Source organism: Streptomyces sp. NPDC087901, from assembly GCF_044742205.1.
In the GTDB taxonomy this organism is placed as follows: Bacteria; Actinomycetota; Actinomycetes; order Streptomycetales; family Streptomycetaceae; genus Streptomyces.
Map to the genome: position 1 here is coordinate 338,919 of NZ_JBIUUC010000005.1, position 57,671 is coordinate 396,589.

46 protein-coding genes and 1 riboswitch (2 of these 47 cut by a window edge) are annotated in these 57,671 nt (G+C 71.2%); of the genes, 14 read left to right on the forward strand and 32 right to left on the reverse strand.

What is annotated here, in order from left to right; all coding sequences use genetic code 11:
• The 5 genes from ACIOEW_RS18715 to ACIOEW_RS18735 form a co-directional block, all read left to right on the forward strand.
• A protein-coding gene (locus ACIOEW_RS18715; protein ID WP_401964712.1) for an RNA polymerase sigma factor SigF crosses the window boundary here: on the forward strand, window positions 1–433 show its 3' portion. It extends 551 nt beyond the left edge of the window; only the last 433 of its 984 coding nucleotides appear in the window; its start codon lies off the left edge, out of view; it ends in the stop codon at window positions 431–433.
• A gap of 301 nt (window positions 434–734) precedes the next feature.
• Window positions 735–845, forward strand: a complete 111-nt coding sequence (locus tag ACIOEW_RS18720; protein WP_362555611.1) for a putative leader peptide — start codon at window positions 735–737, stop codon at window positions 843–845.
• A 134-nt stretch (window positions 846–979) separates the two neighbouring features.
• The gene (locus tag ACIOEW_RS18725; RefSeq protein WP_401964713.1) at window positions 980–2,341 is read left to right on the forward strand and encodes a bifunctional o-acetylhomoserine/o-acetylserine sulfhydrylase; all 1,362 of its coding nucleotides are present in this window, start codon (window positions 980–982) and stop codon (window positions 2,339–2,341) included.
• On the forward strand, window positions 2,338–3,519 hold the full coding sequence (locus ACIOEW_RS18730) for a homoserine O-acetyltransferase (RefSeq protein ID WP_401964970.1): 1,182 nt from the start codon (window positions 2,338–2,340) through the stop codon (window positions 3,517–3,519). The genes ACIOEW_RS18725 and ACIOEW_RS18730 overlap by 4 nt, the downstream gene beginning before the upstream one ends.
• 45 nt (window positions 3,520–3,564) lie before the next feature.
• Window positions 3,565–4,836 carry a sulfite oxidase gene (locus ACIOEW_RS18735; protein WP_401964715.1) on the forward strand — a complete coding sequence of 424 codons (1,272 nt, stop codon included), beginning with the start codon at window positions 3,565–3,567 and terminating at the stop codon, window positions 4,834–4,836.
• A gap of 63 nt (window positions 4,837–4,899) precedes the next feature.
• Here ACIOEW_RS18735 and ACIOEW_RS18740 read toward each other — a convergent pair whose 3' ends face one another.
• From ACIOEW_RS18740 to ACIOEW_RS18765, 6 genes are all read right to left on the reverse strand, one after another.
• Window positions 4,900–5,805 (reverse strand): NAD(P)-dependent oxidoreductase, encoded by a 906-nt coding sequence (locus ACIOEW_RS18740; RefSeq protein WP_401964716.1) that lies wholly within the window; start codon window positions 5,803–5,805, stop codon window positions 4,900–4,902.
• Between the two features lie 55 nt (window positions 5,806–5,860).
• Window positions 5,861–6,514, reverse strand: coding sequence for an adenosylcobinamide amidohydrolase (locus tag ACIOEW_RS18745; protein ID WP_401964971.1), 654 nt, complete (start codon window positions 6,512–6,514; stop codon window positions 5,861–5,863).
• A gap of 135 nt (window positions 6,515–6,649) precedes the next feature.
• Window positions 6,650–7,951 (reverse strand): alpha/beta fold hydrolase, encoded by a 1,302-nt coding sequence (locus ACIOEW_RS18750; RefSeq protein WP_401964717.1) that lies wholly within the window; start codon window positions 7,949–7,951, stop codon window positions 6,650–6,652.
• Window positions 7,952–8,099: 148 nt separating this feature from the next.
• Window positions 8,100–9,158, reverse strand: coding sequence for a hypothetical protein (locus tag ACIOEW_RS18755; protein ID WP_350989825.1), 1,059 nt, complete (start codon window positions 9,156–9,158; stop codon window positions 8,100–8,102).
• A gap of 82 nt (window positions 9,159–9,240) precedes the next feature.
• Complete coding sequence (locus tag ACIOEW_RS18760) at window positions 9,241–10,908, reverse strand: OPT/YSL family transporter (RefSeq protein WP_401964718.1); 1,668 nt, start codon at window positions 10,906–10,908, stop codon at window positions 9,241–9,243.
• A gap of 129 nt (window positions 10,909–11,037) precedes the next feature.
• A complete protein-coding gene (locus ACIOEW_RS18765; RefSeq protein WP_362555623.1) occupies window positions 11,038–11,838 on the reverse strand; it encodes an IclR family transcriptional regulator in 801 nt (266 codons plus the stop codon).
• A 525-nt stretch (window positions 11,839–12,363) separates the two neighbouring features.
• On the opposite strand from ACIOEW_RS18765, the gene ACIOEW_RS18770 reads away from it, so the two are divergent.
• Window positions 12,364–13,410 (forward strand): PRC and DUF2382 domain-containing protein, encoded by a 1,047-nt coding sequence (locus tag ACIOEW_RS18770; protein ID WP_401964720.1) that lies wholly within the window; start codon window positions 12,364–12,366, stop codon window positions 13,408–13,410.
• 208 nt (window positions 13,411–13,618) lie between these two features.
• Here ACIOEW_RS18770 and ACIOEW_RS18775 read toward each other — a convergent pair whose 3' ends face one another.
• The 5 genes from ACIOEW_RS18775 to ACIOEW_RS18795 form a co-directional block, all read right to left on the reverse strand.
• Entirely contained in the window at window positions 13,619–14,407 is a 789-nt protein-coding gene (locus ACIOEW_RS18775; RefSeq protein WP_401964722.1) for an ABC transporter ATP-binding protein, read from the reverse strand.
• The gene (locus ACIOEW_RS18780) at window positions 14,404–15,465 is read right to left on the reverse strand and encodes a FecCD family ABC transporter permease (RefSeq protein ID WP_401964972.1); all 1,062 of its coding nucleotides are present in this window, start codon (window positions 15,463–15,465) and stop codon (window positions 14,404–14,406) included. The genes ACIOEW_RS18775 and ACIOEW_RS18780 overlap by 4 nt, the downstream gene beginning before the upstream one ends.
• 41 nt (window positions 15,466–15,506) lie before the next feature.
• On the reverse strand, window positions 15,507–16,547 hold the full coding sequence (locus tag ACIOEW_RS18785; protein WP_401964723.1) for an ABC transporter substrate-binding protein: 1,041 nt from the start codon (window positions 16,545–16,547) through the stop codon (window positions 15,507–15,509).
• Between the two features lie 62 nt (window positions 16,548–16,609).
• A riboswitch (cobalamin riboswitch) is annotated at window positions 16,610–16,797 on the reverse strand.
• A 183-nt stretch (window positions 16,798–16,980) separates the two neighbouring features.
• A complete protein-coding gene (locus ACIOEW_RS18790; RefSeq protein WP_401964725.1) occupies window positions 16,981–17,157 on the reverse strand; it encodes a hypothetical protein in 177 nt (58 codons plus the stop codon).
• Window positions 17,154–19,055 carry an acyl-CoA dehydrogenase gene (locus ACIOEW_RS18795; protein WP_401964726.1) on the reverse strand — a complete coding sequence of 634 codons (1,902 nt, stop codon included), beginning with the start codon at window positions 19,053–19,055 and terminating at the stop codon, window positions 17,154–17,156. The genes ACIOEW_RS18790 and ACIOEW_RS18795 overlap by 4 nt, the downstream gene beginning before the upstream one ends.
• Before the next feature lie 166 nt (window positions 19,056–19,221).
• Here ACIOEW_RS18795 and ACIOEW_RS18800 point away from each other — a divergent pair, with 166 nt between their 5' ends.
• A complete protein-coding gene (locus tag ACIOEW_RS18800; RefSeq protein ID WP_401964727.1) occupies window positions 19,222–20,538 on the forward strand; it encodes a hypothetical protein in 1,317 nt (438 codons plus the stop codon).
• A 235-nt stretch (window positions 20,539–20,773) separates the two neighbouring features.
• Here the strand turns inward: ACIOEW_RS18800 and ACIOEW_RS18805 are convergent, their stop codons facing one another.
• From ACIOEW_RS18805 to ACIOEW_RS18890, 18 genes are all read right to left on the reverse strand, one after another.
• Window positions 20,774–21,706, reverse strand: a complete 933-nt coding sequence (locus ACIOEW_RS18805; protein WP_401964728.1) for a carbohydrate kinase — start codon at window positions 21,704–21,706, stop codon at window positions 20,774–20,776.
• A gap of 14 nt (window positions 21,707–21,720) precedes the next feature.
• Window positions 21,721–25,296 carry a GH32 C-terminal domain-containing protein gene (locus ACIOEW_RS18810; protein ID WP_401964730.1) on the reverse strand — a complete coding sequence of 1,192 codons (3,576 nt, stop codon included), beginning with the start codon at window positions 25,294–25,296 and terminating at the stop codon, window positions 21,721–21,723.
• Window positions 25,297–25,332: 36 nt separating this feature from the next.
• A complete protein-coding gene (locus ACIOEW_RS18815) occupies window positions 25,333–26,850 on the reverse strand; it encodes a glycoside hydrolase family 32 protein (protein ID WP_401964731.1) in 1,518 nt (505 codons plus the stop codon).
• Window positions 26,851–26,852: 2 nt separating this feature from the next.
• Window positions 26,853–27,881 carry an ABC transporter ATP-binding protein gene (locus ACIOEW_RS18820; RefSeq protein ID WP_362555643.1) on the reverse strand — a complete coding sequence of 343 codons (1,029 nt, stop codon included), beginning with the start codon at window positions 27,879–27,881 and terminating at the stop codon, window positions 26,853–26,855.
• Entirely contained in the window at window positions 27,878–28,870 is a 993-nt protein-coding gene (locus ACIOEW_RS18825) for an ABC transporter ATP-binding protein (RefSeq protein ID WP_401964733.1), read from the reverse strand. Before ACIOEW_RS18825 ends, ACIOEW_RS18820 begins: the two co-directional genes overlap by 4 nt.
• A 3-nt stretch (window positions 28,871–28,873) precedes the next feature.
• Window positions 28,874–29,818, reverse strand: a complete 945-nt coding sequence (locus tag ACIOEW_RS18830) for an ABC transporter permease (RefSeq protein WP_401964735.1) — start codon at window positions 29,816–29,818, stop codon at window positions 28,874–28,876.
• Between the two features lie 23 nt (window positions 29,819–29,841).
• Window positions 29,842–30,819 carry an ABC transporter permease gene (locus ACIOEW_RS18835; protein WP_401964736.1) on the reverse strand — a complete coding sequence of 326 codons (978 nt, stop codon included), beginning with the start codon at window positions 30,817–30,819 and terminating at the stop codon, window positions 29,842–29,844.
• Window positions 30,820–30,906: 87 nt separating this feature from the next.
• The gene (locus ACIOEW_RS18840) at window positions 30,907–32,589 is read right to left on the reverse strand and encodes an ABC transporter substrate-binding protein (protein WP_401964737.1); all 1,683 of its coding nucleotides are present in this window, start codon (window positions 32,587–32,589) and stop codon (window positions 30,907–30,909) included.
• Window positions 32,590–32,657: 68 nt separating this feature from the next.
• Entirely contained in the window at window positions 32,658–33,677 is a 1,020-nt protein-coding gene (locus ACIOEW_RS18845) for a LacI family DNA-binding transcriptional regulator (protein ID WP_401964739.1), read from the reverse strand.
• 203 nt (window positions 33,678–33,880) lie between these two features.
• A complete protein-coding gene (locus ACIOEW_RS18850) occupies window positions 33,881–34,144 on the reverse strand; it encodes a type B 50S ribosomal protein L31 (RefSeq protein ID WP_401964741.1) in 264 nt (87 codons plus the stop codon).
• A gap of 149 nt (window positions 34,145–34,293) precedes the next feature.
• Window positions 34,294–35,166, reverse strand: coding sequence for an ABC transporter substrate-binding protein (locus tag ACIOEW_RS18855; protein ID WP_401964743.1), 873 nt, complete (start codon window positions 35,164–35,166; stop codon window positions 34,294–34,296).
• A gap of 100 nt (window positions 35,167–35,266) precedes the next feature.
• Complete coding sequence (locus ACIOEW_RS18860) at window positions 35,267–35,893, reverse strand: GNAT family N-acetyltransferase (RefSeq protein WP_401964745.1); 627 nt, start codon at window positions 35,891–35,893, stop codon at window positions 35,267–35,269.
• A gap of 89 nt (window positions 35,894–35,982) precedes the next feature.
• Window positions 35,983–36,309: a cupin gene (locus ACIOEW_RS18865; protein WP_350989761.1), complete on the reverse strand. Its 327-nt coding sequence runs from the start codon at window positions 36,307–36,309 to the stop codon at window positions 35,983–35,985.
• A gap of 101 nt (window positions 36,310–36,410) precedes the next feature.
• Window positions 36,411–38,036, reverse strand: a complete 1,626-nt coding sequence (locus ACIOEW_RS18870; protein WP_401964746.1) for a glycoside hydrolase family 13 protein — start codon at window positions 38,034–38,036, stop codon at window positions 36,411–36,413.
• Between the two features lie 142 nt (window positions 38,037–38,178).
• Window positions 38,179–39,138 carry a carbohydrate ABC transporter permease gene (locus ACIOEW_RS18875; protein ID WP_362555663.1) on the reverse strand — a complete coding sequence of 320 codons (960 nt, stop codon included), beginning with the start codon at window positions 39,136–39,138 and terminating at the stop codon, window positions 38,179–38,181.
• A 15-nt stretch (window positions 39,139–39,153) separates the two neighbouring features.
• Window positions 39,154–40,113, reverse strand: coding sequence for a sugar ABC transporter permease (locus ACIOEW_RS18880; RefSeq protein ID WP_362555665.1), 960 nt, complete (start codon window positions 40,111–40,113; stop codon window positions 39,154–39,156).
• 91 nt (window positions 40,114–40,204) lie between these two features.
• Window positions 40,205–41,629: an extracellular solute-binding protein gene (locus tag ACIOEW_RS18885; protein WP_401964748.1), complete on the reverse strand. Its 1,425-nt coding sequence runs from the start codon at window positions 41,627–41,629 to the stop codon at window positions 40,205–40,207.
• Between the two features lie 213 nt (window positions 41,630–41,842).
• Complete coding sequence (locus ACIOEW_RS18890) at window positions 41,843–46,132, reverse strand: discoidin domain-containing protein (RefSeq protein ID WP_401964749.1); 4,290 nt, start codon at window positions 46,130–46,132, stop codon at window positions 41,843–41,845.
• Between the two features lie 495 nt (window positions 46,133–46,627).
• Between ACIOEW_RS18890 and ACIOEW_RS18895 the strand changes: the two genes are divergently transcribed.
• The gene (locus tag ACIOEW_RS18895; protein WP_401964750.1) at window positions 46,628–47,149 is read left to right on the forward strand and encodes a hypothetical protein; all 522 of its coding nucleotides are present in this window, start codon (window positions 46,628–46,630) and stop codon (window positions 47,147–47,149) included.
• 206 nt (window positions 47,150–47,355) lie between these two features.
• Here ACIOEW_RS18895 and ACIOEW_RS18900 read toward each other — a convergent pair whose 3' ends face one another.
• The gene (locus ACIOEW_RS18900; protein ID WP_401964751.1) at window positions 47,356–47,850 is read right to left on the reverse strand and encodes a GNAT family N-acetyltransferase; all 495 of its coding nucleotides are present in this window, start codon (window positions 47,848–47,850) and stop codon (window positions 47,356–47,358) included.
• A 201-nt stretch (window positions 47,851–48,051) separates the two neighbouring features.
• Between ACIOEW_RS18900 and ACIOEW_RS18905 the strand changes: the two genes are divergently transcribed.
• The 5 genes from ACIOEW_RS18905 to ACIOEW_RS18925 all read left to right on the forward strand — a co-directional run bounded on the left by ACIOEW_RS18905 (window position 48,052) and on the right by ACIOEW_RS18925 (window position 54,566).
• Entirely contained in the window at window positions 48,052–48,774 is a 723-nt protein-coding gene (locus ACIOEW_RS18905) for a 4'-phosphopantetheinyl transferase family protein (protein WP_401964753.1), read from the forward strand.
• Window positions 48,775–48,820: 46 nt separating this feature from the next.
• The gene (pgm, locus tag ACIOEW_RS18910) at window positions 48,821–50,461 is read left to right on the forward strand and encodes a phosphoglucomutase (alpha-D-glucose-1,6-bisphosphate-dependent) (protein ID WP_362555677.1); all 1,641 of its coding nucleotides are present in this window, start codon (window positions 48,821–48,823) and stop codon (window positions 50,459–50,461) included.
• 122 nt (window positions 50,462–50,583) lie between these two features.
• Window positions 50,584–52,929 carry an FHA domain-containing protein gene (locus tag ACIOEW_RS18915; protein WP_401964755.1) on the forward strand — a complete coding sequence of 782 codons (2,346 nt, stop codon included), beginning with the start codon at window positions 50,584–50,586 and terminating at the stop codon, window positions 52,927–52,929.
• 9 nt (window positions 52,930–52,938) lie between these two features.
• Window positions 52,939–53,544: a hypothetical protein gene (locus ACIOEW_RS18920; protein ID WP_401964756.1), complete on the forward strand. Its 606-nt coding sequence runs from the start codon at window positions 52,939–52,941 to the stop codon at window positions 53,542–53,544.
• Window positions 53,544–54,566, forward strand: coding sequence for a serine/threonine-protein kinase (locus ACIOEW_RS18925; RefSeq protein WP_362555683.1), 1,023 nt, complete (start codon window positions 53,544–53,546; stop codon window positions 54,564–54,566). Before ACIOEW_RS18920 ends, ACIOEW_RS18925 begins: the two co-directional genes overlap by 1 nt.
• 4 nt (window positions 54,567–54,570) lie before the next feature.
• On the opposite strand, the gene ACIOEW_RS18930 is transcribed toward ACIOEW_RS18925, so the two are convergent.
• Window positions 54,571–55,854, reverse strand: coding sequence for a streptophobe family protein (locus ACIOEW_RS18930; RefSeq protein WP_401964757.1), 1,284 nt, complete (start codon window positions 55,852–55,854; stop codon window positions 54,571–54,573).
• A gap of 141 nt (window positions 55,855–55,995) precedes the next feature.
• Here ACIOEW_RS18930 and ACIOEW_RS18935 point away from each other — a divergent pair, with 141 nt between their 5' ends.
• Window positions 55,996–57,303 carry a DUF6777 domain-containing protein gene (locus ACIOEW_RS18935; RefSeq protein WP_401964759.1) on the forward strand — a complete coding sequence of 436 codons (1,308 nt, stop codon included), beginning with the start codon at window positions 55,996–55,998 and terminating at the stop codon, window positions 57,301–57,303.
• A gap of 43 nt (window positions 57,304–57,346) precedes the next feature.
• Here ACIOEW_RS18935 and ACIOEW_RS18940 read toward each other — a convergent pair whose 3' ends face one another.
• Window positions 57,347–57,671 carry the end of a rhamnogalacturonan lyase gene (locus ACIOEW_RS18940; RefSeq protein ID WP_362555689.1) on the reverse strand. The gene runs 1,565 nt beyond the window's last position, so only the last 325 of its 1,890 coding nucleotides appear in the window; its start codon lies off the right edge, out of view; it ends in the stop codon at window positions 57,347–57,349.

Genomic DNA, 57,671 nt, shown 5'->3' on the forward strand with positions numbered 1-57,671 from the left:
CGCCAAGACCAAGGAGGCCCTGGCCACCGAGCTCGACCGGGACCCCACCGTCCCCGAGCTCGCCGAGCAGCTGGGGCTGAGCGAGGGCGAGATCACCGAAGGCATCGTGGCGGCCAACGGCTACACCGCGGGGTCGCTGGACATGCCGGCCGCTCCGGCCGACGCGGGACAGCACAGCGCGGCAGGGCGCACGTTCGCCGATGTGCTGGGCAGCCCGGACCCCGCGATGGAGACGGTGGAGAACCTGCACACGCTGGCTCCGTTGCTCGGGGACCTGGACGAGCGTGAACGCCGCATCATCGACATGCGGTTCGGCCAGGAGATGACGCAGTCACAGATCGGCGCGGAGCTCGGCATCTCGCAGATGCACGTCTCCCGGCTGATCAGCCGGATTCTGCACAAGCTGCGCGACGGCATGTTCGTCGAGGAGTGAGCGGGGCGAGGGGGCTCCCGGCCGAAAGCGGCCGGGAGCCCCCTCGCCATTTCCCGGCACCCGGCACCCGAACATTGCGGCCCGATGAATTCACCATGGGGCCGCGCCCCCCAGGCAACCCGTCGGCCCCTCACCCCGCCGGCCTGCGCGCTCCACCACCGGCGGCGCATCCGGGCAGGTCGAACGGGCCGGAGACGGCGACAGGGCGGTGGGCGTGCCAGGCCTCCCGTCCTTCCGGCAGGCACTCGGGCCGTACGGGGCGCTGTTGACGCCCCCCTGAGCCACTGACACGCTCTCCCGCATGCCCGCGACTACGGTTCTCTTCTCGCGGCGCCACGTCGATCTGGGACGCCTCGCGTCCGCCGCGTGTCGTCGCGGCCATTGCCGCGCCCCGGCGCCGTCGAGCGGCTGACCCGCTCCGGCGCCGACGCGACGACGATTCCCGCGCGCCGGCCACAAGGGGCCCGGACGGTCCGGCTCCGGATCCCGACGACGCCCCGGCCGCTGCCCGGTCCCCCTCCGTACCGAGAACCGCAGAGGACCACCATGAGCCAGCCCGTCGACTCCGTCACCGCAGGCCACACGCCCGAGGACACCGACCGTCAGGAACCCTCGGCCGCCTGGTCCTTCGAGACCAAGCAGATCCACTCGGGCGCCACGCCCGACGCCGCGACCGGCGCCCGCGCGGTGCCGATCTACCAGACGACCTCGTTCGTCTTCCGCGACACCCAGCACGCCGCGGATCTGTTCTCGCTGGCCGAGCCCGGCAATATCTACACCCGGATCCACAACCCCACCCAGGACGTGCTGGAGCAGCGGATCGCCGCCCTGGAAGGCGGAGTCGCCGCGGTGGCGCTCGCCTCCGGGCAGGCGGCCGAAACCCTTGCCCTGCTGACACTGGCCGGCGCGGGCGACCACATCGTCTCGTCCACCTCGCTGTACGGCGGCACGTACAACCTCCTGCGTCACACGCTCCCCCGGTTCGGCATCGAGGTGTCGTTCGTCGACGACCCGGACGACATCGAGGCGTGGACGGCGGCAATCCGGCCGAACACGAAGGCGCTGTTCGCGGAGACGCTGGGCAACCCGCGCGGCGACGTCCTCGACATCCGGGCGGTCGCCGACGCCGCGCACGCCTCCGGGGTACCGCTGATCGTGGACAACACGGTGCCCACCCCGTTCCTGCTGCGTCCGATCGAGCACGGCGCCGATGTCGTCATCCACTCGGCGACGAAGTTCCTCGGCGGCCACGGCACCACGATCGGCGGCGTGGTGGTCGACGGCGGTACGTTCGACTTCGGGGCGCACGCCGAACGGTTCCCGGACTTCAGCTCCCCCGACCCGAGCTATCACGGTCTGCGCTACTGGCTGGACCTCGGGCCCAGCGCCTTCGCGGTCAAACTGCGGGTCCAGCTGCTGCGCGATCTCGGCCCTGCGCTCTCCCCCCACTCCGCGTTCCTGCTGTTGCAGGGGGTGGAGACGTTGAGCCTGCGACTGGAACGGCACACCACGAATGCCCTGGCGCTGGCCGAATGGCTGGAAGGGCGCGACGAGGTGTCGGCCGTCCACTACGCGGGCCTCAGGTCGAGCAAGTGGTACGAGGCGGGGCGCCGTTACCTGCCGCGCGGCGCCGGAGCGGTGCTCGCCTTCGAACTGCGCGACGGGGTGGAGGCGGGGAAGCGGTTCGTGGACGCGGTCGAGCTGTTCAGCCACCTCGCCAACATCGGCGACGTACGGAGCCTGATCATCCATCCGGCTTCGACCACGCACAGCCAGCTGACCGAGGAGCAGCTGGCCGCCACCGGGGCCACCGCCGGGCTGGTCCGCCTCTCCGTCGGGCTGGAGAACGTGGACGATCTCAAGGCGGACCTGGACGCGGGGTTCCGGGCCGCGAAGGCGGCGTCCTGAACCGGACCGCCCCCTCGCTCACACTCCCCCTCCCGCCGGCCACCGGAGGCCGGCGGGAGGGGGATCCGCCCGGCCGCCGCTCCTGGTTCCGGCCCGAGCGGCCGCTGCCCCTGGAGTCCGGCGGCATGCTGCCGGGTGTCCGGCTGGCGTACGAGACATGGGGCCGCCCGGCAGCCGACGGCTCCAACGCCGTGCTGGTGCTGCACGCCCTGACCGGTGACAGCCATGTGGCCGGGGCGGCGGAGCCCGGGCACCCCACGGCGGGCTGGTGGGACGCGCTGGTCGGTCCCGGCCGGGCGCTGGACACCGACCGGTGGTTCGTCGTCGCGCCGAACGTGCTCGGCGGCTGCCAGGGCAGCACCGGTCCGTCCTCCCGGCGACCCGAAGGGGCGCACTGGGGAGGCGACTTCCCGTACCTGACAGTCCGTGACCAGGTCGCCGCCGAGGCGCTGCTGGCCGACGCGCTCGGCATCGGGCGATGGGCGGCCGTGATCGGCGGCTCGATGGGCGGCATGCGCGCTCTCGAATGGGCGGTGGGCCGGCCGGAGCGTACCGGAGCACTACTGGTGCTGGCCGCGCCCGCCGCGGCGTCGGCGGAGCAGATCGCCTGGGGGTCGCTGCAGATCTCCGCGATCCGCTCCGACCCGGGGTGGCGCGGCGGCCACTACCACGACGCGGCCCCGGGCGAGGGACCGCATCGCGGCCTCGGCCTGGCGCGCAGGATCGCCCATGTCACCTACCGCAGCGAGCCTGAGCTCGCCGCCCGGTTCGGCGGTGATCCGCAGCCGGGTGAGCAGCCGTGGCACGGCGGACGGTACCGGGTGGAGTCGTATCTCGACCATCACGCGGCCAAATTGATGCACCGCTTCGACGCGGGCAGCTATGTGACCCTGACCGCGGCGATGAACGGGCACGATGTCGGGCGTGGGCGTGGTGGTGTGCCTCAGGCTCTGCGCCGGGCCGGGATGCCCGCACTCGTCGCCGCGATCGACTCCGACCGGCTCTATCCGCCCGCCCAGCAGGCGGAGCTGGCCGCGCTGTTGCCCGGGGCCGACCGGATCAGGACCGTGGAGTCCCCGCACGGCCACGACGGCTTCCTGATCGAGACGGGTCAGGTGGGAGCGCTCGTACGGGAGTTGCTGCCGGCGGCCCGGCCGGAGCCGGAGCCGGATCGCTGAATCCACCCCTTGCTGTCCCCATCCACTAGCCCCCTGGAGATGTCCATGAGATCCGTTCCGCCGTCCGAGGCCGCCTACGACGGAATGCGGCTGCGTCAGTGGTCGCGAGGCGCCGCACGCTCCGCGGGGATCGAGCGCCGTGATCTGCTCCGGCTGGTCGCTGCGGCTTCGGTGACAGGCCCACTGGCCGGGCTCGCCGCCGCTCCCGCGCACGCGGCGTCCGGGACCGCGTCCGCCGCCCCGGGAATCGTGAAGCCGCTGCCGCCCGAGGTGTTCACGGTGCGCGGCACCAACGCGGAGACGAACTTCGCGGCGCTGCGCGACACCGGGCTGCTCACACCGGCCGACCGCTTCTTCGTGCGCAACCACACCGTCACTCCGCGGATCGACGCGTCCACCTGGCGGCTGAAGATATGGGGCGACGGGCTGAAGGGCCCGGCGGTGGAGTTCACGTACGACGAGCTGCGGGCCCTGCCCTCCGTCACCCGTACCTCGTTCGTCGAGTGCGCGGGCAACGCCCGCAGCTACTACACCACGCAGCAGGGCCAGCAGGTCAGCGGGACCGCCTGGACCCTGGGGGCGATCGGCACGGCCCGCTGGCGCGGGGTGCGGCTGGCCGATGTACTGCACCGCGCGGGCATCACCCGGCACGCGGTCGACGTGCTGCCGCGCGGTCTGGACGACGAGGTGGTCAGCGACGGAATCAATCTCGGACATGTGCGCAGGCCGCTGCCGGTGGCCAAGGCGCTGGACGACGTCCTGCTCGCGTACGAGATGAACGGCGAACCGCTGCCTCCCGACCACGGCTATCCGGTGCGGCTGATCGTGCCGTCCTGGATCGGGATCGCGAACATCAAGTGGATCGGCGACATCGAGGTGAGCGCACAGCCGCTGGTCTCCCCGTGGAACACCGGTCTCTACCGGCTCTTCGGCCCCGGCTACCCGGCGGAGGGCAGCGCACCGCTGACCCGCCAGACGCTGAAGAGCGCCTTCGAGCTGACGCCCGGCGCGACGTTCCCGGCCCGCCGGCGCCAGGTTCTGACGGGGCGGTCGTGGTCGGGCGGGGCGCCCGTGCGTACGGTCGAGGTCAGCACCGACGGGGGCGTGCGGTGGCGGCGTGCACAGCTGCGCGACGAGCCGCGGAGCGGGAGCTGGGTGCGCTGGTCGGCCGACTGGCTGCCGAAGGATCGTGGACCGGCCGTCCTGCTGGCGCGGGCGACGGACCGCTCGGGCCGCACCCAGCCGGAGACCGCCGTCCACAACACACAGGGCTACCTGTTCGACGCGGTGGTCCGGCACGAGGTACAGGTCGTCTGACGGTACGGCAGGGCCCGGGTGCCGGAGCGGCAGTCCGCTCCGGCACCGACGGGAGGACGGGGGTCAGGCACCGTCCTTCTCGGCGGGCCGGCCGGCGTAGTAGGTGGCGATCATGTCCTCGTCGCCGTGCCCCGCCGCTTCGGCGCGCTCGAAGCGGGCGGCCGATGCCTCGGTCAGGTCCAGCCGGACACCGGAGCGTTCGGCGGCGTCGAGAATGAGACGGGTGTCCTTGAGGGCCGTGGACACGGCGAAGCTCGGGGTGAGGTCCCCGGACAGGACCGCGGCGGACTTGCCGTGCAGATAGGCGGAGTCGAGCGGCCCGCCCTTCATGACGTCGAGGAACGACTGCGGGTCTACGCCCAGTCCCTCGGCGAGGTTGAGGCATTCCGCGACGCCGCCCACCATGTTGATCACCCAGGTGTTGACCACGAGCTTGAGCCGCGAGGCGGCTCCCGGTTCCTCCGCCACCCAGACGGTGCGCTGGCCGATCGCATCGAGCACGGGTCCGGTCACCGCACGTGCGGCGGAGGGCCCGGAGACGAAGACGGTCAGCGTGCCCTGCTCCGCGGGCTGCCTGGTGCCGGAGACCGGGGCATCGAGGTAGACGAGGCCGAGGTCCGCGGCGCGTTGCGCCAGGTCCGCGGTGGCCTCCGGCCCGACGGTGGAGCTCTGCAGAAGGACCTGGCCGCGGTGCACCCCGTCGGACGCGGCGGTGAGCGCTGCGGCGACGGCGGTGCTGTCGTTGAGCACGGTGAGCACGACGTCCGCCCCGCGCACGGCTTCGGCCGCGGTGTCCGCGACCGTGGCACCGTCGGCGGCGAGCGGGACCGCCCTGGCGTGCGTGCGGTTCCAGACGCGGACTTCGAGCCCGGCCCGCAGCAGGCTTCGGGCCATCCCCGAACCCATGATTCCGGTGCCGAGCACGGCGACGACCGGCCGCTCCGGTACTGCCTCGGCTTCTGAGGTCATGAGGGCCTTTCCCTTCGTCGGCCGCGCAGAATCCGTCTCGCGGCGCTTCGTGTGCTCAGGATTGCCGCAGCGCGCCGTCGAGAACGGCAGCGTGCACGGCCCTGGCGAGTCGTGCGCCCCAGAGCGAGCGGGGCCCCGCGAACGGCTCGCCCGCGGTTGCATCCGGGGCGGGGGCGGCGATGCAGACGGAGTCGGTCGGAGTGCCGGAGCAGTCGAGTCCGGCGTCCAGGAGCGCCTGCACCTTGGCTTCGGTGGCGGTGGCGACGGCGTTGACGAGTGCGGCGTCCGACAGGGGAACGGGAAGCGTGACGACGATGTTGACCGTCCCCGGCAAGGGCGGCCCCTCGGTGCCTTCGGCGGGAACCGCCGCCCAGCCGCGCACCCCGAGGCCGCAGGTGGCGGTCGCGGTGACGTCCTCTTCGGCGGCGACGGTGTACGCGGTGACGTCGGCGGCCGTCATCAGTCCTGCGCCGGGACCGCTGAGCCGTTCGGCGGCGGCGATCTCGGCAAGGTGCCGGTCGGGGTCCATGCGCGGATAGCCGCCGGGTACCTGGGCGTTGAGGATCCAGTCACGCGGGCCGATGCCGCCGCCGAGTACGGCGCTGCTGCACACCCGCCACCCGGGCCCCAGCCGCCACACGAGATGGTGCAGCTCCTGACCGTCCTCGCGCCGGGCCAGCAGCTCACCGCGCTGTTCGGGCAGCCGGATGCGTACGGAACGGATGGGGTACCCCCGGTGGTGCGGCTGGACGGCGGTCGGCGTGGGACCCGTCGATCATAGGCGCCGGGGCAGGGCTCCCCAGGGGGCGCCCTGCCCGTTGCCGCGGGTCCGTTGCCGCGGGGGTCAGGCTTCGCCGCGGGCCATGGCGATCAGCCGGTCCAGTACGGCGGCGTCGGCCCGGACGCCGTCGTGGGCGTAGGCGTCGGTGACCCAGGTACGCAGTCCGCGTACGGCGTCGGCGGTGGTCAGGGCATGCTCCCGGTCCACGTACATGTCGTCGTGGTAGACGGCGGCGACGACGGGGACCTCGTTGGCGGCGAGCCGGTCCAGGTCGTAGAGGGCCGGCCAGTCGGTACGGGAGGCGAGCGCCTCGGCGGCGCCGCGCAGCGGAACGAGCGCGGGGTCCTCCTCGAACTGCCAGGGGTAGACCATCTCGCCGGTGAACCGGAGAGGGCCACCGGCTGTGGCGTCGAACGCGGGGGACTCCTGGCGGATCCGGTGGGCGGACCAGTCGGTGGGGCGGCCTCCCTGGGCGTAGATCGGCTCGTGGAGCGCGGCGTACAGAGGACGTTCGGCGAAGGACACGGCAGCGTCGACGCCCCGCAGGAAGGTGTCGGTGAGAGCCGGTCCGTCGGCTCCGTCGGTGAAGGCCGTCTCCAGGAGGTAGTGCAGCGAGTCGAACTTGGCCGCGGTGCCGAACGTGATGCCGAGGGTCTGGAAGCGGCGCACGGTGAGGCGTTCACCGGTCGGCATGCGGACGTCGTGCGTGTCGAGGTGTGCGGCGACGGCGTCGGCGAGTGCCTGGTCGCCGGGGTAGCGCGTGAAGTAGCGCTCGTTGTGGGCGAGGGTGCGGGCGTAGGCGGCGCGGTAGACGTCGTCGGCGTGACCGGTCAGGGTCGGCAGCCCGCCGGTGATGTAGGCCTGGGTGAGACCTTCGGGGGCGAGGCTGAGATAGGTGAGGGTGGTGAAGCCGCCGAAGCTCTGTCCGAGGACGCTCCACGGCTGTTCGCCCTGGAGGTGGCGGCGCAGGAGTTCCGCGTCGCGGACGATGGAGTCGGCGCGGAAGTGCGCGAGGTGACCGGCGACGGCCCGGTGATCCGTTCCGAAGCGGGCCAGGGTGACCCGGTCGGCCGGGGTGGAGCGGCCGGTCCCGCGCTGGTCCAGCAGGACGACCCGGTGGTCGGCGAGGGCGCGGCGCAGCCAGGCGCCGGAGGCGTTGGGGCGCTCGGCGCGGCCGCCGGGGCCGCCCTGGAGCCAGAGAAGCCGGGGCAGGTCCTCGTGCTCGCGGCCCTCGGTGACGACCTCGCGGGCGAACAGGCCGATGGCGGGGCCGTCCGGGGTGTGGTGGTCGAGCGGCACGTCGAGGGTGTGGTCGGTGCAGACCAGGCCGCCGTGGCGGTAGGAGACGGGGGCGGGGGTGGACATGGTGCTCCTCTTACGTCGCGCAACTCGCGTCGGCGGAACGGTTTCACGGGTGGCGGCCGGGCCCGCACCGGGGTGGTGCGGGCCCGGCAGCCGGGGGGTTGCGCAGGCCCGGCCACGGGGGCCGCGGGCGACTGTCGGGGTTGCCGGGTCAGTAGCCGGCGACGCCCAGGTCGCGGCAGATCTCGACGAGCTCGGGGTGCACATAGCGCCCGTTCTCCTCGATCGCGACGCCGTCCAGGTAGATGGACGGGCCGAGGACGCTGCCGTCGGTGTGGGCGGCGGCGACCCACGGCTCGCCGCCGATCCAGGCACCCTTGGTGCCTATGCCGAGCTCCACGCAGCCGAAGACGCGCTCGTCCTCGACGATGCGGCCGGTCGGGGCGAGGACGCCGGGGTTGAAGCCGAGCGACCAGTGCGCGACGCGGAACATGTTCGGGTCGTCGAAGGACTCCATCCAGCGCCGGAAGGTGTCCGCGTCGGCGCCGCCCTCGATCTTGGTGACGACGCCCTTCTCGACGGTGCAGCGGACCGGGGAGCGCAGCAGACCGATCTCGTCCGGCGGCCACAGGGCGCCGTCGAAGACGAGTACGCCGTCCTGGGTCTCTTCGAGGGGGTTCCACGAGATCTGGCCGGAGAGCATCACGGTCTCACCGGGCTTCTCGGCGGGCTTGCCGCGCAGGTTGATCGGCCGGTCGCCGTTGCGGCCGACCAGGTCGGTGCCGTTGGCAGAGGTGATCCGGACCTCGTCGGCGGCCTCCAGGAGGGCGACCAGCGCCTTGCCGAGGCGTATGACGCCCTGGAAGTCGGGGCGGCCGACGGTGGCGACCAGCATCTGGACGTCCATCGCGGTCAGGTTGGTGTAGCGGCAGCCGTTGGCCATGGCGGCGCGGAAGGCGTTGGAGTGCATCAGGTACGAGACTGCGAACTCGATCCATACGTCGGCGTCGGCGATGGCTCCGGCCACGGGCCGGGGCGGCTCCATCGAGGCGCCGGGCAGCGTCTCGTACCAGACGACCACGGGGTGGGCGCCGGCGGCGGCGACGGCCTGGGCGGTGGCCTCGATGACGCGACGGTCGCTGCTGGTGTCGCCGGTGAGGACGACGTGCTCGCCGCGCTTGACGAGCATGACCTCCTCGACGAGCTTGCGGGCGGCCAGAGCGAGTTCGAAGCTGAGGTACTCGGGACGCGGTTCGAGCCTGCTGTACATGTCCACGGGGGGTTCTCCTTGCCATGCGGGTGGTGCTGAGTGGTGCGGTGGTACGGAATGTGGTTCAGGTGGTGGCCGACCGTCAGGCCTTGAGGATCTGGGCCGAGTCGCCGAGCGAGCTGCCCGCGATCAGTCCGGCACCGACCAGGTTGAGTTCCTCGTCGGCGGCGGGGCCCCGCAGCTTCCGGTAGCCGACCCGGACGACGAGGGCGCCGAGGACCAGCCAGCAGGCCTGCGGGGTGAGGATGAGCAGACCGGTGGCGAGCATGACGCCCATCTGCCGGCGAGTGCCGCCCAGCAGTTGGATGGCGGCGCCGGGGATGGCCCAGAGGAGCATGGTGCGTACCGCGTCCGGGTCGCCGAGTCCGCTCTTGATGGTGTCGGCGTACACCTTGGCGACGGGCGGGATGAGGCCCTGTCCGAAGTAGGAGCGCCAGGCGAGGGCGACGACGACGAGGGCGACGGCGAATCCGATGAGGGCGGCCAGGAACTGCTGCCGGCGGCCCTCGCGCTCGAAGGGGTCCCAGGGGCGGTGCTCGCGTCGCAGCAGCCAGCCGGCCTTGAGGTCGTAGCCCATGTCGGCGAAGGCGGGTCCGGTGGCGGAGACGTACCCGACGAGCAGGGCGAGCGGCACGGACGGGATGCCGATGGCGAGGCCCAGGATGAGGAAGATCAGAGTGACGGCGAAGGATGGGAACCAGCCGGACTGCATGGCGGCGAGGCCGACGATCAGTTCGTGGACCAGGGCCGCGAAGGCGGCGAACAGCACCCAGCCGACGATGCCGAGCGGGCTCATGTCGCCGATCAGCCCGCCGAGGACGGCGAGGACGACGGCGCCCCCGGTGAACAGCGCGTAGCCGCGGATCAGGGAGAGGCGCAGGGCACGCTCGTCGACGGTGTAGGCGGTGCTCGGGTCCGTGTCCCGGACGGTCGCGACGCTCGAAGCCTCCGCGGCGGCCTCTTTCCGCTTGCGTTCGCGTCGGCCTATGAGCAGGTGGACGGCCTGGCCGAGGGCCACGATTCCGGCGCCGACCATGACGCCGTGCGGGATGTAGCCGACGCCGAGATCGGTGTGGAGGACGTCGGGGCTGTACTGGCGCAGCATCAGACCGATGCCGAACATCATCAGCGCCCACACATTGCCGAGGAAGGCCACACCGGCCGCGGAGAGCGGCAGGCTGAAGAGGGTTCCGGCGAGTCCGACCGCGGTTCCGCCGGCCAGGACCAGGGCACGGCGTCCTCCCCGGTCGCCGGCCTTGATGGTCTCCGCAGCGGCGGTGCCGGGCGGCCAGGCGGCGTCGGCGGGCAGCAGCCGGGAGCCGAAGGCCCGGTAGAGCACCCAGGCGTCCACGACGAGGCCGATGAAGGCACCCGCGAGCATCGGCCAGACCAGGTCCTTGCGGCCGAAGACGTACGGCACGGCGACGGATGTCAGCAGAGCGTTCGCCGAGGCGAAGGTCGCGGCGGAGATGGCGCTCTGGGCGAGGTTCTGCCGGTGCACGGAGCGCATCCGGCGCAGGAAACCGAGTGGTATGCGTCCGATCAGCATGGCGACGAGTGCGCCGACCACGGAGGTGTTGGCGGAGATGCCCAGCTTCGAGACCAGGTCGATGCCGATGACGGCTCCGACGGCGGAGAGCACCACCAGGATGACCAGCAGGACGGGTTCCATCACCCTCGGGTGCGAGCGGGTCTCGTCGGGGCCTGGCGGCGGCGGGGCAGGGTGCGGCGCGGAGACGTGGTGCGCCATGAGGCACCCCCTTCGGTGAGCAGGGCTGGGGAGGTCGGTGGCCCCGGCGGGATACCCGGCGGGGCGGGGCCCGGGGCAGGCCGGCGGCGCGGGGCGGCCGCGGTGGGGCGGAAAGTGCGAGGCGCGGGCTCAGCCGCCGAGGGCGGCGGTGATCTCCGCCGCTCCGGCGCGTACCTGCGTCACAAGGGTTTCGGCGGCCCGGTCCACACGGTGGGAAGGGCCGATGACCGTGAGGGAGGCGGGGACTCCGTCTCCCTGGAAGACGGGGACGGACACCGCAGTCACGGCTTCGTCGTACTCGCCGTGGCTGATGCAGTACCCGTCGGCACGGACCTGTGCGTAGCAGGCGAGCAGTGCGTCCAGGTCCGTGATGGTGCGGTCGTTGAAGCGCGTCAGTCCGGTGGCGCCGAACATCTGCCGGATCTCGCGTTCGGGGTGGTACGCGAAGAGGGTGTGCCCGGACGCTCCGGCGTGACCGGGCATGACCGCGCCGATGATCGCCGTGTAGCGGACGGGTCCGGTGCCGTCGACGGCGGCCTCGCAGCGGTAGCTGCCGCCGTGCGGGACGTTGAGGACGACGCTCTCGCCGGTCTCGCGGAGCAGCCGGGCGAGTATCGGCCGGGAGATCGAGGACAGCACTCCGCTGTGCTCGCTGACCCGGGCCAGCCGGGAGAGGGCTGGACCCGGGCGGTAGCGACGGCTGTTGTCGTCGCAGAGCAGGAAGCCGCGCGCGCTCAGTGTGGTGAGCAGGCGCTGGACGACGGCCTTGTCCCAGCCGTGGTGACGGGCCAGTTCGCTGACGCCCCACTCGGGCCGCTGCTCGGTGAAGGTGAGCAGCACGAGCAGAGCCCGGTCCACGGTCTGCAGCACGCCCGGGGCCTGCTGTCCGGCCGGTGCCGGGTTGGTGGTGTCCGTGCCGTGCTCAGCCATGGGGCCGGGCCTCCTTCGTCCACATCGTTCCGTCTGCCGGTTCTGTCTGTCGGCGCCGGTCTGCCGGCCTGTCGAGCCGGCCTGTCGATCTGCCGGCCTGCCGATCTGCCGGTGCGGAAATCGCAACGCCGTTGCGATTTCTGGCGAAAGGATGCGGCTGCGCCCAGCGGGTGTCAAGGGTTTCCCGGAAATTCGCCCCGGCGGCGGGAACCGCCTGTTCAGGGGCGGTTACGGGCGGGTGCGCGGAGCCCCGTGGGCATGTCACGCAATTCGGCGCCGGCGGCCTCCTCCCGGGAGCGGGGCCGGGAGGCGCCCCGCGGCCCCGTTCACCCGATTGGCCTAGTAGGCCCGTCGGCCCCTCACCGGCATCGCACGGGGCCTGCACCGACGTGGGGCGGGTGCGGCACCCGGCGTCCGACGGCCGGGCGGTTGCAGCGTCCATCCGGGTGAGGCGCGATGGAATCCGGACGCGCCTCCCCTGCTGGACCCACCCACAGGACGCGCCCGGGCGAGGAGGAATCGGTTATGGGAGCCGCTGACGGTTTCACGGATTCCGGAGAGCTCGACGGCCTGACGGTGTACGACACCGAGGGCGAGAAGATCGGCAACGTGGGGCGGGTGTATGTCGACGACAACACCGGCCGGCCGGACTGGATCACGGTGAAGACCGGTCTGTTCGGTATGAAGGAGAGTTTCGTGCCCCTCGCCGGAGCCCGTCGCGTGGGCTCCGACCTGCACATCTCGCATCCGAAGGACCGGGTCAAGGAAGCCCCCCGTGTGGACGCGGACGCCCATCTCTCCGTCTCCGAGGAGGAGGAGCTCTACCGGCACTACGGCCTGAGCCGGAACGCCAAGGCCAATATCGCCGACCGTGCCGGGGCCGGCGGCACCGCGAGCGCCGACGCACCCACGACGACCGGGACGGGCACCATGGGCGCGGCCGGAGCCGGCGCGGCAGCCGGGGCCGGGGCCGGGGCCGGGGCCATGGGCGCCGCGGGCACGGGGCGCACGACCGACCGGACCACATCGGCCGGCATGGCGGGCGCGGGCACGGGGACCGGCAGGCACCGCGACACCGAGACCTCGGGCACGTCCCGTCCGCTGGTCGGAGCCGGGGCGGGCACCGAACGCTCCGCCGCCGACCTCGGCGGCAAGGAAGAACTGATCCGCTCCGAGGAACAGCTCCATATCGGCACCGAGGAGTACGAGAGCGGCAAGGCCCGCCTGCACAAGTACGTCGTCACCGAGAACGTCACCCGTACCGTGCCCGTGTCGCACGAAGAGGTGCGCGTGGTCCGGGAACCGCTCCGGCCGGGCGACAAGACCGGCCGGGCCGACATCAACGAGCAGGACGTGGAGGTCACCCTGCACGCCGAACGCGCCACGATGCGCAAGGAGACCGTGCCGGTCGAGCGGGTGCGGATGGAAACGAAGAAGGTGACCGAACAGAAGGAAGTCTCCGCCGAACTGCGCAAGGAACAGATCGACTACGCGGACGGCGCCACCAAGAGTGGCAAGGACATGGGTGGCAAGGACATGGGCGGTGAATCCGGTCAGGGGCGGCGCCGCTGACCCCCCGCGCACCGCTCCGCACGGCCGTACCGCACCAGCGAGGGGCGGGCCCCGCACGAGGGTCCGCCCCTTGCGTTCCACGGCACGAGCACCCGGGCCACCGCAGAGAGCCGGACGTCGGACCCGCTCCGGAGTCAGGCCCGCTGAAGCCCGCTGAGGCCTGCTGAAGCCCGCTGAGGCCTGCTGTGAAGTCAGGCCCGTTGTCGAGTCAGGCCCGCTCCGGACGAAAGCGGACCGAGGGCCGCCCCTGTGGTCCGTCCGGTGTCACGACGGCGGACACCCGGTAGACATCGGCGATGAGGCCCTCGGTGATCACCTCCGCCGGGCTGCCGCCCGCGACCACCCGTCCCTCGTTCATCACCACGATCCGATCACAGAACATCGCGGCCAGATTGAGGTCGTGCAGGGCGACGACGGCGGTCAGCGGCAACGACGTGACCAGGGACAGCAGTTCCAGCTGGTGCTGGATGTCCAGATGGTTGGTCGGTTCGTCCAGCAGCAGTTCACGCGGCTGCTGGGCCAGCGCGCGGGCGATCTGGACGCGCTGGCGCTCCCCGCCGGAGAGTGTGTGCCAGGACTGGTAGCGGCGTCCGGCGAGGCCGGTCCGCTCCAGCGCCTCACGGACCGCCGTCTCGTCCGCAGCCCCCGGCGCCGACCAGGCACGGCGGTGCGGGATGCGGCCCAGGCGTACGACGTCCACGACGCTCAGCTCGACCTGCGTGACGGCGTGCTGGTCGACCACCGCGACCCGTCTGGCCACGGTGCGGCGCCCGACGGCGGCCAGCGGATCGTCGTCGAGGGTGACCACGCCGGCGTCCGGGGCCAGGACTCCGGCCAGGATCCGCAGCAGGGTGGACTTCCCGGAACCGTTCGGACCGATCAGCCCGATGGTGGCGCCGGGCGGCGGGGCGAGCGAGACACCGTCCAGGATGAGCCGGCCGCCCGCCTCCCTGCTGACCCGGTCGGCCCGCAGGCCGCCGGGGGTGGCCGGAGTCATGGGGCCCGCCGGGTGCGGTAGAGGACCAGCACGAAGGCTGGTACCCCGATCAGGGCGGTGACGACTCCCACCGGAACCTCCTGCGGGTCGAGGACGGTCCGGGCGAGGGTGTCGACCCAGACGAGGAAGACGGCCCCGGCGAGCGCGGTGACCGGCAGCAGCCTGCGGTGCCCGGAACCGGTGAGCGCACGGGCCGCGTGCGGCAGCACCAGTCCGACGAACCCGATGGCACCGGCCGAGCTCACGAGTGCGGCGGTCAGCAGCGCGGTCGTGCACAACAGGACGATCCTGGTACGGCCGACGTGGACGCCGAGGGTGGCCGCCGCGTCCTGACCGAAGGCGAAGGCGTCGAGCGTACGGGCGTGGCCGAGGCAGATCAGCAGCGTCACGGCGAGCACGGCGGAGCAGATCCACACATCGCTCCAGCCGACGCCCCCGAGTGAGCCCAGCAGCCAGAACAGCACCCCGCGGGTCTGCTCGGCGTCGGCGGCGGTCATCACGACGAAGGAGGTGAGCGCGGAGAATAGCTGCATGGCCGCGACCCCGGACAGCACGACACGGTCGGTGCTGCCGCCGAGGGTGTGGCTGAGCAGCATGACGAGGGCGAAGGAGCAGAGCGCCCCGATGAACGCCCCGGCCGACAGGGAGACCGCTCCCCCGCCGACGCCGAGAACGACGACGACGACCGCGCCGGTCGAGGCCCCGGAGGAGACTCCGAGGACGAACGGGTCGGCGAGCGGGTTGCGCAGCAGCGACTGCATGACGGTTCCGCAGACCGCGAGCCCCGCGCCGCAGACGGCGGCGAGCAGGGTGCGCGGCATACGCAGGTTCCAGATGATGCCGTCGCGGATGGGGCTGAGCCGCGACTCACCGGCACCGAGGTGGGAGGCGACCGTGGCCCAGACGTCGGCGACGGAGATCCGGGCCGGGCCGATGGTGACGGCGACGGCGACGGACAGGACGAGCAGCAGGAGCCCGCCGGCCCACAGGAGTCCGCCCCGGACACCCCAGAAGCCCCTGAGGCCCCGGACACCCCTGAGGTCAGGCCGGGCGTGCACACTCGCGTCCTCGCGCGGTGCCGCCGCCTGTTCGGTGTCCGTCACCCCGCGAGCCCGAAGGTACGCAGGCCGGCGGCCACGCGCTCCACACCCTCGACGGTCCGGATGGTCGGGTTCATGGCCTGGCCGCTGAGCAGCACGTAACGCTTGTGCCGGACGGCGTCCATGTTCTTCGTGGCGGGGTTGGACTCCAGGAAGGCGATCTTCTTCGCGGCGCTCTCGGCGGTCTGCGACTTGCGCGTCAGGTCGCCGATGACCAGCACGTCCGGGTTGCGGTCGGCGACGGTCTCCCAGTTGATCTGGGGCCATTCCTCGTGGGTGTCGTCGAAGGCGTTCTCCGCGCCGATCTCCCGGGTGATGATTCCGGGTGCTCCGCAGCAGCCGGCCAGGTAGGGGGCCTCGGAGTTGGCGAACCAGTACATCAGGGAGGCGCCGGAGGCGTCGATCCCTCCGGTCGCCTTGCGCACCCGGGCACGCAGCTCCGCAACGAGTTTCTCGCCGCGCTCCGGAACGCCGAACACCTTGGCCAGGTCCCGCACTTCGCCGTAGACGCTGTCCATGGTCAGGGCGCCGGTGCGGACACCGTCACCGTCCTTGCTGTTGTCCTTGGCGGTGCAGTCGGCGGGCGAGACGTAGGTGGGGACACCGAGCTTCTCGAACTGCTCCCGTGGGGCGACACCGCCCTTGGCGAGCGTCGACTCGAAGGATGCGCTGACGAAGTCGGGCTCCTGATCCAGGACCTTCTCCGACGAAGGCCGGTTGTCGGAGATCCTCGGAATGCCTGCGTTGGCCTTCTCCAAGCCCTTCAACACCGGGTCGGTCCAGGTGGCGGTGGCGGCGAGCCGGTCGGCGAGGCCGAGCGAGAGCAGGATCTCGGCCGATCCCTGGTCGACCGGCACGGCACGCTTCGGGGCGGCGTCCACGGTGACGGTCCGTCCGCAGTTCTTCAGGGTCACCGGATAGCCGTCGGCTCCCTGGACCTTGGCGGCGGTACTGTCCTTGCCGCCGCCGCAGGCGGTCAGCAGGATCAGGGCAGCAGTGAGCAGGGCAGCGGTGCGGGCGGGGCCAGCTATGGGCGGCACGAAGTACCTCGGCGTCTCTGGGCCCATGCGCGGGGCCCGGTGTACGGAGTTCCGCGATCCGGTCCCGGACCGCGGGTGCCAGCAGGTCTTCGGACTCGGGTTCACGCGGACGGGACGCCTTCCCGGGAAACCGTGGGTCTCCCAGTGGCTGTGGCCCCGCCCGTCCCCCTCACCGCTGCGCGTCAGTTCCGGATTCGCACCGGATTCCCTGACCCCTACGTGGAGTTCGACTGGCTCTCGGCACGCTACCACGAGCCTCTGCGCAGCTCAGCGGCGGTGCGCCCGGGTACGAGCGGTGGGGCGGACGGGGCGTCGGGGCGGTGCGGCGTGCCGCGCACCGCCCCGACGCCCGACTGCCCGGACGACACCCGAGCGCCCCTACGGCGCCCGAGCGTCCGGACGAGGCCCGGGCGTCCGGACGGCCTCGCTCCGGTCACGCCTTGCGGTGAACCGATTCGCCACCGTGCGTGCGCGCCCTCTCGCCCCACCGTGAGAGCAGCGCTGCGGTCCCCCAGAATCCCAGCAGGACGACGCGGACGCCCAGGCACCGGACCGCTTCCGCCGCCCTGTGCGGCAGCGCTGCGGCTCCCTGCTGCGGTGTGCCCGTCATCGCGCGCCCCCGGCAGGTTCCCGGTCCGCGGCAGTGTGCCAGGAGGCGCCCGGGTCGTCGTACGCGTCCGTGTAACGGGCTCCCGCGATGGGCCAGTCGGCGAGCAGTTCACCGGGCAGCGCGAAGGACTCGGCGAGTTCCGGCAGATGACCGCTCACGACGGCGATGAGCTGCTCGGTGACATCGGTCAGTCCCTCGACCTGACCGGCGGTCAGGTGGCCGGCGGCCAGCAGATCCCCGCTGTTGCGCGCGACCCAGCGCAGCGCGAACAGCCGGGCCAGTTCGCCCAGCCGCTCGCGGGCCTCGCCGCCGGGCAGAGCCGTGAGCGCGTGCTCGTACGCGTGGGCCGCCTGCCGGTACGCATGGGCCTCGACCCCCCGCAGAGCGGTCCCGGATGCCGCGTTCCAGCGCTCCAGCGGGTCGCCGTGCGGTACCCGCGCCATCCGTGCGGCCGCCCGGGCGAACCAGATGCGCTCCACCTGGTCCAGAAGCCGGCCGAGGAAGCGCAGGTCGGTGAGGTCGCCGCCCGGCGGAGCGGCCGCCGGCCCTTCGTCCGGGTCCCGTGCGGCCTCGAAGAGCAGGCCGGCGGCCGCCCTGGAGTGGATGGCCAGGTTGTCGCCCTCGGCGGTGATGGCGCCCTCGACGCCGGTGACGAGTTCGCTCATCCCGTTGTTCTCCAGCAGCCCCTGGGCTCCGCACCTCTCCCGGCATTCGACGATGACGGACCGGGCCTGCCACGTGATCCACCCCTTGGCCACGTCGACCAGCCGCTCGGCCTCCTCCCGGCCCGCCGGCGGTCCTGCCGCCGCCGCCTCCCAGCGGTCGAGGACCCGCCGGTGCAGCAGGCTCATCGCGAAGACGGTGGCCATGGCCTCGGCGAGCGGCCCGTGGTGGCTGCGGTGCGCGATCACCGGGACGGGCGGCGAAGGGCGGCCACCCGAGACGAAACGGTGGCCGCCGTAGCGGACGGCGACGGCCAGCGTGGCGCGTGCGGACCCCACCGCGCTGGCGCTCATGCAGATCCGGCCCGCGGTGACCCGTCCGATCGACGCGAGAAAGCGGCGCCTTCGCCCCTCGGTGTCGCTGCGGAACACCCCGTCCTCGCCGACCCGCCCCTGCACGCCGCCGAGCAGCGCCCCTCGCCCTACGAGGACCTGGTCGAAGGAGGTCAGACAGTGGTCGACGGGACTGCCCATCCGTGCGGGAAGCCGGCGCACCCGCACCCCTGGCAGGGCCCGGGACGCGTCGGTGAGCGGCACCAGCAGCAGGAAGACTCCGTGATCGGCACCCCCGACGATCAGCCGGGCGGCGACGAGCCCCGACTTGGGGCCGCCGGCCGGACTGGTGTTGGGCATGAACTTCTGTGCACCGGCGTGCGGGGTGTGGAGCACGAACCCGTCCCGGGCGGGGTCGTAGGTGGCGGTGGTCTCGACGGCGGCGGCGTCGTTGCCGTGCGCCACCTCCGTACAGAGGAACGTGCCGATCCGTCGCAGCCGGAGGAAGTCCGACAGATCGCGGGTGCTGTCGGCGTCGTGGTCCAGAAGGCTGCCGAGGAAAAGGTTGTAGTGAATGCCCGCAACGGTGGTGAGGGCCGGGTCCACAGGGGCGAGCCATTCGTGCATGGCGGCCAGGGCTCGCGGATCGGAGGCCGGCCTGGCGGCGCTGTCCAGCGCGCTGTTGAGCGTGCGCAGCCGTGCGTGGGCGAGGGCGAGCCTCTCGTCGGGGGTAGGACCGGGAGGCGGCCAGAGGGGCAGGCGGAACGGTTCTGTGGTGACGAGCCGGCGCCAGAAGCCGTGCTCGCGGCGGGCGTCCGGACCGAGGAGCGCTGTGCTGAGCAGGTCGGCGACCGGCCCGGTTCCGGCTCCCGAGGGGCCAGCGTTGTCGAAAATAGTGGTCATAAAAGAACAAACGATCAGGAAACGTCCAGGACACCCCCACAGCCGGGGTCCGAGACAGCTCGCCCCTGCCCGGCGGGGCCCGGAGGACACCGTACCGGCCGCCATCCGTCACCTGTATGCAGCAACCCACCGCGCTGTGCGGGCGGCCAGGACATCCCCTTGGGTCATGGAACGGGACCCCGGTCAGTCGGCCGCACCGGACGAGCACGCCGAACTGGAAGCCCTTCGGGTACGGGTGGCCCAGCTGGAGGCCCGTGCCCCGGCCCGGCACGGGCTGCGGCTCCGTTCGTTCTTCGCGGTCCTGCTGATCCTGGTGGCGGCCGTACTGACACCGCTCAGCATCGTGTCGAGCTGGGCGAGCGACGTCGCCGGGGACACGGACCGCTATGTGGCGATGATGGATCCGCTGGCCTCCGACCCCGACGTGCAGGCGGCGGTGACCGACCGCGTCACCGCCGCCGTCATGACCCACCTGGACATCGACGCGCTGCTGGCGGACGTGGCCCCCGCCGACCGGCCGGTCGTCGACAAGGCCCTCGAGAAGCTCGGCGGCCCGCTGACCACGGGTGTCACGAACTTCGTGCACGGAACCGTCGAGAAGTTCGTGACCAGCGACGCCTTCGAGCGGCTGTGGAGTGACCTCAACCGGCAGGCGCACGTCTCCGTCGTGAAGGCGCTGACGGGTGAGGGCGGCGGCGCGGTGAAGCTGACCGACGACACCGTCACCCTGGACCTCGCCCCGGTCATCGACCGGGTGAAGCAGCGCCTCGTCGACCGCGGTCTGACGGTCGCCGAGAAGATCCCGGAGATCCACACCAACTTCACGGTCCTGACCTCCGACTCGGTCGGCAAGGCCAAGCAGGCGTTCCGGGCGCTCGAACTCCTCGGATTCTGGCTTCCCGTGTTCACGCTGGTGGTGGCAGCGGGCGGGGTACTGCTCGCGGTGCGCCGGCGACGGGCCCTGGTCACCGCCGCACTCGCCGTAGCTGCGGGTGCCGCCCTGCTCGGGCTCGGCCTGTGGGCGGGGCGCGCTTTCTATCTCGACAGTCTTCCCTCCGACTTCTCGCAGCCGGCCGCGGGTGCGGTCTTCGACGCGCTGGCGGGATATCTGCGCGCCGGGGTCCGGCTGGTGGTGACCGTCGGTGCGGTGGTGGCGCTCGCGGCCTGGCTCACCGGCAGTGGCCGGGCCGCGACCCGGGTCATGGCGATGTGGAGCGGCGGCATCGGGGCCGTACGGGACGCGGCCGGCTTCACGGGCGGTCGGGTCGGCAGGTGGGTGCACCGGGCCAGGCGGCCGCTGAACTGGACCGTGGTCGTGGTGGCCGTCGCGGTGCTTGTGGCGTGGGACCGGCCGACCGGCCTGGTCACGGTGTGGATCGCGCTGTGTGCCCTGTTCGCCCTGGTCGTCGTCGAGTTCCTCGACGACGACAGCACTCCGCACCTGGCGGAGCCGGGTAACGGGCGGGTGGCGGGCGGTTCCTGAGGCTGTCCCGCAGTTCCTGGTGAAATCGGCGCACGTCGTCGGCTGCGTGCGTCGCAGGGCGGAGGAGCGTCCCCCTGCTCAGCGCCTCTTGCTCGTGAGGGCCGATGCCACGGGCGCGGTGGGCGGGCTGCGCAGGGCGCGCGCGTGGATCATCGCCGAGACCGGAGCGACCAGGAGGTTCGCCGCGTGGCAGGGCCACCGTCCCCGTGGGGGTGACGGTGGCACCTGTCGTGCTTCACATCCGGCCGAGCGCCGCGCCGAGTTCCGCCGCACCGGGCGGGTTGGCGCCGGCCCGGGAGACGGTCACCGCCGCCGAGGCGGCCGCGTGCCGCAGGACGTCGGTCACGGTGGCCCGGTCCAGCGACCGCAGCCTTTCCCGGCCGTGCGGCCCGAGCAGTCCGTGGGCGGCGAGCGCGTGCAGCGTGCCGGACATGAAGGCGTCCCCCGCCCCCACGGTGTCGACGACCTCGGTGGTCAGCGCCTCGACACTCACCCGGCCGCCGGGCAGGACCGCGAAGGCCCCGTCACCGCCCCGGGTGACGAGGACGACGGCCGGGCCGCCGGCCAGCCACCGCTCGGCCACCTTCACCGGGTCCTGGCCCGGATACAGCCATTCCAGGTCCTCGTCACTGGCCTTCACCACATCGCTGAGCGCCACGCAGAGCTCGACCTTGCGTACTGCGGCCTCGTGGTCCCCCATCAGCTCCGGCCGCACGTTGGGGTCATAGCTGACGGTCGCGGCGGCCCGCAGCGACTCGACGGCGGCTAGGACGGAGGCCGCACCGGGTTCGGTGACCGCCGCGATCGACCCGGTGTGGACGTGTGCGGGCGGCCGGTCCAGGGAGACCGGGCCGAGTGTCCAGGTGATCTCGAAGGTGTACGCGGCCTGACCCGCACCGTCCAGCGTCACGGCGGCGGACGGGGTGGGGGCGGTGGAGCCGTCCGTGCGGACGTCGACCCCGGCTCCGGCCAGGTGGTCACGGATCAGCTGCCCGTTCGTGTCCGGCCCGAGCTGGGTGAGCAGGGTCGCATCGTGTCCGAGCCTGGCCAGGCCGTACGCGACGTTGGCCGGGCTGCCGCCCGGGTGAATTCGGTCGGCCGCACCCGGCAGCCGGACGATGTCGGCGACGCATTCGCCGATGACCAGCAGATCGAGTCTGTCGAGCATGAGGGTGAGGTCTCCTAGAGTGCGGTGACGTGGGTGTCCTGGTAGGCGGCGCGGCCTCCGAACACATTGAGCCCGATCCTGCCGCGTGTGTAGCGGCTATCGGTCACATCGAGGACCGGCCGGCCGTCGACGAACACCTCGATACGCCCGCCCCGGGCCAGGATCCGCAGCGTAAGAGTGACTCCCATCCGTATCAGCAACGGCGTTTCGGCGAGTACCGTCGTCCGTCCGGCGTCCCGGCGCATCAGCCGGACCGTCCGCAGATTCGGATCGAGGTTGACCGCGTATCCGTCGGCGATGTCGGGCGTGGTGCGCAGGAGAACCGATCCGGCGCCGCTCGTCCCGTCGGGGCCGCCGAAGCGCACGAGCGTGGTCAGTTCCAGATCGCCGTACTCGGTGCCGGAGACACTGGTGGAGTCCCGGTCGAATACACCGGTGCGGCCGGCCCCGGTGGTGGTCCAGTGGCCGGCCGGTACGACGGTGAGGTCACCGAGGCCGCTGCTGCGGAAGGCCCCACCGGCCTGGAGTGCGGGCGTTGCCGGGTCGTCACCGGTCACCCGGAACACGTCCCGGAGGCGGTGGATGTTCAGCGTGACGATCCGGGCCGTGCCCCCGGTCGCGTAGAACGCCATGCCCTGATCGGACGGCCTGGGGAACAGCAGGCTGCTGATCGTGACAGCGCCGTCGCCGCCGAAGACCTCGACGGACGAGGTGTCCATGAACAGCCGGATACGCAGGCGCCGTTCGCCGCCGGACTCGGTGAGCCTCAGCGGTGCGGAGGTACGTCCGGCGAAGTGTTCCGTGAAGTCGGCCACGCCTGCGGCGGTCCGGTCCACGAACAGTTTCCCGGCACCGGCGTCGTAGCCGATCACCGTGCTCCGGTCCTCGCCGGTACGGAGCCGGAAGCCGCATTCGGTCGCGGCGCCGGTCGCCGGGAGGGCGATCTCCGCCTCGATCTCGTACGAGCGCCCGCGTTCGGCGGCGAGCGGGTTGGCCGACTCCGGGCCGACGGCGATGTCCCGGAACGTGGTCCTCGTCGTGCGCAGGGCCTCGGTCTCCGCGGCGGGGAGCTGCACGAGTCCGGTGGCGGAGAGGGTGAGTTCGCGCGGCAGGCCGAGCTGACCGTTCCATGCGCCGGTGGGGGCGCTGAAGGCGTAGTCCCAGTTGCTGAGCCAGCCGAGCTGGACCCTTCTGCCGTCGGGCAGTCCGGCGAAGGTCATGGCGGCGTAGTAGTCGCGGCCGGCCTCGGCGCGCAGCGGGGTGCCGGCCTCGTTGGTGGTGGTGAACGTGGTGCCGTTCCATTCACCGAGGAAGTACTCGGCGGCCGATCCGTCGGTGGCTCGGACCGCTCCGGTGGAGAGCACGAGCACCCAGCGGACCCGGTCCGGGTCGCCGTCGACGCTCAGCGGGAAGAGGTCGGGGCACTCCCAGACGCCGCCGGTCACCCAGTCCCCGTAGCCGAAGGAGGAGCGGTACGCCCAGTGCAGCAGGTCGGTGGAGGTGAAGAAGCGGACGTGGTCACCGCCGGAGACGACCATCACCCACTGGCCCCGCTCTTCGTCGCGCACGACCTTGGGGTCGCGGAAGTCCCAGTCCCCGTCCGGGCCTCCGGGGTTCTCCACGACGGGCGCGGTGCCGTACCACTGCCAGGAGCGGCCCCGGTCCTTGCTGAGGGCGGCGCGCACGCACTGGTTCCCGCCGGGCCGGTCAGGGTGGTAGCTGGTGGAGAAGGCGAGCAGGCCCGAACCGCCGTCGAAGAGCCCGCTGTCGTCGTCGGTGTCGGCGACGCACGACCCCGACCAGGCGTGACCGAAGACGGAGACGGGCAGCGCGACGGGCAGCGCCCGCCATTGCAGCAGATCGGTGGATACGGCGTGCGCCCACTGTCCCGCGTCCTGGTGGAAGAGGTGGTACTCGCCCTCGTGATGCACCAGCCCGTTGGGGTCGCTGGTGCGCGAGGCGAGCTGGGTGTAGCGGTACGCAGGCCGGTAGGCGTCGGTGAAGTAGGTCTGCGGGGTGCGGGCCCTGACGTTCTGGAAGTGGGCCGGGCCGCCGTGCGCGATCAGGCCGACGGCGCTGCCGCCGGTGCGGGAGACCCGGGCGGTGAGAACGTCGACGCCGTCCACGCTCACCGTGAGGTCCGCGCCCAGGGCACGGGCCTCGGTCCGGTACACCGAACCTGCGGCGAAGGGGCGGACCGGGTGTGCGGCCCGTCCGAGTCCGGTCCCGTCCGTGCGGTCCAGGAGCCGTACGCCGGAAGCCTCCAGCCGGATCTCGTAGCCGCCCGCACCGGCCGCGTCCGCACGCACCACGAGCCCCGCGCCCGAAGCGCCGGCCGGAGCGATGTCGGCGCTGATCAACACGTCCCCGCCGGGGAACGGTGCGACGCTCAGGGCTTCGGCACCCTCGGCCCGCACGCCGCGCAGATCGGGGGTCCAGCTCCCGGAAGCCGTCGACCAGCCCTGGAGGTCCGTCACGAGGGCGCGGACGGCGATGTTCTCGAAGGAGACGGATCCGTTGTATGCCAGGACGCCGATCCGGCCCGCTGGGTGGGCGGAGTCCTCCGCCGTGATGACCGGGGCGTAGCCGTCCGGGGTGATGAAGTCGGTCTGCCAGTGGACGGCGAGAGACGGGCCGTCGGCCTCGACGCGGAGCCGGTACACGGTGTCCGTCGCGATGGAAGTGCTGTACGTGCCGAGCGTGATGTCGCCGTCGATCCGGTAGAGCCGCAGCAGGTCGCGGTTGGGGTCGATCTGGACACCGTATCCGGTCGTGCCCCGGTCGTCGGTCCGCAGGAGGAGGGCCGCGACGGTGTACGGATCGGTGATCAGGACGTCGGCCTGAAAGCCGGTGTCGTAGACCCGGGTGGCGGCCAGGGCGCGACAGTTGGTGTCGGCGGGGGCCTGGGCGTGCCAGCCGAGCGTGGTGGCGGTCCAGGTGCCGCCGTCGGTGGTCCATCCGGTGGCGTCGGTGGTGACGGTGCGCACGCCGGGTGGGCCGAAGGCGACCGTTCCGTTGTAGGCGTGCAGTCCGGCGGTTCCGTGCGCGTAGGCGGTGTCGTGTGCGGCAAGGATCTGCGTGCCGTCGAGGAGGACGGTCAACTCGGTTCCGTTCAGACCTATTTCGAGGAGGTAGTCGGTCCCGGGTGCGAGGGCGGCCGGGGCCGGGGGGACGAGGTCGCGGCCGGTGGCCAGGTCGTACAGGCGGATGCGCCGAAGGTTCGGGTCCAGGCTCGCCGCATATCCGGCCGATCCGTCGTCGGTGGCGCGGACGAGCAACGAGCCCACGGCGTAGGGCGATCCGGGGTCGACGGTGATCCGGGCCGCGTAGCCGGCGAAGGCTTCGACGCGTTGCTCGGAGAGGGCGACGGCGTTGCGCTGGGCTCCGGTGACGACGCGTTGTCCGCCGTCGTCGGTGCGGGACCAGGTGCCGGTGAGGCCGAGCGGGTCGGGGACCGGGGCGAGATCCCCGGCCGGCACGGCGGAGCGAGGGGTGGACGGGGGCGCGGCGGAAGCCCGGCCGGCCCCCGCGAGGGGGGCCAGCAGCGTCAGGCCGGCCGAGGACAGGAGTGCACGCCTAGAGATGGACATGGTCGTCTCCTCAGGGTGGGGGAAGGGCGGGCCCGTTCAGGGCCAGAGGGGGCGGGGGCCGTCGAAGAGCGCGGCCATCCGCCAGGCGTCGAACCTCTCCACGACGACGGTCCCGGCGGCGGAGATCCCGACTCCGAGCGCGTCGGGGCGGGTCGGGTAGATCCGGGCGGCCAGCGCGCGCCCGTTCGCGAAGATCTCCAGCGCGGAGTGGTCGACGAGCACTCGCAGGTCCACGGCCCCGTCGCCCGTCAGCGGCACCTCTCCGTAACGGGGTTCGCTGTCGACGGACGGGTCGAGGCTGCTCGACTCCCGGTGCAGCCGCAGCGTTCCCGCGGTGCCGTCCGCCGGGCGCGACACCTCGATCACGGTCCGTTCCGCCCCGTCCGCGCTCTCGCGCACCACGAGCCGGGCCGCCCCTCCCGGGGCGACGCGCAGCGTCGTCTCGATGTCGAGCTGGTCTCCGCTCACTGCGTCGAGGTGTACGTGTGTCCCGTCGGTCACGGTGAATGCGCCGGTGCGCACCGCGTCGCGGCGCAGCCGGGCGAGTTCGGGCACGAGTTCCTGAGCCAGCTGACCGTCGCCGCCCAGGGTGACGACGCGCGGCAGGGACATCACCCCGCACCAGCCGGCCGCGGCCATGGCGTCCTCGTCGCGGCCCTCCTGGAGCCAGCCGAACATGATACGCCGGCCGCGTGCGTCCCGGGTGGACTGCGGGGCGTAGAAGTAGCGCTGCCCGTAATCCAGCCGGTGGAGGGTGTGCGGGGTGAAGGTGTCGCCCTCGTAGCGGCCGGTCCAGTAGAGCGGGTAGTGGGTGGTCCCCTCGTCCCAGGCGGAGAAGGCGAGGATGTCCGCGCCATCGATCCGGAAGAGGTCGACGCACTCCCACATGGTGCCGGTCCAGTCGAGGTCCGCGGCCCTTCCACTGCTCGCGTCGCCGGTGAGGAGCGGGCCGACGTAACGCCAGTCGCGCAGGTCCTGGGACTCGTACAGGAACGCGGTGCCGCCGACGCCGCGGATGCCGGATCCGACGAGGTGGCGCCAGGTGCCGTTCTCGCGCCAGACGCAGTGGTCACGGAAGGCGGTGAGATCACCCTCGGGCGGGGCGCCGATCACGGGGTTGGCGGGGTCCTTGCGCCAGCTGCGCAGGTCGGGCGATCCGGTGGCGACACAGGGCAGTTCGCGCTCGCCGTGCCGGCCGGAGTAGACGAGGGTCGGTGTGCCGCCGTCGTCGACGAGGACACCGGACCAGCAGCCGTCGCGGTCGGGGCCGTCGCTGCCGGGCACCAGGGCGACGGGTTCGTCCGTCCAGCTGACCAGGTCGCGGCTGGTGGCATGGCCCCAGTGGATGCGGTGGTGGGCGGCCGCGAGGGGGTTGTACTGGTAGAAGAGGTGGTAGACGCCGTCCCAGTGGGCGAGCCCGTTGGGGTCGTTGAGCCAGCCGCCGGGTGCGGTGAAGTGGAAGCGGGGCCGGTGCGGGTCGAGGACGGCCCGTTCGGCCAGGCCCTTCGGCGCGTCCCCGTGGCGGGCGCGGGGCAGGGTGAGGTCGTGGGTCATGATCAGGTGTTCTCGGTTTCCGGGGTGGCCGCGGTCAGAACGCGGCGCGCGGTGGGGGTGGCGGGGGCATAGAGGTGGCAGCGCACCCAGTGCGGCTGGCCGTCGTCCTCGCCTATGACATGGCGGACGGGCCGGGTGCGGCTGCACGGGCCCTCGTCCTCGTAGGGGCACGACTCGGGCGTCAGCACCGCGGCGCGCAGCGCGGCCCGCTCGTCGGGGTCGTAGCCGTGCTCGCGCTCCGGGTCGGGGACGGCGGAGAGCAGGAGCCGGGTGTAGGGGTGCGCTGGGCGGTCCATCAGGGCGAGCGAGTCGCCGCCCTCGACGAGTTCGCCGGCGAAGAGGACCTGGGTGGTGTCGGCGACATAGCGGGCCGAGGCGAGGTCGTGGGTGATGTGGAGCATGGAGATGCCGCGCTCGTCGCGCAGCCGTCGCATCAGGTTGAGGATGCCGATGCGTACGGACACGTCGAGCATCGACGTCGGTTCGTCGGCGAGGACGAGCCGCGGGTCGACGGCGAGGGCGCGGGCGACGGCGACGCGCTGGCGCTGGCCGCCGGAGAGTTCGTGCGGGTAGGACTCCAGCATGTCCTCGGTGAGGCCGACCGTGGTGACGAGGTCGCGCAGTTCGTCCGCCCCGGCGGGCCGCCCGTGCACGAGCAGGGCGCGGCGCAGGAAGTGCTCGACGCGGTGGACGGGGTTGAGGGAGCCGAAGGGGTCCTGGAACACCATCTGCACGGCACCCCGGTAGGCGCGGGACACCCGGCGCCGCTGCGTCCTCAGCACGTCCTCGCCGTCCAGCAGGACCTGGCCCGCGGTCGGCTGTTCCAGGCGGGCCAGGCAGCGCGCCAGGGTGGACTTGCCGCTGCCGGACTCACCGACGAGGGCGACGATCTTCCCGTGCGGGATGTCGAGGTCGACGGCGTTCAGGGCGCGGTGGCGGTCGCGGGAGAGCAGTCCGCCCATCCGGAAGTCCTTGGTGAGCCCGCGCACGCTCATCAGCGGGGTGCGGGTCTCGGTGGCCTGCGCGGTCATCGCGCGCCTCCAGCGGTACGGGCGACGAAGCGCCCGGTGGCCACCTCGCGCAGGTCGGGGATGTTCATCGAGCAGTCCGACCGGTCGTCGGGGCAGTGGGCGTGGAAGCCGCAGTTGGAGTCCGTGCGCGGCAGGTCGGCGAGTCCGGTGAGGTGGACGCGTGGTCCGGTGAGCGGCGGGAAGGCGTTCATGAGCGCCCGGGTGTAGGGGTGGAGCGGGTCGGCGAAGAGCTCTGCGGCCGGGGCGAGTTCGACGAGCCGCCCGCCGTACATGACGCCCATCCGGTGGGAGAGCTCGATCATCAGCGACATGTCGTGGGTGATGAAGAGGACGGAGAAGCCCAGTTCGCGCTGGAGGCCGGCGATCTGCGCCATGATCTCCTGCTGGACGACGACGTCGAGTGCGGTCGTCGGTTCGTCCATGATGAGCAGCGCGGGCCGGAGCGCCACGGCCATCGCGATGACGACGCGCTGGCGCATGCCGCCGGAGAGCTGGTGAGGGTAGGACTTCAGCCGTGCCGGGTCGATGCCGACCAGTTCGAGCAGTTCTCCGGAGCGCTCCCGCGCCTGCCGCTTCCGCATCCGCTCGTGGGTGGTGAAGACGTCGCCCATCTGCTCTCCGACGGTGAGGACCGGGTTGAGGGAGTTCATCGCGGACTGGAACACCATGGAGATCTCGCGCCAGCGGAAGGCGCGCAGCTCGCGCGGGTCCATGGCGAGGACGTCGCGTCCCTTGAACGTGACCGATCCGGCGGTGATCCGGGCCGGCGGCTTGAGCAGGCGCATCAGGGCGTTGGCGACGGTCGACTTGCCGCAGCCGGACTCCCCGGCGAGGCCGAAGACCTCACCGGCGCCGATGGTGAAGGAGATGTCGTCGGCGCCGACGACGCTGCGGCCGTCCCCGCCGTACTCGACGCGCAGGTTCCGCACGTCGAGCACCGGATCAACCGGATCGAGGGAGAGCCCGGGGTGGTGAGAGGGCGTGGTCATCGTTCAGCCCTTCCGGTTGCGGTTCTTGGCGCGGCGGGCACGCAGGCGCGGGTTGGTGATCTCGTCGACGGCGTAGTTGACCATCGCGAGGGCGAAGGCGACGAGGGCGATGCAGAGGCCGGAGGGCACGAAGGCCCACCAGGCGCCGGTCATCAGGGCGCCGTCGTTGCCGGCCCAGTAGAGGTTGGTGCCCCAGCTGACGACGGACGCGTCGCCCAGGCCGAGGAACTCCAGGCCGGCCTGGGCGCCGATACCGAAGATGACGCAGCCCAGCAGCGTCGTCATGACGACGGACGCCATGTTGGGGAGGATCTCGCGGAACATGATGCGTACCGCACGTTCACCGGTGACGACGGACGCGGCGACGAAGTCCTTGCCGCGGATCGATGTGGCCTGGGCGCGCAGCACCCGGGCGGAGCCCGCCCAGCCGGTGACGACGAGGACCAGGATGACCGTCGCGGTGCCCGGCGGCATGAACGCGGCGAGTACGACGAGCAGCGGCACTCCGGGCACCAGCAGGAAGATGTTGGTGACGAGCGAGAGCACGTCGTCGACGACGCGGCCGAAGTAGGCGCCGGCCATGCCGACGAGCACGGCGAGCGCGGTGGCGGCCAGTCCGACGCAGAACCCGACGAACAGGGAGCTGCGCGCACCCCAGAGGGTCAGAGCGAGGACGTCCTGTCCCTTCGCGGTCGTCCCCAGCAGATGGGAGCCGGACGGGGCCGAGGCGCCCAGGCCGTTGATCGTCGACGGATCGCCGGGGGCGATCAGGGGGGCCAGCAGGGCGGCCAGGACGAACAGCACCAGGACGACGGCGCCGGACAGGGCCTTGCGGCTGGCGAGCAGGGAGCGCAGCAGTCCGGCCCGGTCCCGGCGTTTCGGGGCAGCGGCGGCCTGTGGTGCCCGCCGGGGCACGGCGGGCTCCGTGAGGGAGTCGAGGGCACTCATGGGTGTTCTCCTTGTCCGGCCGCTCAGCGGACGCGCACACGCGGGTCGAGTCGGACGTAGACGAGGTCGACGAGGAAGTTGGCGACAAGTACGGCGGCGGTGATGGTGAGGAAGATCCCCTGCATCAGCGGGTAGTCGAGGCCCTGGACGGCGGCGAGCAGCTGGAAGCCGACGCCCGGATAGGCGAAGACGACCTCGGTGAGCAGCGCGCCGCCGACCACGAATCCGAGCGCCATGCCGAAGTTGGTGACGGAGGGGAGCATCGCGTTGCGTGCCGCGTACCGGAACATGATCCGGCTGGGGCGCAGCCCCTTGGCCTCGGCCATCGTGATGTAGTCCTCGGCCACGGTGGCGATCATCGTGTTGCGCATGCCGAGCATCCAGCCGCCGACCGAGACCAGGACGATGGTCAGGGCGGGCAGGAAGAGGTGCGAGGCGGCGTTGGAGACGAAGGCCCAGGACAGGTCGGGGCTGAGGCCGACGTCGAAGGCGTGCCGCATGGGGAACCAGCCGAGGGTCATGCCGAACAGGTAGAGCGCGCCCATGGCGAGCCAGAAGTACGGGAACGAGCCGGCGAAGACGAGCAGCGGCGGGAACACCGAGTCGAGGACGCCGCCGCGCCGCCAGGCCGCCAGGATGCCCAGCAGGTTGCCGATGACTGCGGCGATGACGAGGGCGGTGCCGCCGAGCAGCAGCGTCCAGCCGATCTGGGAGGCGATGACCTCGGAGACCGGGGTGGGGAAACGGGAGATCGAGATGCCCATGTTCCCGGTGCAGACGTCCCTCACGTAGTCGAGGTACTGCTGCCACATCGGGCGGTGGTCCAGGCCGAAGAGCCGGCGGAGCTGGTCGAGCTGCTCGGGCCGCATCTGGCTCTGGGAGCGGGCGAACATCCGGGAGACGGGGTCGCCCGGCATGAAGCGCGGCAGCATGAAGTTCAGGGTGACGGAGGCCCAGAAGGCCAGCAGGTAGAAGCCCAGGTTGCGCAGGAGGTAACGCACTGGTCCCTCTCCGAATCTATGAGGGCCGGCGGCCCGCCCGGGATGTCGGCGCGGGCGGGCCACCGGAGTGGCGGGGTGACCGTGCGGTCAGTTCTTGACGGGCTTGAGGCTCGTCAGGACGAGGACGGTGGTGTCGCCGCGGTTGGTGAGCGTGGCGTACGGGTTGTCCTCCGTGGGCCAGCCGGTGAACCGGGTGTCGGTGTAGGCGCCCCACTCCGGGCCGGGGAACAGCGGGACGACGGGGGCGTCCTCGTCGAACAGCTTCTGCAGTCCGTCGACGGCGGCGCGCTGCCCCGCCTTGCCGGACGCGGCGGCGAAATCGTCGAGGAGCGCGTCGGCCCGCTTGTCGCCGAAGCGGTGGTAGTTGCTCACCGTCCTGGTGCCGGCGGGCTCGACCGATTCGGTGCCCATCGTGGTCCGGTAGAACTGGAACGGAGTGGCTCCGTTGTCGCTCCAGACGATCCCGGTGTCGTAGTTCCCGCTCTCGTAGTCGCTGACGACCGCGGCCCAGTCCGGGGACTTCACCGTGACCGTGACGCCGATCCCGGCGAGGTTCTGCTTGATGATGTTGGCGACGGACAGCCAGTCCGAGGAGGCCGAGCCGACCGAGAGGTCGAAGGCGAACGGTTTGCCGTTCCTGAGCTTCCGCTTGCCGTCGGAGCCCTTCCTGTACCCGGCGTCGTCGAGCGCCTTCGCCGCAGCGGCGGCGTCGTGCTTCGTCCAGGTGCAGGAGGCGGCGCGCTTCTTGTCGCGCCACGTGTCATAACCGCCGGACAGGCCGGTGCAGTCGGCGGGCTGCGTGTAGCCGTTCATGCCGACCTTCGTGACGCTCTCGCGGTCGACGGCCCGGCTCAGCGCCTTGCGCACCTCGACGTCGTCGAACGGCGCCTTGGTGGTGTTCATCGCCCAGTCGACCATCGAGCCGGTCTTCGGGTACCAGTAGGTGTTGTGCTTGGGATCCTTGGACACGAAGCTCTTGGCCACATCGGGGATGAACGACTGGGTCCAGTCGGCCTCACCGTTGACAAAGGCCAGGTTGGCGCTGTCGTTCCCCGAGAAGCCGAGCACCCGGATGCCTTCGATCCGCTGCTTCTCCGGTTGCCAGTACGAGGGGTTCCTGCGGAGCTCGTAGGACTGGCTCTGGAAGTTGGCGACCTGGGTGTACGGGCCGGTGCCGACCGGATTCGGGTTGGTGTCCTTCGCCGGGTCCTTGACCTTCTCCCAGATGTGCTTGGGCACGATGATCTGCTTGCCGAGCTCGAACAGACCGGGCGAGTAGGGCTTGGTGAGCGAGAAGACGACCTTGTTCGCACCCTCGGCCTTCGCCGAGCGCAGGTACTCGTAGCCGCCGAGCAGCTTCTTCTGCAGACCGAAGGTGTACGCGACGTCCTCGGCGGTCAGCGGCTTGCCGTCCGACCACTTCACGCCGTCGCGCAGGGTGAAGGTCACCGTCCTGCCGTCCGCGGACGTCTTCCAGGACGCGGCGAGCCACGGGGTGGCCTTGCCGTCGGCGGGGTTGTAGACGAGCATCGCCTCGTAGATCGCCTGGGTGGTCATCGGGGCCACCACCTGGCCGGGGGCGAACGGGTTGAAGTTCCTGGTGAAGGTCGCGAAATCCTCGCGGGGAATCGTCAGGAGCTGGTGGCCGGAGGTGTCCCCCGCGGTGTTCGTTCCGGTGCCGCTGCAGCCCGTGAGCAGCAGGGCCGCGGCGAGGGCGGGAGCGACGAGCACGGCGGGCCGGAGGCGGCCGGCGCGTATCGACGGTGCCATAATGTGGTTTCTTCTCTCTCTTCAATACGCCGAAGACGGGTGAGGGTTCCCGTCGGACTGATTCGCAGTCAGACCGACGAGCGTTCGATCAGCGGGCAGTCGACCGTCACCTGTGTGGTGGTGAGCGGCTGACCCGCTGTGAGGGCGCCGAGCATCTCGACGCCCTCGGCCCCCATAGCCTCGAAGGGCAGGGCGACCGTGGTGAGCCCGGGCCGCAGGTAGGCGGCGATGAGCTCCTGGTTGTCGAATCCGATGACGGCGATGTCGTCCGGGATCCGCAGTCCGCGTTCCTTGATGGCGTCGTAGGCGCCCATCGCCGTGCGGTCGTTCCCGCAGAACAGCGCCGTGGGGCGGCCGTCCTCGCGGTCGAGCAGTACGCAGGCGGCCGCGTACCCGCCGTCGGCGGTGGCGTGGCCGGGCACGACGAGGCTGTCGTCGATGCCGATCCCGGCCTCGCGCAGCGCCTGTTCGTACCCCTGGCGCCGGCCGACGGCGGCCGGAATGCCGGTGTCGAGGTTGATGAACCCGATCCGGCGGTGGCCCGCGTCCAGCAGCCGCCGGGTGGCGGTGTGACCGCCCGCCACCTCGTCGGGCACCACGGATGGCAGGGCGCCGTCCGCGTCGAAGCAGTTCACCAGGACGACCGGCACCTCACGGGCGGCGGGCGGCAGGGTCACGGCGCGGTGCCAGGTCGTGGCGTACAGCAGACCCTCGGCGCGCTGCTCCAGCAGCTTGTCGAAGGCCGCGGCCTCCATCGCCGGATCCCGGTCCCCCGCCGTGATGAGCAGGAACTTCCCCTCGGCCCAGGCCCGGTCCTGGGCTCCCTTGATGACATCGACGGCGAAGGGCGCCGTGACGATCTCGGTGATCAGGCCGTACCACTCGCTGCGCTTGGCGGCGAGCGCCCTCGCCCCGGCGTTGGGCCGGTATCCGAGCGCCTCGATCGAGGCCCGGATACGGACCCGGGTCTCTTCGGGGATGCCCGCGTCGGCCCGCTCGTTGAGAACGAAGGAGACGGTGGTGCGCGAGACGCCGGCATGGCGGGCGACATCGCTCATCGTCACGCGTCGCGCCTTGTTCGTGGCCACTTCGGATACCCCCTGCGTCCCGCCGGAGCGGACCGCCGATTGGTTACGCGCTTTAGTAACGCGCGTTAGTAGGATGTTGCACGCAAGTTACGAGGGGTTGGCCAACCATGTCAAGAGGGGTGACGGACAGAGTCCCGCGGGCTGGTCGAGCGGGCCGGAGGACTCGGGCGCGTGTGGGGAGGGGGCTCGGGCCGGTGCGCGGGTCAGGAGGCGTCCGTGCCGCCCTCCTCGCCGTACCTGCGCTCGAATTTGGCGACCTGCCCCTCGGAGTCGACGACCCGCGCCTTCCCCGTGAAGAACGGATGGCTCTCGGCCGAGATCTCCACGTCGATGACGGGGTAGCTGTTGCCGTCGTCCCAGTCGATCGTCTGCTCGCTCGACGCGGTGGACCGGGTCAGAAAGGCATAGCCCGCCGAACGGTCGCGGAAGACGACGGGGCGGTACGAAGGATGCTTGTCCTGCTGCATGCCTGCTCCTGGAGTGTGCGGGTACGGGCGCGGTGCTCTCCCGGCCAGCCTGGCCAACCGGGACGGCCCTCGCGATCGCACACGTCCGTCCGGGGCATCGACGGGGCGGGCCGGCCTCCGAGCGACCGGGCCTGTCCGCCTTCGCGCCGCTACGCCTCCAGCGCGTCGGCCACCAGGTCCAGGAACCGCGCATGGGCCCGGGCACTGCACACCGGCTCGGGGTTCCACGGCACCACGCGCGCGGAGCGCTCGACCGACGTCCAGCGCTCGTTGGTCCGAAGCTCGTCGAGCGGGGTGGCATTGGCCCGGATGTCGGCGAGCACGACGGCCGGGCGCAGCGCCGCGGCCTGCGCCCAGCCGACCGTGGACCAGTTCGCACCGGGCCCCTCCGCGGGTTCCACGAGGCAGACGCCGAGCTCGGCCAGGACCCGCAGCTCGGGCCACATGCGGGGGCGGGCCAGATGTGCCTGTTCCTGACCGGCCGGGGACAGGGCGAGGACCCTCGCCCTGTCCGCGCCCGAGGTGAGGGCGCGCAGCCGGTCCCGGGCGGCGTCGAGCTCCTGTGTGGCCGCCGCGGGCTCCGCGGCGCCGAGCGACCGGGCCAACTCGGCGAACCGGTCACCGATCTCCGCGAGGGTGCGCGCCTGGCCGACGTCGATGACGACGACCGGGACGTGCCCCTCCAGGTGCTTGGCCGTCTCCGGATCGAGGCCGTAGACCTGGCCGCCGCCGTAGCTGACGGCCACCACGAGGTCCGGCTCACCGCTCAGCAGCGCGTCCACGTCCAGCGTGGCGCCCGCCCCGGCGTACGCGACGTCGGTCAGGGGCAGCGATCCGGTCTTCGCCGCGTCCGGCACCGCGGGATCGTCGTGCCCCGAGCCGAATATCCCGCTCGGGCGGATGCCGTGATCCCATAAGGTCGCACCGGCCTGGACATAGGCGAGGACCCGCGTCGGGCGCCTCCCGGCACTCGCCACCTGTCCACGATCGTCGGAGAATTCCCACACGGTCCGCTCTCTCACTTCACATACCTCTCGCCACTGGCTGCCCGCCCCCGTCGCGGTCTCGTCCCGGACTTCCTGCCCAGCGAACCCGCGTGGCACCCACGGCGGCGGCGATGGACTACAGGTCCGCCACCGTGGAGCGCACGAGGTAGGTGACGGGGCCGGGGTCCGGGACCTCGATCTCGGCGAAACCGAGCCGGTCGTAGAACACCCTGGCCGGGGTGTTGGCGGTGAGCATGGACAGGTGAACGCCCTTGACCCCCTTGGCGTTCAGGGCCGCGAGGAAGGTGCGCATCAGCTCTTTCCCGTACCCCTGGCGCTGCCAGTCGGGCAGCAGGTCGATGTGCAAGTGGGCGGGGTGGTCCGCGAGTTCGGGAAGGACCATCCGCTCCGGGTTGTGCAGGAGGCCGATCATCTCGTCGCTGGGAGTCCGCGGCGCTCCGTCCGGCCGCGGGTAACGGTCCTCGACCAGGGGCAGCCAGCGCGTGCGGAAATCCGTCACGAAGCGCGGTGTGTCGGCGGTGCCGAGGATGTATCCGACCGCCCGGCCCGTCCCGTCGTCGAGAACGAAGGCCAGGTCGGGTTCGAGGTAGGCGTAGGGCGCGGCGAAGACCGACGGCATCAGCTCGTGGTCCGGGTACAGGTGCCGGGAGTCTCCGCCGTTGTCGGCCGTGCGGACGCAGATGTCGGCGAGGGCCGCGCGGTCGTCCGATTGATAGGCCCGTGGGCCGGGAAGCAGGGTCACCGGCCCATCCTGCCGATCCTGAGAGCGCTCCCACAAGGCGCCGGGAAGGATTTCGTCGCGCACCACGGCCGCGTCGGCCGACCGGAGCGTCAGCCGTTGACGGCCGTCAGCAGCACCACCGCGTCCTCCAGGGCGAGGAGCCCGTGCCGTTCCTGGGGGATCGGGTGCAGCTGTCCGGCGGCGAGTTCCACGTCGCCCGACCCGGCGGTGAGCCGCACCGAGCCGCGCAGCACCTGCAGGGAGGCGGCGGGCGGGGCGTTGTGCTCGTCGAGGGCTCGGCCCGAGGCCAGCGCGATGACGGTCTGGCGCAGCGGGTCCTCATGGAGCAGGAGGTGGGCGCTGCGGCCGTGCGGGGAGGTGCGGGCTGCGGCCAGGTGCTCGTCGGCCAGGGCATTCAGATCATTCGGTGCGTCCATATGCCCCACTGTGCCGCAGCCCTCTCTCCCCCGCGATCCTGCGGGACCCGGTCGTGCCGCGCGCGACCGGGTCCGTCGGCAGGTGGTCCTCGGCCCGGCGGTCAGACGCGCAGCCAGACCGCGGTGTCCTGCGGCAGCCTCCCCGCCTCGTCCAGGGGGCCGCTGGCCAGGAGGATCCTGGTGTGCGGGGGCAGCTCGGCGGCCTCGGCGGCCAGGTTGACGACGCAGACGAGACCGTCGGTCCGGGTGAAGGCGAGCACCTCGGGCGCCGCGTCCAGCCAGGTCAGCCGGCGTATCCCGGGCTCGCCCGCCGTGTCGAACCCTGGTTCGGTCCGGCGCAGTCGCAGGGCCTCGCGGTACAGGCTGAGCATCGAGTCCGGGTCGCCGCCCTGAAGGTCGGCGGCGTACGCGGACCAGCCGGCCGGCTGCGGGAGCCAGGGTGCGGTGGAGGCGCCGAATCCGGCGTGCGGTTCCTGCGCCGACCAGGGCAGCGGTACCCGGCAGCCGTCGCGTCCGGGGTCGGTGCCGCCCTTGCGGAAGTGCATCGGGTCCTGGATGCGGTCCAGCGGGATGTCGGCCTCCGGCAGTCCGAGCTCCTCGCCCTGGTAGAGGTAGGCGGCGCCGGGCAGGGCCAGGGAGAGGAGCGCCGCGGCGCGGGCGCGGCGGGTGCCGAGGACGAGGTCGGTGGGGGTGCCGAAGGTCTTCGCCGCGAAGTCGAACCCGGTCTCCGCCCGGCCGTAGCGGGTGACGGTGCGGGTCACGTCGTGGTTGCACAGGACCCAGGTGGCCGGCGCGCCGACCGACGCGTGCTCGGCGAGCGTGTCGTCGATCGCGGTCCGCAGCAGCCCGGCGTCCCAGGGGCAGGCCAGGAAGTTGAAGTTGAAGGCGGTGTGCAGCTCGTCGGGGCGCAGATAGCGGGCGAACCGCTCGGTGTCCGGGAGCCACACCTCGCCGACGAAGACGCCGCCGTACTCGTCGGCTATGGCACGCCAGGAGCGGTAGATGTCGTGCAGCTCGTCACGGTCGACGAAGGGGTGCGGGTCGCTGCCCCGGACGAAGTCGGGCAGCGCCGGGTCCTTGGCGAGCAGGGCCGCCGAGTCGATCCGGACGCCCGAGACCCCGCGCTCGAACCAGAAGCGCAGCACGTCCTCGTGTTCCTGACGGACCGCCGGGTGTGCCCAGTTGAGGTCGGGCTGCTGGGTGGCGAAGAGGTGGAGGTACCACTCCCCGTCGTCCAGCCGGGTCCAGGGTGTGCCGCCGAATTCGGAGACCCAGTCGTTGGGCGGGATCTCGCCGTCGGCGCCGCGCCCGGCACGGAAGTGGAAGAGGTCGCGTTCGGGGCTGCCGGAGCCGGCGTCGAGGGCGGCCCGGAACCACGCGTGCTGGTCGGACACGTGGTTGGGAACGACATCGATGATGGTGCGGATGCCCAGTTCACGGGCCTCGGCGATCAGCTTCTCGGCCTCGGCGAGGGTACCGAACGCCGGGTCGATGGTGCGGTAGTCGGCCACGTCGTAGCCACCGTCCGCGAGCGGTGAGAGGTACCAGGGGGTGAACCAGAGTGCGTCCACGCCCAGTTCGACGAGGTAGGGCAGCTTGGCCCGGACCCCTGCGAGGTCGCCGGTGCCGTCACCGTCGCCATCGGCGAAGCTGCGTACGTAGATCTGGTAGATGGCGGCGTCTCGCCACCAGTTCGCGGTGGCCTCGGACGGACGGTTGGCTGCCACGTGGCGTTCCTTTCGGGCAGGTGGGACTCCGCCGCCGGCCCGGCGAGCGGGGCAGGACGGGAGGGCCGGCGGCGGAGTGCTGAGGGGAAGGCGGCGGACGGGACCCCGGCGTTGCGGGGCACGGTCCCGGAGGGGCATGGCCCTAGCCCTTGAGGCCGCCTGCGGTCAGACCGCTCATGATGTTGCGCTGGAAGAGCAGGAAGATCAGCAGCGTCGGTATCGACGCGATGGTGAGCGCGGCGATGAGGACGTTCTCGGGTACACCGCTGGCCAGTGAGTAGATGCCCACGTTCAGGGTCTGCTTGCCGGGGTCGGGCAGGGTGAGCATCGGCCAGAGGAAGTCCTTCCACACCCCGACGACGGCGAAGATGGAGACGACGCCGAGGATCGGCCGCGAGATCGGCAGAACGATCGAGCGCAGGGTGCGCAGCGGCGACGCACCGTCGATCGCGGCGGCGTCGAGGAGTTCTCGCGGGATGGAGTCGAAGAACCGCTTCAGCAGGAAGATGTTGAAGGCGTTGGTGACCGACGGAAGCCATATCACCCAGGGCGAGTTGACCAGATTGCGCTGGAAGACCGGGACGTCCAGGACGGTGAGGTACTGGGGTACGACCAGTACCGTGGCCGGGATCATCAGGGTGGCCAGCATCATCCCGAGGATGACCTTGCCGAACACCGGCCGGAGCTTGGACAGCGAGTACGCGGCCGCGACGTCGAAGACGAGCTGGAAGGCCAGCGCGCCGAAGGCGTAGTACAGGGTGTTGAACAGCAGCTTGGACAGGTCCATCACGGTCCAGGCCTGGCTGTAGTTCTCGGTGTGGAGCGAACTGGGGAAAGCGGTGGGCGGGCTCTGCACGACTTCCTGGGTGGTCTTGAGGCCACCGGTGACCATCCAGTAGAGCGGCCCGAGGAAGGCCACCGTGAACAGGATGATCACCACGGTGAAGACGATCCAGTAGAAGGCCTTGCCGCGGGGTCTGCCGAGCTGGGCCGGCGAGATCAGGGTCCGCTGGCGCCCGAGGTCCGCAGCGCGTCCGGACCCGCGCCGGTCCGCTCTGCGCGCCTCGCTCCCGCGCCGGGAGACAAGCGTGTTCGATGCCATGGTCGTGCTCCCGTCCTAGTCTTCGCTGCTGCGGCTCAGTCGTACGTACACCGCGGAGAATCCCGCGAGGACGACGAGCAGGACGAGGCCGAGTGCCGCCGCGCTGCCGTAGTTGTTGAAGTTGAAGGCGTACTGGTAGATGAGGTAGACGACGGTGGTGGTGGAGCCCTCCGGGCCGGCGCCGTTGGTGAGCAGGAACGGCTCGGTGAAGACCTGCATCGTCGCGATGACCTGCATGAGCAGGAGCAGCGAGAGGATGAGCCGGGTCTGCGGGATGGTGACGTGCCAGACCTTGCGCAGCAGCCCCGCACCGTCCAGTTCGGCCGCCTCGTACAGCTCCCCCGGGATGCCCTGGAGTGCGGCCAGGTAGATCAGGGTCGCGCCGCCCATGTTCATCCAGGTCGCCGCGATGACGACCGAGAGCATGGCGGTGTCGGTGTCCTGGAGCCACTGCTGGGCGGGCAGGTGGAAGACGTCCAGGATGCGGTTGAAGAGTCCGTATCCGGGGTCGTAGAAGTACTTGAACAGCAGGACGGAGGCGACGGGCGGCAGCATCACGGGGAGGTAGACCAGCAGCCGCAGATAGCCCTGCCCGTGCCGGAACTCGTTGAGGACGACGGCGACGACGAACGGGACGACGAAGCCGAGCAGCAGGGCGAGAACGGTGAACAGCAGGGTGTTGCGCCAGGCCTGCCAGAACGCCGGGTCGTTGAAGACGTAGGTCAGGTTGGACCAGCCGGCCCAGGTGGTCTCGCCGTTCTCGGTCTTCTGGAAGGCCAGGACGAACTCCCGGACCATCGGGTACCAGGAGAAGAGCGAGAAGCAGAGCACCGCTCCGATCAGGAAGCCGTGTGCGGAGATGTTGCGGCGCACGGCGCGCAGGAACTCCTCGCGGGCGGAGTCCCGGCGGGCGGGGGCCGGATGTCCTGGGCGGGGCCCGGTCTCCTTGCGGGAGGACAGAGTAGGGGCCGACATGGTGTGTCTCCTCGGTGCCGGTGAACTTCGAGCGCAGTCGGACGGGTCCGGATGCGGGACCGGGTCCGCGTGACCCGGTCCCGCGCGTCCGTTACTGGTTCGCCAGAACCTGGTTGACCTGCTGCTCGGCGGTGGAGAGCAGCTTGTCGATGTCGGCGTCCTCATTGGTCAGCACGCCGGACATGGCGTTGTCGAGGATCTTGTAGATCTCCTGCGCCTTCGGCGGCTCGGCCTTGCCCTGGACGGGGTTGTCCATGAAGGCCTTGAAGTTCTCGATGGGCATCGAGGCGTTGGCGGTGCGTGACGCGTCGTCCTCGGCCTTGCTGTCACCCAGGAAGAAGTTCGGCTGCGGAAGCCCGACGGGAAGCTTGTCGGCCTTGGTGCGGGCCCAGTCGAACTGGCCCTTGCCCGGGCTGAGGTTCTTGAAGTTCAGCCAGGCGACGGCGGCCTTGATCTGGTCGGGCGAACTGCCCTTCTTGATCATGTAGTTGTTGCCGCCGAACAGGGTGCCCTTGGCGCCGGGGATCGGGCCCAGGCCGAAGGTCTCGTACGTGGCTCCGAGCTGCTGCACCATGTATGCGATGTCGTCGGGGGCGGCGAGGAACATGCCCAGCTTGTCGCTGGATATCTGCTTCTGCAGGTCGCCCCACTTCAGCAGCTGGGTCTTGCCCATGCTGTCGTCCTCCCACCGCATGTCGTGCAGTTGCTGGAGGACCTGCTTGCCGGCGGCGTCGTTGAAAGCGGCCTTCTTGCCCGAGGCGTCGACGACATCCCCACCCAGGCCGTACTGGGTGGCGGCGAAGTGCCAGCCACCGTTATTGCCGGCGCTGTACTCGCCGAAACCGGCGATGCCCTTGCCCAGGGCCGCGATCTTCTTGGCCGCGGTGCGGACCTCGTCCCAGGTGGCGGGCGGGGTGTTCGGGTCGAGACCTGCCTGCGTGAACAGCTTCCGGTTGATCATCAGGCCCATGGTGTAGTTGCTGGTCGGCAGGGCGTAGAGCTTGCCGTCCTTGCGGGCCACGTCGATGACCTGGGGCTGGATGTCCTTCAGTGCGGGCACGGTCTTGTCGGTGACGTAGGCGGAGATGTCCTCGGCTCCGTCGTTGTCGAGCACCTGCTGGAGGTCGGTGAAGTACGCGTAGAAGACGTCGGGTTGCGACTTCCCCTTCAGCATGGCGGTGAAGCGGGGCGGCTCGTTGCACTGTCCGGAGGTGGACTTTCCGTTGATCGTGACGTTCGGGTACTTCTTGTTGAACGTCTTGATGTCCTCGTTCCACTCGCGCAGCTCCGCGGCCTTGGCCGCCGGCGGCATGCAGTCGATCGAGATCGTCACCTTCGCCTTCGGGTCGAGCGGGGCGGAAGGGTCGGACGATCCCTTGGACGCACTGTTCGAGTCCCCGTCCTTGCTGCTGCTCGTGCCGCAGGAGGCGAGCGAGGTCAGGGCAAGTGCGGTGACAAGGGCAGCCGCGGAGGCACGGCTGATACGGCGTGTGCGGCGCAACCCAGCACTTCTCATCGATGGTCCCCTTTGGGCATGAGCGTGGATGGCCCTCGGCCGACTCTCTGCCGGGGCGAGGCACACTCAACCAGCGGTGACATGTGAACGCAATATCTCGCGCAGTTTTCGTAAAAGTTTGACAGCACTCCGCACGCGGCGTGCGGCGACCGCGCGTACGCAGCACGGGGCGCCGTCCGGCAAGCCGGACGGCGCCCCCGGGAACGGTGTCTGTTACGGGTTGACGTTGATCTTCATGGTGGACGTCGTGTTCTTCACGTCCAGGGCGTTGCCGCTGAGCTTCAGACCGTTGAAGGTCACCTCACCGACGGCGGGCCCCTGGCCTGCCTCGGGCATCTCGTTGGCCCACAGCCCGAAGCCGGACTTGGCGTCGTAGGCGTCGCCGCTCTTGCGCGCGCCGGAGATCGAGATGTCGGTCAGGATCGTGTCCTTGATCGGGAACTGGGGCTGTCCTCCTACGTAGTTGGTCTGGAACATGATGCCGCTGTACGTCGGGTCGACGATGTCCACGTGGTTGATCCGGATGCCCTGGAAGACCTTGGAGGCGGAGAACAGCCAGATGCCGGGGAAAGTCTGCGACCCCCAGAAGTGGCCGCCGGAGCGGAGCACGGAGACGTTCTCGACCGTGGTCGGATCGGTCCCGAAGCCGTTCATCGGGTAGCCGAAGTCCAGGGAGCTGACCGTGATGCCGGAGTAGACCAGGGTGTCCGCGATGAGGATGTTGCGGAAGGTGTTGTTGTACCCGCCGTAGACGGCGACGCCCGCGGCCCGCCAGGTCAGCAGGGAGGTGAGGTTCTCGTAGACGTTGTTCTTCATGTCTGCGCCGCCGGAGTCGATCGCCGAGAACAGCGCGAAGCTGTCGTCACCGGTGGCCCGGGACTCGTTGTTGACGACATGGTTGTCCGTCGAGCCGTTGGTCATGTTGATGCCGTCGGCGAACGTGTTCCGGATGCGGGAGTTCCTGATGGTGATGCTGTCGGTGTTGGCGCCCCAGTAGAGGCACACCTGGTGCTCGTTCCAGACATTGTCGATCACGATGTCCGAGACGTTGGAGAAGTCGAACACCTTGCCGGGGCCGTCGATGCGCGAGGTGTAGTTCCCGAAGTACGCGAAGTTCGCGAACGACGAGCCCTTGGCACTGGCCTCGGCACGGAAGCCGTTGTCGGTGTTCTCCTGGCCGGAAGGCGCGAAGAACCTGGTGTACCAGGGACCCGCGCCGAGGACCTTGACGGCCTTCCCGTACACCTGGAACTTGCTCGCGGTCTGGTAGTCACCGGCCGGCAGGTAGACGCCGACCAGCTTGCCCGTGGTGTCCATCCGGACCTTGTCCAGGGCGTTCTGGACGTCCTGGTGGGTGAACCCGGCAGGAACGGCATACGCGGCCGCGTCCGGGTTCGGGATCTGCGTCGCCTGCTCCAGGCTGATGAAGTCGATCGCGTACGTGCTGGTGTTCGCTGCGTCCTTCTGGAGCCTGATCCTGCTGCCGGCCGGGACGGTCCTGCCCAGCAGCATGTTCGCCTCGTCGTAGATGTGCCGCGGCGAACCCGAACCCGGGGAGTTGCCCGGACCGGTCTCGGCGCCGTACAGCCACGCGTACTTCGAGGTGAGGTCGATCGCCTTGAGGAAGGTTCCGTCCACATAGACGTTCAGCTTGGAGTCGATGCCCCCGCCGCCCGCGGAGTCCGGGATGGAGAAGCGGGTCACCAGGGAGTTGGTGCTCGCCCTGGTGGTGAACTCGACGTAGTTGCCGGTGCTGTTGAGGGTGACGGCCTTACGGCCGGATGCCTCGCCCGCGACATCGCCGACGGTCCTGTTCGGGCCGACGACCTGCGCGCCGCCGCCGGTGACCCCGTCCTCCGCCTCGTACATGTCGTACGGCATGTTGGCGCCGCGTCCCACGAAGAGCGAGCTGGTGGCGGTGTTGTTCTCGCGCTTCACCGGGAGTTCGTTGGTGTCGTCGGCGATCACCGTCTTCACGGAGTACGAGCCGTTGACCGCCGTCCAGCTGCCCAGGCTCACCGGGGCGCCGGTCGCCCCCGCGGCTATCGCCCCGGTGTAGGTGCCCGTGAGGGTCTTCACCGTGGCGCCCTTGGAGTCGAGCAGGGTCAGCGTGATGGCGTGGCCGCCGGCGGCGGACGCCACCGTGCCCTGGTTCTTGATGGCGACCGAGAAGGCGACGTTCTGACCGGCGGACGGGGCCGACGGAGAGGTACTGACCCCGGTGGAGACCAGGTCCGAGCTGGCGACCGGCTTCACGACCAGGCCGGTCGTGCTCGTGTAGGTGTTGTCGGTCTCGTTCTGCTCGATGACCTCGTTCGCCGGGTCGGCGACCGCGCTCAGTGCGTACGTGCCCGCGTCGCGCGGCCCGATGTCGGCGCTGACCTGGGCGGAGGCCCCGCCCGCCAGCGCGCCCACGGACGCCGTGGCGACCTTGGAGCCGCCGAGCCGGAACTCGACCTTGCTCGCCGGTGCCGCGACCGAACCGCTGTTGCGCACCGTCGCGGTGAGCGTGACCGGGTCCGACTCGACCGGCGCGGACGGGGCCGCCGTCACCGAGCTGACCTGGAGGTTCGGGTTGGGTGCCGGAGCTCCCAGCACCTGGAACTCCGCGACCTGACCGGCGCCCGATCCGGTGTTGGAGGTGAACTTCAGCTGGACGTCGGCGACCCGGCCGCTGACCGGAATGGTCACCGTGTTACCGCTGCCCGGGCTGAACGCGTAGTCCTTGGCCGCGACCAGACTGGTGAACGCCGAGGCACTCTGCTCACGGCCGAGCACCTGGATGTTCTGGGTCCTGGCCCCCCAGCTGCTGTCCGGGTTGAGCTTGACGACGACGCTCTCCGTGTCGGCGTTGGCACCCAGCTTCACCGTCAGGGTGTTGGGGTAGCTGCCCCCGGCACCCTCCCAGTAGGTGGTCACGCTGTTGTCGTTGGCGTTCTCCGCGACGAACGTGTGGACCACGGACGAGGCGGTGATGGGCTTGCCGATCGCGAGGTTGGACGCCGTGCCGGTGCTGCCGTTGCGGGTGACGGTGTTGCTGTCGCCCGAGGCGTTGCCCGCCGCGTCCTTGGCCCGGACGGTGTAGGAGACCGTGGTGCCGGTGGACTGCGCGTCCGTGTAGGTGGTGACATCGCCGGCGACGCTCTTGCGCAGCACGTTGTTGGCGTAGACGTCGTACCCGGTGACCGCCTTGTTGTCGGAGGACGCCTGCCAGACCAGCTTGATCTGCCCGGCGGTCGCCTCGGTGAAGCTCAGGCCGGCCGGTGCGGTCGGCGCCTGGGCGTCGCCGGTGCCTCCCGTCCGGGTCACGGTGTTGCTGTTCGCCGAGACGTTGCCCGCCGCGTCCTTGGCGCGGACGTAGTAGGACACGGTGGTGCCGGTCGGGCGTGTGTCGGTGAACGTGGTGACGTTGCCGGCCACGCTGGTGAGCAGTGCGTTGTCAGCGTAGATGTCGTAGCCGGTGACGACCGTGTTGTCCGTCGACGCGTTCCAGGTCAGCTTGATCTGGCCGGTGGCCGGTTCGGTGTACGCCAGCTGCGAGGGTGCGGTCGGCGCCTGGGTGTCACCCGACTCGGGGCCGTAGATCTCCAGCTCGGAGACCTGGGCGCCCGGCTGGACGGTGTTGGCGCTGACAAGCACGCGCACATAGCGGGTGGTGGTGGCGTCGAAGGAGACCGTCGCCGACTCGCCGGCCGTGGGGCTGAAGGTGTACGCCTTGGGCTGCGTCACGTCGCTGAAGTCCGTGCCGTTGGTGCTGCTCTGGATCTTCAGCGTCTGGCTGCGGGTCTCCCAGCCGTCCGGCAGTCGCAGGACCACCCGGTCCACCCGTACCGAGGAGCCGAGGTCGGCCTGGATCCACTGCGGCAGCTCGCCGTTGCGGCTCTCCCAGTAGCTGGCGGCGTTGCCGTCGTTGGCGTGGGCAGCCACGTAGGTCTGGGTGTAGCTGCTGGCCGTGAGCGTGCGGCCGGCCGCGAGGTTCACCGACGACTCCGCCGCCGCGCGCACCTCCAGCTCGGCGAGCTGGCCGTTCTTCGACGCGGTGTTCGCGGTGATGTTCGCCCGCACGAACCGTGCCCGGGTCGCCGGGATGTCGATGGTCACCTTGTTGGAGCTGCCCGGCGCGAAGGTGTAGACCGCCGAGGTCTTCAGCGTGGTGAAGCTGGTGCCGTCGGCGCTGCCCTGGAGCGAGAGGGTCTGCCGGCGGCTCTTCCATTCCCCGGGAAGCTTCAGGGTGATCCTGTCGATGCGGGTGACCTTGCCCAGATCACTCTGCACCCACTGGGGCAGGGCACTGCCCGACCCTTCCCAGTACGTCGACTGGTCTCCGTCTGCGATGTTTCCGGCGGCTCTCCCGCCGACGGCACTGCTCGCTGCCGTCCTGTGACCGGCTGCGATGTTCGGACCGCCGGCAGCCGACGCGCTGAGCGCCGGCCAGCCGACCACGAGCAGGCTGGTGGTGAGGGTGGCGGAAAGGACCCGCCGTCGCCAGCGTTGCGTTCTCATATGTCCCCGATCTTCGGCCTCGGCGCAGGGCGCGACCAAGGCGCGGCTCTGTCTGCGTACCTGTTGAGGCATGAATTCCTGCACCAACAGGATGGACTTTTGCGTTTTGCGGTCAGAGAGTTGCAGAGAATTGAGAACGCGTCCACTGTTGCGACAGAAGAAGGAACCTAAACGGACTACACCGTGCCGCTACAACTAGCGTGACAATCAAGGCATTTGGCGCCACAGTGACCAGCCGTCCACCCACCCCCACTTCACGCAAAGAATTTGCGCATATATGAAAGGCGCTGAAAGGTGCCAGTTCGGAGGGGGAGGCGGGGTGGCCGGGCGGCTGGGTGGCCAGGCGGCTGGCTGATCGGAGCGTCTCGACGCGGCCGTCCGGAGAGCCTTAGGGTCGGTCTGCTTGTACGTCCGAGACCATCCGAGAGATCCCTGCCCGGCGATGGGAGTCGGCGTGGGGTGTGCGTCCCTGCTCCCCGGCGCCATGCGGTCTCGGTGACGGCCTTCGCCGTGGAGCGCGGCGCGGCGGAGACGGCCGCGCCGCTCTACGTGCTGTCCAACTGCGCCGGCCTGCTGGCCGGCTGGCTCTACGGTCTGCGCCGGTGGCGCGGCGCACCGCAGGTACAACTGGCGTTCATGACAGCATGGTTGGCGCTCAGCTGCCTGCCGCTGCTCGCGGCCGGCTCATGTGCGGAGCTCGGGCTCGGGCTCGTGCTCGTTGTCACCGGCCTGGCCGTCCCCCCGGTCCTGGTGCTCTCCTCGGTGCTCACCGCGGCGTCCGTGGACCGGGCCGCTCTGACCCAGGCGTTCACCTGGCTGAACTCGGCGAGCGCCGCAGGATCGGCCGGTGCGGCAGCGATGTCCGGACGCGCGGTGGACGCCTCCGGGGCGCACGGCGGCTTCGCGATCGCCGCGGCCGCCACCGCCGCCATGGCAGTACTGGCCGCGGCCCATGCGCGCGCCGCCTGGGGCCGGCGCATCGACTCCGGTCCCCCGCCTCACCGATCGACGAGTTGATCACGACTCGACGACGAGCGGGGCCCGGTGGCCTCGGACCCCGCTCGCCTCCTCCGGTTGCGCACGCCCACCGGCTCAGCTCACCGGCTCAGCCCATCGGTTCAACGCTCCGACGTTCAACGCGCCGCTGGAGTCGGCCGGTTCAACCCACCGGTCAACGCGCCGCTGAAGCAAACCGATTCAACCCGTCGCTGGAGCCTGCCGGTTCAGACCGCCGGGCTCCAGCGGTATCTGACGTCCGGCTCGTTCTCCTCGTTGCGGCTGCCGTCGTCGAACTCGACGGCGGTGAATCCGTGCCGCTCGTAGAAGGCGCGCGCACCGGAGTTGCGCTGGAAGGTGTGCAGGGCGAGCCCCTGCGGGCTGCGCTCCCTGGCCTTCGCGAGCAGCAGCGTTCCGATGCCCCGGCGCCGCGCGTCAGGGCGCAGATAGAGGTGCTCGAGCTCATCGCCGTCGACCGAGACGAAGCCGACCGGCTCCGCCTCTCCCCCGCCCTCCGGGAGCTCGGCCACCCAGACGTCGGTGTCGGGCAGTACGACGTGGGTCATCCAGCCAAGTGTCGCCTCGTCACTGTGCACCCGGGTCAGGTACGGCATGGCGGCGGCGCGTGAGTCGAGAAAGATCCGGGTGAGGCGGTCGGCGTCCTCGACGCGTGCCTCCCGCAGCATTACCGGGTCCGTGTGCGGGTGGCTGTCCGATGACATCCGGGGTCTCCTGTCCGAAGGGGCCGGTGGCCCGAAAGGCCCGCCGCACCTCGTGAGCGCGATGAACTGGCCACACCGTGATCGAACATACGTCGGACCCTGTCCGGATCTCCATAGGATATCGGTGACCGCTCCGCCGTGACACGCTCTCACGGCGCCCTCCCCGGCGAAGGAATCGACGTAACGGTGTATCAGCCCGGCATGTTCGCGTTTCCCGAGGACCGCCAGCGGATCACACCCCTCCGTCCTCCGCCCGGTGTCCCCTCACTGTGGCTGGTGGACGCGGTTCGGCACGGCGGGCATGCGCAGCGGCTCGCCCCGGAGATCCTCGATGCCGGTGAACTCGACAGGGCGGCACGTCTGGCCGTCGCTGCCGACCGCAGTTGCTATGTCACTGCGCATGTGGCCCTGCGGCTGCTGCTCGGGGCCCGGCTGGGCGTCGCTCCCGGTGCCGTGCCTCTCACTCGCGAGCCGTGTCCGTCCTGTGGTGGCCCGCACGGCCGCCCCGCGACCGGCGGTGGTGTGCATTTCTCCCTGTCGCACACGCGCGGAGTGGCGCTGCTGGCGTTCGCGGACGTGCCGGTGGGAGTGGACGTCGAGCGGGTCCCGGAGCCCGGGGTCGTGTCCGGGATCGCCGGTCAGCTGCACCCGGCGGAGTCCCGCGAGCTGGCGCAGCTTCCCGACGAGCAGCGGCCGGCCGCCTTCGGCCGGGTCTGGACCCGTAAGGAGGCCTACCTGAAGGGCGAGGGCATCGGCTTGGCCGGCGGCCTCGCGGCCGAGCACGTGGGCACCGGTCCCCGGCCCGGGCCTGGCCCGGCGGGCTGGACGGTCACCGATGTCGAGGTGCCCGCCGGATACGCGGCGGCGGTGGCCGTCCGTGCGGCGGGGCGGCCGCCCGCCCATGTCGGCGACCGGCGAAAATAGCGGGGCGGGCAGATCGTACCGACCGACCGATACGGAGGAGTGGCAGATGCCGCAGACACGAGCCGGACAGCAGGCGCGTCCGGAGGACCTGACCGATGTGGCACGGCTGGTGACGGCGTATTACACGCTGCACCCCGATCCGGCCGAACCTGGCCAGCGGGTCGCCTTCGGCACCTCGGGGCATCGCGGGTCGTCGACGTCCACCGCGTTCAACGAGGACCACATCGCGGCGACGAGCCAGGCGATCAGCGAGTACCGGGCGCTGCAGGGCACGGACGGGCCGCTCTTCCTCGGGGCCGACACCCACGCACTCTCGGAGCCCGCGCGGGTCACCGCCATCGAGGTGTTCGCCGCGAACGACGTGACCGTGCTCATCGACTCCGCCGACGGCTACACCCCGACGCCGGCGGTTTCGCACGCCATCCTCACGTACAACCGCGGCCGCGACGCGCACCTCGCCGACGGTGTGGTGGTCACCCCCTCGCACAATCCGCCGGGTGACGGCGGGTTCAAGTACAACCCGCCGAACGGCGGCCCGGCCGGATCGGAGGCGACCGGCTGGATCCAGGACCGGGCCAACGAGATCATCGCCGGCGGTCTCAAGGACGTGCGCCGCATGCCGTACGTCCGGGCGCTGGCAGCTGCGTCGACCGGAACGTACGACTTCCTGGGCACCTATGTGGAGGACCTGCCGTCGGTGCTCGATCTGGACGCGGTGCGCGCGGCCGGGGTACGGATCGGCGCCGACCCGCTGGGCGGTGCCTCGGTCGCGTACTGGGGCCGCATCGCCGAGCAGCACCGGCTCGACCTGACCGTCGTCAATCCGCTCACCGATCCCACCTGGCGGTTCATGACGCTGGACTGGGACGGCAAGATCCGGATGGACTGCTCCTCGCCGTACGCGATGGCCTCGCTCATCGGGCAGCGTGACCGCTACCAGATCGCCACCGGCAACGATGCCGATGCGGACCGGCACGGCATCGTCACCCCGGACGCGGGGCTGATGAATCCGAACCACTACCTCGCCGTGGCCATCAACTACCTGTACACGCACCGGGACCGCTGGTCGGCGGGTGCGGGCATCGGCAAGACCCTGGTGTCGTCCGGCATGATCGACCGGGTAGCCGCCGATCTCGGCCGGCGGCTGGTCGAGGTGCCGGTCGGTTTCAAATGGTTCGTGGACGGCCTCGCCGACGGGTCGCTCGGCTTCGGTGGCGAGGAATCGGCCGGGGCCTCGTTCCTGCGCCGTGACGGGTCTGTCTGGACGACGGACAAGGACGGCATCCTGCTGGCCCTGCTCGCCTCCGAGATCCTCGCGGTCACGGGCGATTCGCCGTCCGAGCACTACGCCGCGCTGACCGCCCGGTTCGGTGAGCCGGCCTATGCCCGGATCGACGCCCCCGCGGACCGCGAGCAGAAGGCAGTGCTTGCACGGCTGTCCCCCGAGCAGGTCAGCGCCGACACCCTGGCGGGCGAACCGGTCACGGCCGTCCTCACCTCGGCGCCGGGCAACGGGGCGGCGATCGGTGGAATCAAGGTGACCACGGAGAACGCCTGGTTCGCGGCACGGCCGTCGGGCACCGAGGACGTCTACAAGATCTACGCGGAGTCCTTCCGGGGCACCGAGCACCTCGCCCGCGTCCAGGAGGAGGCCAAGGCCGTCGTCTCCGACGCCCTGAACGCCTGATGCGAGCCGTCTCCCCCCACACATGCCGGTACGGGGGGAGACGGCTTCGCTCCTCCCCCGCACGCCCCCGCACACAGTCGGCTGGCTGGGCACATAACCGTACCGGTCGATAGAATTCGGGCATGGGAGAGCGGCCTGTCGCCCCGACTGCGCCCGAGCTGGTACTCGAAACCGACGCAGGACCCACGGTGATGAGTCCGAGCCGGGAATACCACGTCGGCCGCGACCCTTTGAGCGACATCGTCATCGACGACGGCCGGGTCTCGTGGCATCACGCGGTACTCAGGCCGCTCGACGGCCACTGGTCGATCGAGGACGAGGCCAGCACGAACGGCACCTACACCGGCGGCCGGCGCATCCATGAATCGGACGTCGGGCCCGGCACCCTCATCCGCTTCGGCCATCCCGAGGACGGGCCACAGGCCGTGCTGAGGGTCCGGCCCGCGCCGGCGCCCGCACCGGACCGTCCGTCGGCCGTCTCCATGCCCGCCGCGACCGGCACGTTCCGGCAGCCGACCACCGTACGGCCGTTGCCGTCCCGCACCGTACGGATCGGCCGCGGGTCCGGGAACGACCTGGTCGTCGACGATCTGAGCGTCTCGCGCCGCCATGCCGAGCTGCTGTCCCATACGGACGGCACGTACGAGATCGTCGACCTCGGCTCGCACAACGGCACCTTTCTCAACGGCCAGCCTGCCGACCGTGCACCCGTCTCCCCCGGAGACATCGTCGGCATCGGGCACTCCGCCTTCTGCCTGGTCGGGGACACGCTGCAGGAGTTCGTCGACACCGGTGAGGTGTCGCTCGACGTTCAGGACCTGGCGGTGACCGTCGACAGAGGCCGCAGGACGCTGCTGGACCATGTCACCTTCCCGGTGGGCGAGAAGTGCCTGCTGGGTGTGGTGGGGCCCAGCGGCGCGGGCAAGTCCACACTCCTGAACGCCCTGACCGGACTCCGCCCCGCCGACGAGGGGACCGTCCTCTACGACGGCCGGGATCTCTACCACGACTACGCCGAACTGCGTCAGCGCATCGGGCTGGTGCCCCAGGACGACATCCTGCACGCCCAGCTGACCGTCCGCAGGGCGCTGGGTTACGCCGCGGAGCTCCGTTTCCCCCAGGACACCGCAAAGTCGGAGCGCCGGGAGCGGGTCGCCGAAGTGGTGCGCGAGCTCGGACTCGAACAGCGGGCCGGCCAGCCGATCCACAGTCTCTCCGGTGGCCAGCGCAAGCGGGTGAGTGTGGCGCTGGAGCTCCTGACGAAACCGTCGCTGCTCTTCCTCGACGAACCGACGTCGGGCCTCGACCCCGGCATGGACCGCTCGGTCATGCACATGCTGCGCGACCTCGCCGACGACGGGCGCACGGTCATCGTCGTCACGCACAGTGTGCTGAGTCTGGACGTGTGCGACCGGCTGCTGGTGCTCGCACCCGGCGGGAAGATCGCCTACTACGGCCCGCCCGAGGACGCGCTGGCCTTCTTCGGCTTCGCCGAGTGGCCGGAGGCATTCGAGGCCTTCGAGAACGACCGCGACCGGCCCTGGGCCGAGGAGTACGCCGCCTCCCCCTTCCACCGGCAGTACATCGACAACGCCAGTTCACAGCCCCAGCTGCCGCACGCCGCGGCCGCGGCGGTCGCGCCGCCCCCGAAGACCCGCAGCTGGAGTGCGCAGCTGCGGACCCTCGTGCGGCGGTACGCGGCCGCGCTGAGCGCCGACCGGACGTTCCTCGTCATCATGATCGCGCTGCCGTTCGTGATGGGCGCCATGACACGGGCCCTCGCCGGAAGCCGGCTGACCCAGGAGACAGCGATGAACGCGCTGCTCATCCTGTGTGTTGGCGGTGTGCTGACGGGTGCCGCCAACGCCGTCCGGGAACTGGTCAAGGAACGGGTGATCTACCAGCGGGAACGTGCAGTCGGCCTGTCCAGATCCGCGTACTTGATGTCCAAGGTCGTGGTCCTGGGCACCATCACGGTGCTCCAGGCCGTCGTGCTGACCCTGGTCGGTCTCGTGGGTGTCGATCTCAACGCCCCGGGCGGGCAGGGGGTGCTCCTGCCGCCGCTTGCCGAAATCACCCTGACGGTGGCCCTGTTGTCCTTCACCGCGATGATGCTGGGCCTCCTGGTGTCCGCGCTGGTGCGCAAGGAGGAGGTCACCATGCCCCTCCTGGTGCTGCTCGCGATCGTCCAGGTCGTCTTCTGCGGCGCACTGCTGAAGCTGCACGGGGTGCCCGGCATCGAGCAGCTGTCCTGGCTGATCCCGTCCCGCTGGGCGCTGGGCGCCATGGCAGGGACGATCGGCCTGGCCAGGATCGTGCCCGGGAAGCTGACCGCGGACCCCCTGTTCGAGCACTCCGCCGGAATCTGGCTCCTCGACATGGGGATGCTGGTGGTGCTGTCCGCCGTCTTCGGATTCGCGGTGGCCAGGCTCCTGCGCCGGCACGAGCCCGCCATCATGCGGAAGTAGGAGCGGCCCATGGAGAGCGAGGACTTCCGTCCCACCCATGTCGTGCCCCGGGACGGACTCCCGGCCTGGGAGGCGCCCGACGTCTCCCGGCCCACCGAACCGCTCGACCCGCTGCTGCCCGTGCAACTGCTCGACCGGCGCGGCGACTGGGGGCAGGTGCTGTGCGCCAACGGCTGGTCGGCCTGGGTCGACGGCCGGCTCCTCGTGTCCGTGCCGCACGACCCACCGCAGGCCGGTCAGCCGATGACCCGCACGGCGGACCCGCGGCCGCTGATGGCCCGGGTACAGGAGTCGCTGGACCGGTTCCGCCGGGCATCCGAGGAACTCGCCGAGGGCCGCATCGACGGTGAGACCTTCCGGCGCCGCACCCAGGGGCTGCGCGCCGGCGTGGTCGTCGACGGCGAGGCCGTGTGGCTGTACGACGCGGAGCACGAGCGCTGGGTGTACACCGACGGAACCCGGCTGAACACCTACGCGGCGGCGGGCGGCCCCGGCCGCCCGAGCCGGGCCCCGCCGGACGGTGGTCCGCAGGCGCCCGCACAGGCCCCGGGACCGGAGGCGACCCGGCTCGTCGACCCCGCCGCGCATCCGCGGACCCGGCCGGGTGATGCGTGATGGCCCCGGCCACCGGCCCGCCGGACGACTCCTCGCTGCCTCCGGGACGGCCCTCCGACCTGATCGGCCGGCAGATCGCGGACTACCTGGTGGAGGGCGAGATCGGCCGCGGCGGGATGGCGGTCGTCTACCGGGCCAGGGATCTGCGGCTGGACCGCACGGTCGCGCTCAAGCTGCTCGCCCCCGAACTCGCCCGCAACGACACCTTCCGCAAGCGCTTCACACATGAGTCGCGGGTGGCGGCCGCGATCGACCACCCGCACATCGTGCCGGTCTTCGAGGCCGGTGAGACCGCGGGCATCCTCTACATCGCCATGCGCTACGTGGCCGGTCAGGATCTGCGTGCTCTCATCGACCGGCAGGGGCCGCTCCCCCTCGGGACCGCGGTCCGGATCGCGGCCCAGGTGGCGTCGGCGCTCGATGCCGCCCACGACCACGATCTGGTGCACCGGGACGTCAAACCGGGCAACATCCTGGTCGCGGCGGGCACGGACAGCGACCATCCGGAGCATGTGTACCTGACGGACTTCGGCCTGACGAAGAAATCGCTGTCGCTGACCGGGTTCACCTCCGTGGGCCAGTTCGTCGGAACGCTCGACTACGTGGCGCCCGAACAGATCTCGGGCCGCCCGGTGGACGGGCGCTGCGATGTGTACAGCCTCGCGTGTGTCGTGCACGAGACGATGGCCGGCGCCCCGCCGTTCCAGCGGGACGACGACATGGCACTGCTGTGGGCCCACCAGTTCGATCCACCGCCGCCGCTGACGGGGCTGCGCCCGGACCTTCCGACGGGCATCGACGCGGTGCTGGCGAAGGCCCTGTCCAAGAGCCCGGACGACCGCTACGACTCCTGTCTGCAGTTCGTGGCCGCGCTGCGCGCCGCGGCCCGGGGCGAAGTGCGGGACGCCCATCCGCCGACGCAGGTGGACCGGCGGATCGGCGGATGGCAGTCGGGCCCCGGACCACCGCCCGCGCCTCCGCGGTGGGCGCTGCCCGTGTTTCACGGGCGGTCCGGGCCCTGACGTGTCACGGGGTCGTCCCCACCTCGCCGCGCCGGTGGACGCGGGCCGCGAGCAGCGCGCCGATGAATCCGGTCACGAGCCCCCACAGCAGGGCGAGTCCGAGGGCGCCCCAGAGACGCGGGCGCAGCAGGACCTCGCCGCCCAGCCCGCCGCCGAGGTCGCCGAGGCCCAGCAGGGACAGTCCGTAGTGCGCGGAGATCCTGACGAGCAGGCACACGGCGAGCACGGTGAGGGCGAGCGCCGCCGCCATGTGCAGGGCGTGCTGCCAGGGGCGCATCCGGGCCGGTGAGCGCGCCGCCATCAGGAAGGCGGCCGCCAGGGTGAGCAGTGCGGCAGCGACGACGCACCACCAGACGCGGCCGTCCTGCTCGGCGAGCGTGCTGATGTTCAGGGTGGAGAGGTCCGGAGTCCGCAGGACGGAGTCCAGTACCTGAGGCATCGGGAGCCCGAACGGCCCGGCCACCTTTCCCTCCCAGGACGCCCCGAGGCCCAGCGTGAACACCAGCCAGACGAGGTTGGGCAGTCCGAGCAGGATCACCGCGAACGTCTCGGCCGGCTGCCCTCGGGTCACGACGACGACGAGTGCGATGACAAGACCCACCAGCACGTAGGCGAGCAACAGCGCCACCATCGCGTACGCGGCCGGGCGCACCGATTCCTGAAAGCGCACCAGCCGGACAGGGAGCGGCGCGCCGGGCGAGACGAGCAGGGCCAGGACGAGGACGCCTGCCAGCCAGAACAGACCGAGGACGAGGGTGAGCGGGATCTCGGCCCGGAATCCGACCCGTGGCGAGGCGTCGAGCACCTCACCGATGACTCCGCCCGTCGGGTCGGCGCCGGAGATGTCGAAGGTCTGCCGGGCCAGGAGGGACAGGCCGATGAGCACCAGAGCCCACAGCAGCGCGATCCGGCCGGCCCAGCCGACCAGTTCGCGGCTTGTGGCGACGGCGCGGTGTCTCAGGGGGCGCAGAAATCCGGCGGCGAGGACCAGCGCGCCGACGAGGGTGACCGAGAGCGGCAGCGCCGAGATGTCCGCGTGCGTCCTGGCGAGTTCCCCCGCGTTCCCCGACAGGGCGACCGACCCGCCCGCCGCCATGACGACGACGGCCGCGACCACGCGGGGAAAGGAGCCGCCGGGGAGTTCCGCCGCGCCGGCCGCCCACAGGCCGAGGGCGGCGGTGATGCCCATGACCACGAGTCCCGCGAGAACGGTCAGGAGGGCGTCGCCCCAGCCGTGTGCGACGCGGACTCCCGCACCTCTCCGGCCGTCCGATCCCTGTGTGCTCACGGGCCCACGCTAGGCAGCCGCGCTGCGGGCCGCCCCTCGGGTGGGCCGACCGCGTCGGCTTGCGGGCCTCACCGGTGCGGGGAACACAATGGCTGATACCTGAAGAATTCGGTAACGACCCTGGTAGGGGGAAGATGAGCCGTGAGTGACCAGCCCCCGTCGTCCGGCCGCCCCACGGGGCCGCCCTCAGGACCGCTTTCTGGCCCTTCGCAGGAGGGGCCCGTCCCGCCGCCTCCCGAGCGCCCGTCCGGTCCGCCGGCCGGTCCGCCCTCCGGCGGCAGCCATGGCGGACCCGGTGGTCCGGGCGGTCCTGGAGAGACCCCGCAGGACCCGGGGCCCGGCCCCCGCACCCCTTGGTGGCGGTCGGTCCCCAAGGTGGCGACCATCGCCGTCGCCGTCGTGGCGGCCGTGGTGCTGGCCGTCGTCCTCACCCGACCGGACGGCTCGGACTCGGCGGGGGGCGAGGTGTTCCTCCAGGCGGCCGGTTCGGCCGGCCGCGAGCCGTTCACCGGCTCGACCGCGCGCAGCGCATCCGGCGACGCGACGCCGACCGCCGTGCCGAGTCCGGCGTCGAGCGCCTCCGGAACGGGGAGCAACGTCACCCAGGGCGTGGACGGTTCGGCCCCCGGCCTGTACGGCGGCACTCGCAAGGTGGCCAGTTGCGACGTGGAGAAGCAGATCACCGCTCTCACGGACCAGCCCGCCAAGAACAAGGCCTTCGCCTCCGTCGAGGGCATCGGCCCGTCCGGCGTCCCGGCGTATCTGCGCGCGCTCACACCGGTCCAGCTCCGGCTCGACACCCGGGTCACCAACCACGGGTACGAGAACGGCGCCGCTACGAGCTACCAGGCAGTGCTCCAGGCCGGTACGGCGGTCCTGGTCGACGACCGCGGTGTACCGAGGGTGCGCTGCGCCTGCGGCAACCCCTTGCTGCCGCCGGTCGCGCTGAAGGGCACGCCGGAGGTGAAGGGCGATCCCTGGCCGGGCTACCGGGCCTCGAACGTCGTGGTGGTGGAGCCCGCTCCCCAGCCGGTGGACGTGTTCGTCATGTTCGACCCCCGGACCGACGGCTGGTTCGAACGGGACGCCGGTGACACGGGCGACGGCGACAAGAAGACCCACCCGCCCGCCGACTCGAGCGCCTCCCCGTGTCCGCCGAAGTCCGGCCGAGGTACGGCCGCCCCCTGCCCCTCGGATTCTTCCTCCCGTTCCCCGGGGTCCGATGAGCCGTCGTCACCCTCGACGGATTCCGGTGAGCCCTCCACCGAACCGCCCTCGCCGCCGCCGACGTCCGAGGAGCCGCCTCCCTCACCTCCGCCCTCCTCCGAGGCCCCGCCGCCGACCTCTGAGTCGGCCCCGGAGCCCGTGACACCGCAGACCGGGGAGTCCGAGGCTCCACCGCCCGCCCCGCCGGCCTCCGGTGACGGGGCCTCGGACGGGTCGGTGTAGCGGCCGTTCCGGCCCGCCGGTCCCCCGGCGGGCCGTCCGTCGGTCAGGGCGTCGACACCGTGGGCCTCGGCGCCGTCGCCATCCCGCTCCCGATGAAGAAGCTGGGGTGCGGCGGCTGGTTGTACGCGGTGTTCTGCCAGGCCAGGGCCGTGCGGTAGGTGGTGTCGTGGAGCAGTGTGGTGATCTTCGTGGCGGTCTCGTACGGCGTGGAGTAGATCCGCAGAGCGGTGTTGTCCGTGGTCGCCCAGACCACTTCCTCCCGCCAGTCGCCGAACAGGTCGCCGGAGATCGCGGGGGTGGCCTTGGTCCCGTTGTTCGAGTGGACCGATGCCCCGGTCAGCTGCCGGGTGTCGGCGGAGGTGCCGTAC

Excerpts from the sequence above, each read along its gene's own strand:
- ACIOEW_RS18755 (WP_350989825.1), bottom strand. The coding sequence starts at position 9,158 with ATGTACAGCAGGCTCGAACCGCGTCCCGAGTACCTCAGCTTCGAACTC.
- pgm (WP_362555677.1), top strand. The coding sequence starts at position 48,821 with ATGCCGCAGACACGAGCCGGACAGCAGGCGCGTCCGGAGGACCTGACC.
- ACIOEW_RS18890 (WP_401964749.1), bottom strand. The coding sequence starts at position 46,132 with ATGAGAACGCAACGCTGGCGACGGCGGGTCCTTTCCGCCACCCTCACC.
- ACIOEW_RS18885 (WP_401964748.1), bottom strand. The coding sequence starts at position 41,629 with ATGAGAAGTGCTGGGTTGCGCCGCACACGCCGTATCAGCCGTGCCTCC.
- ACIOEW_RS18915 (WP_401964755.1), top strand. The coding sequence starts at position 50,584 with ATGGGAGAGCGGCCTGTCGCCCCGACTGCGCCCGAGCTGGTACTCGAA.
- ACIOEW_RS18875 (WP_362555663.1), bottom strand. The coding sequence starts at position 39,138 with ATGGCATCGAACACGCTTGTCTCCCGGCGCGGGAGCGAGGCGCGCAGA.
- ACIOEW_RS18820 (WP_362555643.1), bottom strand. The coding sequence starts at position 27,881 with ATGACCGCGCAGGCCACCGAGACCCGCACCCCGCTGATGAGCGTGCGC.
- ACIOEW_RS18805 (WP_401964728.1), bottom strand. The coding sequence starts at position 21,706 with ATGCTCGACAGACTCGATCTGCTGGTCATCGGCGAATGCGTCGCCGAC.
- ACIOEW_RS18800 (WP_401964727.1), top strand. The coding sequence starts at position 19,222 with ATGGAACGGGACCCCGGTCAGTCGGCCGCACCGGACGAGCACGCCGAA.
- ACIOEW_RS18790 (WP_401964725.1), bottom strand. The coding sequence starts at position 17,157 with ATGACGGGCACACCGCAGCAGGGAGCCGCAGCGCTGCCGCACAGGGCG.
- ACIOEW_RS18900 (WP_401964751.1), bottom strand. The coding sequence starts at position 47,850 with ATGTCATCGGACAGCCACCCGCACACGGACCCGGTAATGCTGCGGGAG.
- ACIOEW_RS18850 (WP_401964741.1), bottom strand. The coding sequence starts at position 34,144 with ATGCAGCAGGACAAGCATCCTTCGTACCGCCCCGTCGTCTTCCGCGAC.
- ACIOEW_RS18740 (WP_401964716.1), bottom strand. The coding sequence starts at position 5,805 with ATGACCTCAGAAGCCGAGGCAGTACCGGAGCGGCCGGTCGTCGCCGTG.
- ACIOEW_RS18735 (WP_401964715.1), top strand. The coding sequence starts at position 3,565 with ATGAGATCCGTTCCGCCGTCCGAGGCCGCCTACGACGGAATGCGGCTG.
- ACIOEW_RS18770 (WP_401964720.1), top strand. The coding sequence starts at position 12,364 with ATGGGAGCCGCTGACGGTTTCACGGATTCCGGAGAGCTCGACGGCCTG.
- ACIOEW_RS18760 (WP_401964718.1), bottom strand. The coding sequence starts at position 10,908 with ATGGCGCACCACGTCTCCGCGCCGCACCCTGCCCCGCCGCCGCCAGGC.
- ACIOEW_RS18865 (WP_350989761.1), bottom strand. The coding sequence starts at position 36,309 with ATGGACGCACCGAATGATCTGAATGCCCTGGCCGACGAGCACCTGGCC.
- ACIOEW_RS18725 (WP_401964713.1), top strand. The coding sequence starts at position 980 with ATGAGCCAGCCCGTCGACTCCGTCACCGCAGGCCACACGCCCGAGGAC.
- ACIOEW_RS18905 (WP_401964753.1), top strand. The coding sequence starts at position 48,052 with ATGTTCGCGTTTCCCGAGGACCGCCAGCGGATCACACCCCTCCGTCCT.
- ACIOEW_RS18830 (WP_401964735.1), bottom strand. The coding sequence starts at position 29,818 with ATGAGTGCCCTCGACTCCCTCACGGAGCCCGCCGTGCCCCGGCGGGCA.
- ACIOEW_RS18920 (WP_401964756.1), top strand. The coding sequence starts at position 52,939 with ATGGAGAGCGAGGACTTCCGTCCCACCCATGTCGTGCCCCGGGACGGA.
- ACIOEW_RS18750 (WP_401964717.1), bottom strand. The coding sequence starts at position 7,951 with ATGTCCACCCCCGCCCCCGTCTCCTACCGCCACGGCGGCCTGGTCTGC.
- ACIOEW_RS18880 (WP_362555665.1), bottom strand. The coding sequence starts at position 40,113 with ATGTCGGCCCCTACTCTGTCCTCCCGCAAGGAGACCGGGCCCCGCCCA.
- ACIOEW_RS18815 (WP_401964731.1), bottom strand. The coding sequence starts at position 26,850 with ATGACCCACGACCTCACCCTGCCCCGCGCCCGCCACGGGGACGCGCCG.
- ACIOEW_RS18925 (WP_362555683.1), top strand. The coding sequence starts at position 53,544 with ATGGCCCCGGCCACCGGCCCGCCGGACGACTCCTCGCTGCCTCCGGGA.
- ACIOEW_RS18775 (WP_401964722.1), bottom strand. The coding sequence starts at position 14,407 with ATGACTCCGGCCACCCCCGGCGGCCTGCGGGCCGACCGGGTCAGCAGG.
- ACIOEW_RS18810 (WP_401964730.1), bottom strand. The coding sequence starts at position 25,296 with ATGTCCATCTCTAGGCGTGCACTCCTGTCCTCGGCCGGCCTGACGCTG.
- ACIOEW_RS18720 (WP_362555611.1), top strand. The coding sequence starts at position 735 with ATGCCCGCGACTACGGTTCTCTTCTCGCGGCGCCACGTCGATCTGGGA.
- ACIOEW_RS18840 (WP_401964737.1), bottom strand. The coding sequence starts at position 32,589 with ATGGCACCGTCGATACGCGCCGGCCGCCTCCGGCCCGCCGTGCTCGTC.
- ACIOEW_RS18765 (WP_362555623.1), bottom strand. The coding sequence starts at position 11,838 with ATGGCTGAGCACGGCACGGACACCACCAACCCGGCACCGGCCGGACAG.
- ACIOEW_RS18825 (WP_401964733.1), bottom strand. The coding sequence starts at position 28,870 with ATGACCACGCCCTCTCACCACCCCGGGCTCTCCCTCGATCCGGTTGAT.
- ACIOEW_RS18795 (WP_401964726.1), bottom strand. The coding sequence starts at position 19,055 with ATGACCACTATTTTCGACAACGCTGGCCCCTCGGGAGCCGGAACCGGG.